The following is a 57671-nucleotide window of genomic DNA, read 5'->3' on the forward strand; positions in this document are numbered from 1 at the left end:
GGTCCTCGGCCAGCGGACGGCGCGGCGCCGGCTCATCCGGGTCGTCGGCGTGCGCACGCGGCACGGCGCCGATCGCGCCGAGCACCCCGGCGGCCTTGCCGTGGGTCTCGTTGACCTCGCCGTACGGGTCGGAGTGGCGCACGAGCGTCGCGCCCGCGGGCACGCGCAGGCGCCCGTCGACCAGGTAGGCCGTGCGGATCAGGATGGGCGCGTCGAGGTCGTGCCCGCCGTCCGCGCGCGGCGTGAACAGCGCCGCGACGCCCGAGTAGTACCCGCGCGGCGTGCGCTCGTGCCGGCGGATGACCGCGCACGCGTTCTGCATGGGTGAGCCCGTGACCGTCGGGGCGAACATGGTCTCGCGCAGGATGTCCCGCGGGTCGAGCCGGCTGATGCCGCGCAGCATGTACTCGGTGTGCGTGAGCCGCGACATCTCCTTGAGGTGCGGTCCCGTGATCCGGCCGCCGTCGCTGCACACGGCGCTCATCATCTTGAGCTCCTCGTCGACCACCATGAAGAGCTCCTCGGTCTCCTTGGTGTCCGTGAGGAACGCCGCGAGCGTCTCGACGGTCGCGCCGCCCGCCGGATGCCGGAACGTCCCGGAGATCGGGTTCATCGTGACCGTGCTCGGCTCGCCCACGGCTCCCGCCACGGCCGTGATGTGCGCCTCGGGGCTCGCGCCGACCGCGACGTGGCCGGGCGTGACGATCGCGAACGTCCAGTACGCGCCGCGCTCGTGCTCGAGCAGCGCACGGAACCAGGTCAGGGCGGCGACGCGCGGGTCGGCGTCCACGCCCGCGACGTAGTCGCGCCGGATGACGAAGTTGGCGCCCTCGCCGCGGCCGATCTCGTCGGAGATCACGCGGCGCACGATGTCGGCGTACTCCGCGTCGGCGATGTCGAAGCCGGCGTCCGTGAGCGGCACGGCCTCGGCCGGCAGCACGCCCATCGCGTCGGCCAGCGGGATCCGCTCGTGCGTCTCGACGAGCAGGCAGCGCAGGGGGGCGCCGTCGTCGTGCGCCTCGAAGCCGCGCTCGCGCACCTGGCGGTACGGCACCATCGCGAGCACCTCGCGCGGCGTGCCGTCGTCGGCGTTCAGCGGGATGTCGGCGAGCAGATCCACGTCGGCGACGGGGCCGGTGAGCACCTCGACGGCGTCGACCGCGCCGGTGTCGCCGGCGCGCGCGATGAGCGCGAAGGACGCGTCGGGATCGTCGGCGAGGCGGCGGATCAGGTCGGCGGTGGCGGGCCCGGTCATGCGGGTTCTCCTCAGCGGTACGGCGGCCTGACATGCAGAAAGACCGCCTGGAGCGGCGGTCTGTTCTCGTGGTTCGCGAAAGCACCGCCTAGGAGGCGGGCCACCAGGTGGTGAGGTTCGCGGACATGCCGGAAACGTACCACAGCCCGCGCGGGGCGGTGCGCCGTCAGCGGTCCCGGGCGGGCGGGCGCTGCCGGATCCGGACCGCCGCCGCGGCGCACAGGATCACCACGATGCCGCCGAGCACGGTGGGCCACGTGAGCGCCTCGCCGAGGATGAGGGCGGCCCACGCGAGAGTGAGGACCGGCTGGGCGAGCTGCAGCTGGCTGACGCGGGTCATGGGCCCGATCGCCAGCCCCCGGTACCACGCGAAGAACCCGAGGAACATGCTGACCACCGCCAGGTACCCGAACGACGCCCACTGCGCCGGGCCCGCAACCGGCGGCGCGGCCGCGGCCGAGGCCAGCGTGAGGGCGAGCATCACCGGGGCCGCGAGCACGAGCGCCCACGAGATCGTCTGCCACGAGCCGAGCTCGCGCGACAGCAGCCCGCCCTCGGCGTAGCCGATCGCGCACAGCGCGACGGCCGCGATGAGCAGCAGGTCGGCGGCGTGGAGCCGGCCCAGGCCGCCGTTGCCGAGCATCGCGAAGACGACCGCCGCGCAGGCGCTCGCGGCCGCGACCACCCAGAACGCGGGGGTTGTGCGCTCGCGCGTGCGCAGCACGGCCGCGATCGCCGTCGCGGCGGGCAGCACCGCGATGACCGCCGCGCTGTGGCCCGCCGGGGCGGTGGCGAGCGCGAAGGACGTCAGCAGCGGGAAGCCCGCCACGACGCCGGCCGCCACGACCGCCAGACGGAGCCACTGGCGCCCGCGCGGGCGGCGCTGTCGCGTCATGGTGAGCGCGATCGCCGCGAGCGCCGCCGCGACGACCGCCCGGCCGGCGCCGACGAACAGCGGCTCGAGGTCCTGCACCGCCACGCGGGTGAAGATCACCGTGAACGAGAACGCCACCACTCCGGCCGGCCCCCACGCCAGGCCCGCGCGCGGCGCGGACCGGACCGCCCGCGCGTCGGCGGCGGTGCGGGGAGGCGTCGCGGTCCGTCATCCCGACAGCCTCACGCCTCGGCGGCCTCCTCCGCGCGGTCCAATCACGTCCCGCTGGCACGGACCTGGCATCGCCAGAGCAGTCGCCGAGCGGAAGCCGACATCCAGCCGGGGTTCACCCGCGCCGCGTACCCTGGTGGGGTGCCTGCCGTGAACCTCGGGATGCCCCGCGTCCCCGAAACCCTCGCCCCGCGCCGCAAGTCCCGCCAGATCCGGGTGGGCAAGGTGCTCGTGGGCGGCGACGCGCCCGTCAGCGTCCAGTCGATGACGACGACGCCCACCACCGACATCAATGCCACGCTCCAGCAGATCGCCGAGCTCACGGCGAGCGGCTGCGAGATCGTGCGCGTGGCGGTGCCCAGCCAGGACGACGCGGATGTGCTGCACATCATCGCGAAGAAGAGTCAGATCCCGGTCATCGCCGACATCCACTTCCAGCCGAAGTACGTGTTCCAGGCGATCGACGCCGGCTGCGCCGCGGTCCGCGTGAACCCCGGCAACATCCGCAAGTTCGACGACCAGGTCGGCGCCATCGCCAAGGCCGCACAGGCCGCCGGCGTCTCGCTCCGCATCGGCGTGAACGCCGGATCGCTCGACCGCCGCCTGCTCGAGAAGTACGGCAAGGCCACGGCCGAGGCCCTCGTCGAGTCGGCCGTGTGGGAGGCGAGCCTGTTCGAGGAGCACGACTTCCACGACTTCAAGATCTCGGTCAAGCACAACGACCCGATCGTGATGGTGAAGGCCTACCGCCAGCTCGCCGAGCGCGGCGACTGGCCGCTCCACCTCGGCGTGACCGAGGCGGGTCCGGCGTTCCAGGGCACGATCAAGAGCGCCACGGCGTTCGGCATCCTGCTGGGCGAGGGCATCGGCGACACGATCCGCGTCTCGCTCTCGGCCCCGCCGGCCGAGGAGGTCAAGGTCGGGCACCAGATCCTGCAGTCGCTCAACCTGCGAGAGCGCAAGCTCGAGATCGTGTCGTGCCCCTCGTGCGGGCGCGCCCAGGTCGACGTGTACTCGCTCGCCGAGAACGTGACCGAGGGTCTCAAGGACGTCACCGTGCCGCTGCGCGTGGCCGTCATGGGCTGCGTCGTGAACGGCCCGGGCGAGGCGCGCGAGGCCGACCTCGGCGTCGCGAGCGGCAACGGCAAGGGCCAGATCTTCGTCAAGGGCGAGGTCATCAAGACCGTGCCCGAGTCGGAGATCGTGGAGACCCTGATCCAGGAGGCCCGCCGTATCGCGGACGAGATGGGCCCCGACGCGCAGATCGGCACCGCGCAGGTCGTCACCGCCTGACCCGCGCGGCCGGGCCCCGGGGGAGTAGCCTCCGGGCATGATCACCATCACGGTCGAGGGCGCCCACCGGGTCGCGCGCGCCGCCGAGCGGGGCGTGCTCACGCTCGAGGCGGGAGCGCACGGCGATGACAGGGACGCGGTGGTCGCGCGCCACGCGCGGCTGCACGAGCGGCTCGCGGGCATCGCGCACGAGCGACGCGCCGCCGGAACCGCCGCGGTGATCGACGTCGGGAGCCCCTGGGCGTGGACGGACGCGCCCGCGCCCGTCGCCGGATCCGACCGGCCGGCGCCGGTCCACCACGTGACCTCCACGATCGCGATCACGTACGTCGACCTGGACGCGCTCGCCGCGGACGTCACGGCGTTCGCCGCCGACGCCGACGTCTCGGTGCACCCCGTGCGCTGGGAGCTGTCGGCCGAGAGCCGCGAGCACCTGCTCGACACCGCCCGCGGTCACGCGGTCCGCGACGCCGTGCGGCGCGCGCGGTCCTACGCGGCGGCCATCCGACCGGGCGAGGCGACCGAGCCGAAGCTCGTGTCGGTCGTCGAGCGCCAGGTGAACGGCGGCGGACCCGGGATGCCGATGTTCGCGCGCGCCGAGGCGGACGCCCTGTCGTTCACGACGCCCGAGATCGAGGTCGAGGCCGCGATCGTCGCGACGTTCGAGATCTGATCCGCCGCGCGCCGGAACTCAGCCCGCGTGCGCGGCGACCTCCGCGAGGAAGCGGTCGGCCACGTCGTTCAGCTTTGCGACGTCCCGGATGGTCGTGAGCGGCAGGATGAACTCGTCCACGCCGGCCTCGGCATACGCGGCCATGGCGTCGACCAGCTGCTGCGCCGACCCGCCGATCGCCGGCCGGCCCTTCGCGTTCACGGCGGCGGCCTTCTCGGGGTCGTCGAAGAACACCAGCGCCTGCGTCGTGCGCCACAGCGTGCCCTGGTCGCGACCGCGCGCGTCGAGCGCGGCGCTGAAGATCCGGTTCTTCTCGGCGAACAGCTCGGGCGTCGACCACATGTTCCACTCGTCCGCGTACCGGGCGACGAGCTTCGGCATGACCTTCTCGCCCTTGCCGCCGATCAGGATCGGCAGGGTCGCGTGCGGCCGCGGGTGCAGCGAGGCGCGCTCGAGCCGGTAGCGGTCGCCCGCGAAGTCGACGAACTCGCCCTCGCCGGCGTCCCGGAGCCCGGTCCATACCTGCAGCGCCTCCCGGAACCACCGGATGCGCGCGGGCACGTCGCCGAACTCGAGGCCGAACGCGCGGTGCTCGTTCTCCTGCCAGCCTGCGCCGACGCCGAGCACGAAGCGCCCGTCGGCGATGTCGCTGAGCGCGGCGGCCTGCTTCGCCACGACGGCCGGATGCCGGTAGGTGTTGCCGAGCACGAGCGAGCCGATGCGCACATCCGGCACCGTCGCCGCGAGAGCGGTCAGCTGCGTGAGGCACTCGCCCCGCGCGCCGTCGTTGGGCTCGGGGGTGTTGTCCATGAAGTGGTCCTCGAGCCACAGCCCGCGCCACCGTGCGGACCCGCCGGCCGTCGAGGTCGCGGCGTGGGAGGCGGCGGCGTGCAGGTCGCGCCACGGCAGGTTCGCGGGGAGCCAGAGACTGAACTTCATGCCTCGAGCGTAACGACGGCCCCGGGCGCCCGGTCGTCTCAGGCGACGACGAGCTGCACGGCGCCGGTGGCGATGTCCGCGCCCGTCACGCGCACGCGGATGCGGGATCCCGGGTCACGCGTCTCGCGGATCGTCGCCGTCACGAAGGGGTCGGCGATCTGCACGCGCGAACCGCCGCGCGTCTCGGACACCACGACGGCGTCGAGCTCGGAGCCGAGATGCGCCTGCAGCTCGGCGGCCTCGATGCGGTCGAGCGCGCCGCCCTCGAGGCGGTTGGCCAGGCTCCCGGTCTGTCGCATGATCTCAGCGAGCTCGGGCAGGGCGTCGCGCGCCCACGCGGGCGCATCCGTGCACATCGCGAGCACGAACCGGTCCACGAGGCGCCGCAGGGGAGCGGTGGTGTGCGCGTAGGGCGCGCCGATCGCCGCCTGCACGGGATCGGCGGGCGGCGCGCCGTCGAACGGGACGTAGTCCGCGCCGCGGAAGAGCTTGCTCGCGGCCTGCATGATCGCGGGCGCGGCGGGATCGGCCCGGTCCACGCGGCGGAGGTACTCGCCGTAGGGCATGTCCTCGGGCCACGGATGCCCGATGGCCTCCACGCGGCGCCGGAACTCCGCGATCGCCTCGGGCTCGGCCGCCGGCAGGGTGCGCAGGATGCCTGCGCCCCGCTCGAGCATGATCGCCGCGGCGGCCATGCCGGTCATGAGCGAGATCTGGGCGTTCCAGTCCTCGATCGGCAGCGTGACCCGGGCGCGGAGGTCGTAGCCCTCCGGCGTCGCCACGATCTCCTCCTCCGGCGACTTCAGGCTGGCGCCGCCGCGCGCGGCCTCCTGCGCGATCAGCAGAGGTCCGACCGCCGCCAGGAGCGCCAGCGCGTCGGGGGCGTCGCCGGTGTCGATCGCCTCCTGCGCGTCGACGTAGCTCCACTGCCGCCGCGAGCGGACCCACGCGCGCACGGGCGACGCGGGCGGCTCGTGCTGCGCGCCGTGCTCGTCGAGGACGAACCGCCACACGTAGGCGCGTCGGTCCTGCTCGGGCAGAAGCGACGCCGCTCCGTGCGACAGGACCTCGGGGTGCAGGGGCACGGATCCGTCCGGCGCGTAGATCGTCTGACCGCGGCGTCGCGTCTCGGCGTCGATCGCGCCGCCCGGCCGCACGAACGCCGCCAGGTCGGCGATCGCGTAGTGCACGACGAAGCCGGATCCCTCGCGGGAGATGCTGAGCGCCTGGTCCAGGTCGCGCGAGCCCTCGGGATCGATCGTGTGGAACTCGATCTCGCGCAGGTCGGCGCGGCCGGCGTCCGATCCGTCCACGGCCGCGCCCGAGGCGACCACCGCCTCCGCCTCGGCGACCACCTCCGCCGGGAACTGCTCGGGCAGCTCGAGCGACCTCCGCAGCTCGGCCAGCGCATCGGCCAGCTGCGTGCGGACGGCGGACGGGGACAGGCGGGTGAAGCGTGCCGGCATGGGGTCAGCCTATGTGCGCACCCCCGCCGCCCGCCTCAGTCGGTCGCGAGCTCGCGGCGGCGCATCGCGACGAGGCCGGCGCCCGCCGCCACGACCCCGGCGATCGCGAGCCAGAGGCCGCCCGACCACCCCGCCTCGTCGCCGACCGGCACCGGCGTGTGGGCGAAGGGCGACAGATCGACCACGGCCTCGGGAAGGCCGAGCACCGGGCCGAAGAACCCGAGCACGCCCGACAGCCCCACGAGGGTCCAGGCGACCGTGGCGGCGATCCGCGGCGCCGCGGCGACCAGGAGCATCGTGACTCCCAGGAACGTCAGGCAGGCGGGCGGCTGGGCGGCCGCGGCCTCGAGCACGACCGGCACCAGCGTCTCCGCGTGGTCGCCCCGGGCGGCCCCGATCGCGCCGGCCGCGGCCGCGGCCGCGAGCATGACCGCGATCACCGCGACGCCGACCAGCCCGTACTCGGCCAGCCAGCGCACCCGGGGCACGGGCGTCGCCAGGATCGCCTCGGCGGTGCCCCGCGACTCCTCCTGACGCGCGCGCAGCCCTGCCTGCACGGCGCAGCAGGCCGCGAGGATCCCCACCATGCCGAAGAACAGGGCCACGAACGCCTCCTCGATCGAGCCGATGGCGCCCATCCGCGCCTGCAGCAGCTCGACCACCTGGGGGAGGTCGCCCGACAGCTCGTCGATCGCGGCGGTGAGCGTCGTCGCGAGCAGGCCCGCGACGACGGCGCCGGCGCTCCAGGCGGCGAGGACGGGCAGGCTGAGACGCCACGCCAGCCCGAGCGAGGACGACAGCAGGCGGCTGCCGCGCGCCCGGCCGCCGCGGTCGGGAAGCAGGCTCGCCCCCTGGTCGCGCGCGGACTGCAGCGCGAACACGAGCGCGATCAGCACGACCCCGCACGCGAGCGGCGCCGTCAGCGGCGCGAGGTCGTTCTCGACGTACGCGCCCGTGAGCTGCCCGTACCCGATCGGCGAGAGCCAGGAGGGCCACGCGGGCGTCACGCGCACCAGGTCGTCCGATGGCGTTCCGGCGGCGTCGCCGATGCCGCGCACGAGGTAGGCGGCCAGCACGACGGCGATCGACGCCCCGGACGCGGCGCGCGCGGTTCCGAACACCTGCGCAGCCAGGAGCCCGATCCCGAGGAACGCGACGCCGGACGCGCCGAGCGCCGCACCGAACACGAGCGAGCCGTGCGGCTCCAGACCCGCCGCCACCAGCCCGGCCGCGGTCAGCACCGCGAGCCCGAGCTGGGCGAGCGCGCCGTGGAGGACGGTCGCCGCCAGCGGCAGGACGCGCCCCGCCGGCGTAGCACCGATCAGCTCCGCCCGGCCGGTCTCCTCGTCGCCGCGCGTGTGGCGCACCGCGAGCAGCACCGCCATGAGGCCGCCCAGCATCGCGATCCACGCGTACAGCAGGAAGAATGCGAACGCGCCGTCGCTCACGCCGTTCGGCGTGCCGCGGAAGATCAGGATGGTCCGCGTCGCGATCGCGACGGCGAGGATCTCGCGCCGGTCGTCCTCGTCGGCGAATGCATCGAACACCGCGGCCGCGGTGGCGGCGGCCGTCAGCCCCGCGAGGCCCGCCAGCCACAGCGCGAGCTGCAGCGCGTCCCGCCGGGCGCGCTGTCGCAGCAGAGCCGCCAGGAGCCTCACGGCCGGCCGCCCGGCCCCGCGTCCGGCCCCGCGTCCGGCTCCGGCTCCGACTCCGACTCCGACTCCGACTCCGACTCCGACGATGCGTAGTGCCGCAGGAACAGCTCCTCGAGCGAGGCGGGCTGGACGATCACGCCGGTGACGCGGATCCGCGCCAGCTCGGCGAGTACGCCGGACATCGCGGTGTCGTCGGCCGAGAGCGTGACGCGGCCTCCCTCGCGGCGGACGTCGTGGACGCCGGGAAGCGCGCCCACGACGCGCACGTCCGCATCCGCGACGCCGGCGTCCGAGAACGCGACCGACGTGCGGGTGAGGTGGCGCAGGTCGGCCAGCGTGCCGGACTCGACCACGGCGCCCTGGCGGATGATCGAGACGTGCGAGCAGAGCTGCTCCACCTCGCTCAGGATGTGGCTCGACAGCAGCACCGTTGCGCCCTCGGCTGCCACGCGCCGCACCTCGCGGTTGAACACCTGCTCCATGAGCGGATCGAGGCCGCTGGTCGGCTCGTCCATGATGTACAGCTTCGCGGGGGTCGCGAACGCCGCGATCAGCGCGGCCTTCTGCCGGTTCCCCTTCGAGTACGCGCGGCCCTTCTTGCGGGGGTCGAACTCGAAGGCGTCGACGAGCCGCTCGCGTTCGGCCGCCGCGGCCGCGCGATCCCGCGACCCCGAGCGCAGCCGGCCGATCAGGTCGATCGCCTCGCCGCCGGTCAGGTTCGGCCACAGGCTGACGTCGCCCGGCACGTACGCGATGCGGCGGTGCAGCCGCGGCGCCTCCCGCCACGGATCCGCGCCGAACACCGAGACCTCGCCCGCGGTCGCGCGCGCGAGGCCCAGCAGGATGCGGATGGTCGTGGACTTGCCCGCGCCGTTCGGACCGAGGAAGCCGTGCACCTCGCCCGGACGCACCGAGAGGTCCAGGCCCGCGAGCGCAGCGGTGCGTCCGTAGCGCTTGACGAGGCCGCGCGTGCGGATCACCTCTGCCATGGCGCCGAGCGTAGACCCGGCGGGCGACGTCCGGGAGAGCGGCCCGGCGCCGCGTCAATAGACTGGATGCCTATGGTCACGCGGCTCTCATCCTTCTTCTTCCGCTCCCTCCGGGAGGACCCCGCCGACGCGGAGGTCGTCAGCCACCGTCTGCTGGTGCGCGCGTCGTACATCCGGCGCCAGGCCCCGGGCATCTTCGCGTGGCTCCCGCTCGGCCTGCGGGTGAAGGCGAAGCTCGAGCAGATCATCCGCGAGGAGATGGCTGCGGCGGGCGCGCAGGAGGTCCACTTCCCGGCGCTGATGCCCCGCGAGCCCTACGAGGCCACCAACCGCTGGACCGAGTACGGCGACGGCATCTTCCGCCTGCACGACCGTCACGGCGCCGACTACCTGCTCGCGCCGACGCACGAGGAGGCCTTCACGCTGCTGGTGAAGGACCTGTACTCGTCGTACAAGGACCTGCCCCTGACGATCTACCAGATCCAGGACAAGTACCGCGACGAGGCGCGTCCGCGCGCGGGCCTGCTGCGCGGTCGCGAGTTCACGATGAAGGACGCGTACTCGTTCGACTACACGGATGAGGGGCTGGATGCGTCCTACCAGGCGCAGCGCGACGCGTACGAGCGCATCTTCCAGCGGCTCGGCATGGAGTACGTCATCGTCAAGGCCGACGCCGGCGCGATGGGCGGCTCGAAGTCCGAGGAGTTCCTGCACCCCACGCCGATCGGCGAGGACACGTTCGTGCGCTCCGAGGGCGGGTACACCGCGAACGTCGAGGCCTTCGAGACGCTCGCACCCGAGCCCCTCCCGCTCGACGGGCAGCCCGCGCCGGTCGTGTTCGACTCGCCGCAGACCCCGACCATCCAGACCCTGGTCGACCACCTCAACGCGCACATCGAGGCGCCCGCGTCGGGGGAGTGGACGGCCGCGCACACGCTCAAGAACGTCGTGCTCGCGCTCAAGCAGCCCGACGGCACGCGCGAGCTGGTCGTCGTGGCCGTGCCCGGCGACCGGGATGTGGACGACAAGCGCGTCGAGGCCGCGTTCGCGCCCGCCGAGGTGGAGGCCGCGACCGAGGCCGACTTCGCCGCGAACCCCGCGCTCGTGAAGGGCTACATCGGCCCCTGGTCGGCGCAGGGCGCCGTGCTGGGGGAGGAGTCGGCGAGCGGCATCCGGTTCCTGGTCGACCCGCGCGTGGTCGACGGCACCGCGTGGGTGACCGGCGCGAACGAGCACGAGAAGCACGTGCACTCGCTGGTCGCGGGCCGCGACTTCACGGCGGACGGCGTCGTCGACGTCGCGACCGTGCGCGAGGGCGACATCGCCCCGGACGGCACGCCGATCACGCTCGAGCGGGGCATGGAGATCGGCCACGTGTTCCAGCTCGGGCGCAAGTACGCCGAGGCGCTGGGCCTGAAGGTGCTCGACCAGAACGGCAAGCTCGTCACGGTCACGATGGGGTCGTACGGCATCGGCGTGACGCGCATCCTGGCCGCGATCGCCGAGCTCAACAACGACGACAAGGGGCTCATCTGGCCCGCCTCGGTGTCGCCGTTCGACATCCACGTGGTCGCCACGGGCAAGGGCGACGACGCGCTCAACCTCGGCGAGAAGGTCGTCGCCGAGCTCGAGGCCGCCGGTCTGGACGTGCTGTTCGACGACCGGCCCAAGGTCTCGCCCGGCGTCAAGTTCGGCGACGCCGAGCTGATCGGCGTGCCGCAGCTGCTGGTGGTCGGCCGAGGCGCGGCCGACGGCGAGGTCGAGCTGTGGGACCGCCGCACGGGCGAGCGCGAGGTCGTGCCCGCCCCGGAGGCCGTCGCGCGCCTCACCGCCCGCTGAGGCCTGCACCCGCCGCATCGCATCCGACCGCCCAGGTCACCCGCATCTGCGTGTGACCTGGGCGGTTCCGCGTCATGCCCTGGGCATGTTTCCCGACACGTAACCTGCCCGCAACGGCCGGTCCAGGGGTGTCGTGGACAGTGGTGTCCGTGCCCGGCGATAGTGTGCCCGGGTCAGTGCCCCGCACCTCCCCGCCAGACTCGGAGTCCCCGCATGTCCTCATCCCGTCCCGCCAGCGCGCGCCGCCTCGCGGGCCTCGCGAGCGTCGCCCTCGCGGCCGCCGGCCTCGCCGCCCTCCCCACCGCCGCGCACGCCGCCCCCGACGGCGGCGAGCTCGTGATCAACGAGGTGTACGGCGGCGGCGGCAACAGCGGCGCCGCGTTCACTCACGACTTCGTCGAGCTCTACAACCCGACGGCCGAGCCCATCGACCTCGCGGGCATGGGCCTGAACTACTGGTCCGCGACGGGCGGATCCGGCGGTGTCGCGGCGCTCAGCGGGACGGTCGCTCCCGGCGACACCTTCCTCGTCCAGCTCGCGGCGGGCAACGGCAACGGGCAGCCGCTGCCCCAGGCCGACCTCGCCCTCAGCGCGCCGAACCTGTCCGGCACGACCGGCCGCCTGTTCCTGCTGCCGAGCACGTCGGTCTACGCGGGCGCGACGGGCGACGCCGCGGGCCGCGAGGACCTCATCGACATGATCGGATGGGGCACCTCCGCCGCGACGTACGAGACGGCCCCCGCGCCCGGCACGACGAACGGCACGAGCGTCGCGCGTGCGGCCATCGGCGCCGACAGCGACTCGAACGCCGCGGACTTCGCGACCGGCGCGCCCACGCCGCAGGCAGCGCGCGACGGCGGCCCGGTCGACCCGGAGCCCACGCCGACGCCGACGCCGACGCCCACCGAGCCGCCCGCGGTCATCCGCATCGCGGACGTGCAGGGCGCGGGCGAGGCCTCGCCGCTCGCCGGCCAGACCGTCACGGTCGAGGGCGTGGTCACGGCCGACTACCGGACCGGCGGCTTCAACGGGTTCTACGTCCAGGACCCCGCGGGCGACCCCGCCGACGGCCGCAGCGACGCGATCTTCGCGTACGGCTCGAACGCGCGCGCCGAGATCGGCCAGAGCGTGCGGGTCACCGGGGTCGTGAGCGAGTACCAGGGCCTCACAGAGATCACGCCCGCGGCGGGCGGCGTCACCGTCCTCGCCGAGGCGCTCGGTGCCGTCGCGCCCGTGACCGACTGGGCCGCGATCGACGCGCCCGCCGAGAAGGAGGCGCACGAGGGCGAGCTCATCCGGCCCGCCGACGCCTTCACTGTCACCGACAACTACGACGCCAACTTCTACGGCTCGTTCGTGCTCGCGCACGGCGAGGGCGCGCTCAAGACCCCGACCGAGCACGCCGACGCGGACGACACGGCCGGCCTCGACGCGATCCGCGCCGAGAACGACGCGCGCCGCATCGGTCTCGACGACGGCGCGAGCACCAACTTCAACAGCACCGCCAACAAGGGCGTCCCGCTGCCGTACCTCACGCCGGCCAACCCCGTGCGCGTCGGCTCGGCCGCGACGTTCCTGCAGCCCGTGGTGCTCGAGTACCGCTACGGCGCGTGGGCCTTCCAGCCCACCACCCCCGTCACGGACGACGGCTCGGCTGTCGTGTCGTTCAGCGACACCCGCACGCCGAACCTCGAGCCGCAGGACGTCGGCGGCGACGCCCGCCTGGCCACGTTCAACGTCCTGAACTACTTCCCGACCACGGTCGAGGAGTACGTCGCGGCGGGCGGCACCTGCACCACCTACGACGACCGCGCCGGCGACCCGGTCACGGCCCGCGACTGCGGTCCGACCGGCCCGCGCGGCGCGGCCGAGGCCGAGGACTTCGAGCGCCAGGAGATCAAGATCGTGAAGGCGATCACGGGCCTCGGCGCCTCGATCGTCTCGCTCGAGGAGATCGAGAACTCCGCCCACTTCCTCGATGCGGAAGGAAGGCAGAAGGACCGCGACTTCGCGGTCGCGACGCTCGTCTCCGCGCTCAACGAGCACGCCGGCGCCGACGTGTGGGAGTACGTCCCGTCGCCCGCGACCGTCCCGCCGCTCGCGTCGGAGGACGTCATCCGCACCGCGTTCATCTACAAGCCCGTCGAGGTCGTTCCGGTGGGGGAGTCGCGCATCCTGATCGACGAGGAGAACTTCGACAACGCGCGCGAGCCGCTGTTCCAGGCCTTCAAGGCCGCGGGCGGGTCGGACGAGGACGCGTTCCTCGTCTCGGTCAACCACTTCAAGTCCAAGGGCTCCGGGGTCGACGACGGCACGGGCCAGGGCCTGGCCAACCCGGATCGCGTCGGGCAGGCGCACGCGCTGGTGGACTTCGCGGCCCAGCTCATCGCCGAGACCGGCATCGAGGACGTCTTCCTCGCGGGCGACTTCAACGCGTACGGCGCGGAGGACCCGGTGCAGGTCATCGAGGAGGCCGGCTACACCGACGTCAACGTCGCGCTCAACGGCGGCGAGGCCACCTACAGCTTCGACGGCATGGACGGCTCGCTCGACCATGTCTTCGCCAACACGGGTGCGCTCGAGCTGGTGACCGGCGTCGACGTCTGGCAGATCAACGCGCAGGAGCAGGTGGGCTTCGAATACAGCCGCCACAACTACAACGCGACGATCCTGTACGACGAGTCGGTGTTCCGCGCGAGCGACCACAACCCCGAGATCGTGGGTCTCGACCTCCCGCCCCTCGTCGTGCAGGCGGGGGAGCCGGTGATCACCTCGAGCAAGAGCGCGCCCAAGGTGGGTGCGGTCCTCACGGTCGACCCGGGCGTGTGGACCGAGGGCGCCGAGCTGACGTACCGGTGGCTCGTCGACGGTGAGCCCCTCGCCTGGGCGAGCGGCCCGGAGCTGCGCGTCCCCGGCCATCTGAAGGGCCACGACGTGTCGGTGCAGGTCACCGGCACGCTGGACGGATACCGCCCGGCGACGGCCGAGTCGGAGCCCGTGCGGATCGGCTGACGCGCGGACGACGAGAGCGGCCGGGCGGATGATCCGCCCGGCCGCTCTCGCGTGTCACGACCCGCTCTCGGCGGGTCAGCCGTGGTGCAGGTGGTCGGCGTGCTTGGCCGACTGCTTCTTTCGCGTGTAGGTGTCGAGCGGCCCGGTGACCGTGAACTCGTCCTCCCAGCACTCGATGCCCGTCACGTCGGGCAGCAGCGCGCGGGTGAAGACGGGGTCGCGCCCCTCCCGCCGCTGGCGCGTGTAGTCGCGCAGCAGGCGGAACCCGATGCCCGACAGCAGGCCCAGGGCGACCAGGTTGATGAGCGCCATGAGGCCCATCAGCGCGTCCGCCAGGTTCCAGACCACGGCGGCCGATGCGACGGCGCCCGCGAGCATCGCGACCACGACCAGCGCGCGGAACACCTGCAGCCAGACGCGGCTGGTGGTGATGAACTCCAGGTTCGACTCGCCGTAGTAGTAGTTGCCGATGATCGAGCTGAAGGCCAGCAGGAAGACGATCACCGCCAGCGCGGTCAGCGACCAGTCGCCGAGGGTCGACGCCAGCGCCGTCTGCGTGAGCGCGATGCCGGTCTCGGCGCCGGACAGGTCGGGGACGGCCACGAGCACCGTGAACGCCGTGATCGAGCACACCAGGAACGTGTCGAAGTACACGCCGAGCGACTGGACGAGGCCCTGCTTGACCGGGTGCGTGACGGCCGCCGCGGCGCCCGCGTTCGGTGCCGAGCCGAGACCGGCCTCGTTCGAGAACATGCCGCGCTTGACGCCCTGCATCACGATCACGCCGAACGCGGCGCCGACGACCTCGTTGAAGCCGAACGCCTGCGTGTAGATCGACGCGAACGCGGCAGGGAGGCGGTCGATCTCGACCGTGACGACGGCCAGGCCCAGCAGCAGGTACAGCAGCGCCATGACGGGCACGAGCGCCGACGACACGTTGGCGATGCGGCGCACGCCGCCGAAGATCACCAGCCCGGTCAGCACGGCGATCACGACGCCCGCGACGAGCGGCATCCAGCCCGACACGTCGGCGCCGACGATCGAGCCGACCGCCGCCGTGCTCGACGCCGCGATGGTGTTGGCCTGCAGCGCGGAGAAGGCGAACGGGAAGCAGAAGATCAGGATGATCGCGAACGCGATGCCCATCCAGCGCGCCTTGAGGCCGCGCTCCATGTAGTACGCCGGGCCGCCGCGGAAGGCGCCGCGGTCGCGCACCTTGAACACCTGCGCGAGCGTCGACTCGAAGAAGGCCGACGCGGCGCCGATGAACGCCATGGTCCACATCCAGAACACGGCGCCCGGGCCGCCGATCGCGATCGCGGTTCCGACGCCCGCGATGTTGCCGACGCCGACGCGCGACGCGGCCGAGATCGAGAACGCCTGGAACGACGACACCGACTGCGGTGCGCCGTCGGCGTCGCGCGGCGTGCGGTCGGTGAGGGTCCGGAACATCTCGGGGATCAGGCGGAACTGCACCACGCCGGAGCGGAGGGTGAGGTACAGACCGAGCGCCACCACGACGGGGAGCACGATCCAAGTCCACAGGCCGTCGCCCGTCGAGGCGAGCCAGTCAGCGAATTCGTCCATCCGGGACAGTCTGCCCGCTGGCGGCGCGCGCCGCGACTCGCCCCCGGGCACCCTCCGGGTGGCGTCCTCACAGCGAGCGGCCGCGGCGGTCCGGTAATGTCAGGGGGATATCGGCGGGACGTATGCCGGTGAGAGCTGAATAGGGAGGTCGCTGTGGACATCGATCTGGGGCTGCTGCGCACGGTCGAGCGCGAGAAGGAGATTCCGTTCGACGAGCTCGTGCGGATCATCGAGCAGGCGATCCTGACCGCCTACGGCAAGCACGTGTCGCAGAGCGGCGAGGTGCCGCAGGGCGCCCGCGCTCAGCTGGACCGCAAGACGGGCCACGTGGGCATCTACATCCCCGTGACCGACGACGAGGGCGCGGTCATCGGCGAGGAGGAGACGACCCCCGAGGACTTCGGACGCATCGCCGCCTACGCCGCCAAGCAGGTCATCAGCCAGCGGCTGCGCGACATCGCGGACGACGCGGTGCTCGGCGAGTTCCGCGGCAAGGAGGGCGACATCGTCGCCGGCGTCGTGCAGCAGGGGCCGAACCCGCGCATGATCCACGTCGACCTCGGCTCGGTCGAGGCCATCCTGCCCCCCGAGGAGCAGGTGCCCGGCGAGGAGTACACGCACGGATCGCGTCTGCGCGTCTACGTCACGAGCGTCTCGAAGGGCACGAAGGGCCCGGCGATCACGGTCTCCCGCACGCACCCCGGCCTCGTCCGCAAACTGTTCGCGCTGGAGGTCCCCGAGATCGCCAACGGCCTGGTCGAGATCACGTCGCTGGCCCGCGAGGCAGGGCACCGCACCAAGATCGCGGTCGTCGCGAAGGACCCCTCTATCAACGCCAAGGGGGCCTGCATCGGCGAGCTCGGCCGCCGCGTGCGCGCCGTGACCGAGGAGCTCAGCGGGGAGAAGATCGACATCGTCGATTACGACCCGGAGCTCGCGAAGTTCGTCGCGAACGCGCTGTCGCCCGCCAAGGTGACCTCGAGCTTCGTGCTCGACGCCAACACCAAGGCCGTGCGCGCGCTGGTTCCCGACTATCAGCTGTCGCTCGCGATCGGCAAGGAGGGCCAGAACGCCCGCCTCGCCGCCAAGCTCACGGGCGCCAAGATCGACATCCAGCCCGACAGCATCCTCGAAGCGGAGTGACGGCTTCGACTCGCTCCGCTCGCTCAGCCCGTTTCGTCTCCGTTCGCTGACGCTCACTCCGCTCAACGACCGACAGGTCGTCCCGATGATCTACCGTCGTGCGAGCGCAGCGAGCGTGCCGCGGATGCGGCCCCGCAGCGCGAAGCGCTGCCTCCCGCGGAGCGAAGCGACGCGGTGTCCCTCGCCGAGCGGCATCCGCGAAGCGGGTGCCCGAGCGCGTGGGACGCGCGAGCGAAGCGAGCAAAGAGGAGAGGTGTAGGATGGAAGCCGTACGAACGTGCGTCGGCTGTCGCACGCGTGCCCCCCGATCCGCTCTCATGCGAGTCGTCGCGTGCGATCTCGAGCTCGTCATCGACGAGCGGAAGAGCTCGCCCGGCCGGGGCGCGTGGCTGCATCCCACTCGCGAGTGCGCGGAGAACGCCCTGCGGCGCCGCGCCTTCGGACGAGCATTGCGTGTGTCAGGCCCTCTTGACACGCAGACCCTCGAGAAATGGCTGAACGGCTATGGAAACAAAGTGAACGGCTCGAAATGAGACCCGTCCGCCTTTAGAGGTCTGCCCTGTCCGGGGCAGGCCGCCCAGACAGGAGAATTGTGGCAAAACCACGCGTACATGAGATCGCTGCGGAGATCGGCGTCGACAGCAAGGTCGCCCTGGCGAAGCTCAAGGAGCTCGGCGAGTTCGTGAAGAGCCCGTCGTCGACGATCGAGCCGCCGGTCGCGCGCAAGCTGCGCGCAGCGTTCGAGGCCGAGGGCGCCGCCAAGCCGGCGGACAAGCCCGCCGCGCCCGCGAAGCCGGCCGGCCGTCCCGGCCCGGCCCGCGCGACGACCGCCAAGCCCGGCGCCCCGGCGAAGCCCGCGGCGCCGAAGGCCGAGGCCGCCCCGGCTCCGGCAGCGCCCGCGACCCCGACGGCACCGGCTCCGGCCGCGCCGGCTCCCGCCGCGCCCGCCGCGGAGAAGCCCGCCGCCAAGAAGCCGGCGGCGCCCGCCGCGGACAAGCCCGCCGTGCCCGCGGCCGACGCACCCACGCCCGGCGGCCCCCGCCCGGCGCCGCGTCCCGGCGGCCCGCGCCCGGGCAACAACCCGTTCGCCTCGGCGCAGGGCATGGGGCAGCGCCCCGCGGGCCCGCGCCCGGGCAACAACCCCTTCGCCTCGGCGCAGGGCATGGGCCAGCGCCCGACCCCGAACAACATCCCCAAGCCGCAGCCGCCGCGTCCCGGTGCGCCCCGTCCGGGCGCCCCGCGTCCCGGTGGTCCCGGCGGCGCCGGTCGCCCCGGTCGTCCCGGCGGCGCCGGTCGTCCGGGTGCCCCGTTCCAGCAGCGTCCCGGCGGCCCCGGCCGTCCGGGTGGCGGCGGTGGCGGCGGCTTCCGTCCCGGTGGCGGCGCGCCCGCCGGCGGTGGCGGCGGCTTCCCGGGCCGTCCCGGTCCCGGCGGCCGCGGTCGCGGCGGCACGGCCGGCGCGTTCGGCAAGGGCGGCGGCAAGTCGAAGCAGCGCAAGTCGCGTCGCGCCAAGCGCCAGGAATTCGAGATGCGCGAGGCGCCGATCATCGGCGGCGTCAAGGTCCCGCGCGGTGACGGCAGCACGGTCATCCGGATGCGCCGCGGTGCGTCGATCTCGGACTTCGCCGACAAGATCGAGTCGATCACCGGCATGTCGGTCCAGCCCGGCAACCTCGTGACCGTCCTGTTCCACCTGGGCGAGATGGCCACGGCCACGGAGTCGCTCGACGAGGCGACGTTCGAGGTGCTCGGCGCCGAGCTCGGCTACAAGGTGCAGATGGTCTCGCCCGAGGACGAGGACAAGGAGCTCCTGGAGGGCTTCGGTCTCAACCTCGAGGCCGAGGAGGAGGCGGAGAGCGAGGAGGACCTCGAGATCCGTCCCCCGGTGGTGACCGTCATGGGTCACGTCGACCACGGTAAGACGCGACTGCTCGACGCGATCCGTCAGACCAACGTGGTCGAGGGCGAGGCCGGCGGCATCACGCAGCACATCGGCGCCTACCAGATCTGGACGGAGCACGAGGGCATCGAGCGCGCGATCACCTTCATCGACACCCCGGGTCACGAGGCCTTCACGGCCATGCGCGCCCGCGGTGCCCAGGTGACCGACATCGCGATCCTCGTGGTCGCGGCCGACGACGGCATCATGCCGCAGACGGTCGAGGCCCTGAACCACGCCCAGGCGGCCGGTGTGCCGATCGTGGTCGCGGTCAACAAGGTCGACAAGCCCGAGGCCAACCCGGCCAAGGTGCGCCAGCAGCTGACCGAGTACGGCCTGGTCGCCGAGGAGTACGGCGGCGACGTCATGTTCGTCGACGTGTCGGCCCGTCAGGGCACCGGCATCCAGGACCTGCTGGACGCCGTGCTGCTCACGGCCGACGCCGGCCTGGACCTCACGGCCAACCCGAACAAGGCGGCCCGCGGTGTCGCGATCGAGGCGAAGCTCGACAAGGGCCGCGGCTCGGTGGCCACGGTGCTCATCCAGTCCGGAACGCTGCGCGTCGGCGACGCGATCGTCGCGGGCACGGCCTACGGCCGCGTGCGCGCCATGATCGACGAGAACGGCGAGCACGTGGAGGAGGCGGCCCCGTCGCGTCCCGTGCAGGTGCAGGGTCTCAACTCGGTGCCGCGCGCCGGCGACATGTTCATCGTCACGGACGAGGACCGCACCGCCCGCCAGATCGCCGAGAAGCGCGAGGCCGTCGAGCGCAACGCCCAGCTGGCCAAGGCCCGCAAGCGCATGTCGCTCGAGGACTTCACCCGCGCTCTCGAGGAGGGCAAGGTCGAGTCGCTCAACCTCATCATCAAGGGCGACGTGTCGGGTGCCGTCGAGGCGCTCGAGGAGTCGCTGCTCAAGATCGAGGTCGACGACAGCGTCCAGCTGCGCATCATCCACCGCGGTGTGGGTGCCATCACGGAGTCGGATGTGAACCTGGCGACGATCGACAACGCGATCGTCATCGGCTTCAACGTGCGTCCCGACGCGAAGGCCCGCGAGGCCGCCGCGCGCGAGGGCGTCGACATCCGCTTCTACTCGGTCATCTACAACGCGATCGACGACGTGGAGCAGTCGCTCAAGGGCATGCTCAAGCCGGAGTACGAGGAGAAGCAGTCGGGTGTCGCGGAGATCCGCGAGATCTTCCGCTCCTCCAAGTTCGGCAACATCGCCGGTGTCATCGTCCGCTCGGGCACGATCACGCGCAACGCCAAGGCGCGCGTCATCCGCGACGGCGTGGTCATCGCCGACGGCCTTGCGATCGAGTCGCTGCGCCGCTTCAAGGACGACGTCACCGAGGTGCGCACGGACTTCGAGGCCGGTATCGGTCTGGGCAAGTACAACGACATCCAGATCGGCGACGAGATCGAGACCATCGAGATGGTCGAGAAGCCGCGCGCGTGACGCGCGGGTCGCTCTGACACACTGATCCTGCCGGGCGGCTTCGGCCGCCCGGCAGGACCTTTTTCTCCAGGGAGGGAGAAGACCATGGCCGCGAACGAACGACAGGCGCGCCTGGCCGACCGGATCCGCGTGATCCTCGCCGAGCGGCTGGAGAAGGGGCTGCGGGATCCGCGCCTCGGCTTCGTGACGATCACGGACGTCCGCGTCTCGGGCGATCTGCAGCACGCGTCGGTGTTCTACACCGTGTACGGCTCGGACGAGGAGCGCGTCGCGAGCGGCGCCGCGCTGAAGTCGGCGACGGGCATGCTGCGCAGCGAGGTCGGGCGCAAGCTCAACACCCGGCTCACCCCCACGCTGGAGTTCATCGCCGACGCGCTGCCGGAGTCGGCCGACCACCTGTCGGCGCTGCTGCAGGAGGCGCGCGAGCGCGACGCGGCCGTCGCGGGACTGGCCGCCTCGGCGCAGTACGCCGGCGACGCCGACCCCTACGTGAAGCCCCGCGAGCTCGACGAGCTCGACGACGAGGACTGATCCGCGCGGGCGGTCAGCGGGGCAGGTGCAGGACGCCGTCCTCGGAGTCCACGAGGCCGTCGTCCAGCAGGCTGAGGATGGCCCTGTCGCGCTGGAGCGCGTCCGGCCAGTCCGGGATCACTGCCTCGTGCGGCAGCGACCCGGCCTCGCGCAGCGCGCGCAGGACCGCGCCGCGGGCCTGGCGGTCGCTGCCCTCGTACCGCGCCTGACGGCGGCGCACGTCGGGCGTCTCCGGAGAGCCCGCGCGCACCCACGCGCACAGGTCCCGCACCGGGCACTCGCCGCAGCGCGGGGAGCGGGCCGTGCAGATCACGGCGCCGAGCTCCATGGCGGCCGCGTTCATGACGGCCGCGCCGGCGTCGTCAGGCGGCAGCAGCGCCTCCATGTCGTCGAGGTCCCGGCGGCTCGGGGCCCCGGGTTGCGCCAGCCCGTGCACCGCTCGGGCGATCACCCGCCGGGTGTTGGTGTCGACGACCGGGTGCCGGTCGCCGTACGCGAACGCGGCCACGGCCCGCGCCGTGTAGTCGCCGATCCCGGTCAGCGCGAGCAGCGCGTCCACGTCGCGCGGCACCTCGCCGGCGTGCCGGTCCCGGATCTCGACCGCCGCCCGGTGGAGCCACAGCGCCCGGCGCGGGTACCCCAGGTTCGCCCACTGCCGCACGGCCTCGGCCGGCGGATCGGCCGCCAGGGCCTTCGGCGTGGGCCAGCGCTCGAGCCAGGCCTCCAGGCGAGGGATGACCCGCGCCACGGGGGTCTGCTGCAGCATGAACTCGCTCACGAGCACACCCCACGCCCCGAACCCGGGCGCGCGCCAGGGCAGGTCGCGCCGCGCGCCCTCGTACCACGGGGTGAGGCGCTCGGCGACCGGCGGGGCGGAGGGCATCCATCCAGGCTAAGCGGGGCGCGCGCACGCGCGGGGACGGCAGCCCGGAGCGGCATGCCGCACCCCGCCGAAAGGCGGACAGACAGCGGGGACGCGGCGCCCTAGCGTCGAGTCGAACCCCCGGGAGGGACCATGGACATCGACCGCCGGATCGCTCGCACCGCCGTGGCCGCGGCGCTGCTGCTCGCCACGCTCTCCGGATGCGCCACCACGGCGGCCGGGTCGCCCCGGGGTCCGCGGACGGAGCCGACCCGGCGACCTGGGTCGTGGACGCCGCGCGGATGGGCCCCATCGAGCTCGGGATGTCCGAGGAGGCGCTCCGCGACGCGGTCGCGGGGCTCCCGTTCCAGGCCGAGACCGGCGGGGGAGGGCAGCCGGCGCTGCACCGGCTGGTGGTCGAGGCTGACGGCGAGATGGGGCTCTTCCAGGTCTCCGTCGACGCGGCGGACGGCGTGGAGGAGATGACCCTGATCACGGGTGAGACCTCGGTCAGGACCGTCTACGGGTCGCTGTCCTCCGCCCCGGCGCCCCAGGTGAGCCTCTCGGCCTTCCCCCGCACGAGCGAGGGCATCGGCATCGGCTCCAGCCTCGCGGACGCCTACGAGGCGTACCCCGGGGCCGTCGAGGACGATCTGTTCGGAGACGACGGCGCGACGCGGCTCGTCACGGAGGGCACGCCCGGGGCGTCGCCCACCGGCCTGGTCCTGTCCATCACCGGCATGACGCAGACTCCGGGGTCGGGCGTCGTCGACGCGATGACGGTCACGGCCCCGTCGCTCGCGGTGCCGTATCAGACCCCCGCGGACCCGGCGACGTGGCACGCGACCGGCATGGACTTCGGGACGCTCTGGCCGGATCGGCCCTGGTCGGAGATCGCCGCCGAGACGCGACTGGTCTTCGCGGGGCTCGCACCCGGGGCGGATCCGGGCCCGGGCCCAGCGGCCGCCGAGCTGCGGATCCTGCCGGTGGCCGTGGACGGCCGGCGCGGCGACATCGTGGCGTACCTGGACGAGACGGAGGGGCTCCAGGGCTCGGCGCTCCTCTTCCTGGAGGCGCCGCTCGAGACCGACGAGGTGCTCGAGCCTCTCGAGCTGTCGGCGATGCCGTACGGACTCGAGGGGCTCACGGTCGGATCCACGCGCGCCGAGCTCGAGGAGTTCTCGCCCGGGGGGGCGTCGGGCGGCTCCCGGGAGGCGCCAGCACCTTCCGTCCGTTCGGCTCCGTTCCGGGGGAGCCGGACCTGATCTTCCTGCTGGGTGACGACGATGTCGTCTTCGGGTTCGTCACGACCGAGCATGCGGGCTGACGAACCGCCGGCCGGCCGGGGCTGTTCCCGCGGCGGGGCACGGCGTAGCGTCGAAGCAGCGAAGCCGAAGGGGAGAAGCCATGATCCTGCATCGACGCCGGACCGCAGCCGGAGCGGGCGCGCTGCTCGCGCTCGCCGTCACGCTCGCGGCCTGCGCGACCCCGACGGGCGGCGCGGGCGGGGTCACCCCGAGCGCGTCGGCCGCACCCAGTGCCGAGCCGAGCGTCGCGCCGAGCCCCTCGGGCTCCCCGGCGGACGATGACGCCGAGGAGGATCTCTCGGATCCGGGCAGCTGGGAGATCGAGGACGGCGAGGTGGGCCCGATCGAGATCGGCGAGGACTTCGCGGAGGCGCTCGGCGAGCTGCCGCCGGACGCCTGGTTGAACGAGGACCGGTGCGCGTGGACCGCGTTCTGGAACGAGCCGGGCGGCGCCTACATGGTGTGGTTCTCGCGCGATGCGCAGACCGACGCCGGGCCGGTGCAGACCGTCGCGGTCGAGTGGGGACCGGACCGGATCGCGGACGTCGGCCCGCGGGTCGACGACACCGGGATCGGGCTGGGATCGACGCGCGACGAGGTCCTCGCGGCGTTCCCGGGCGCGGAGGAGACGCCGTCCGCGATCGAGGGCCGCAGCTTCCTGCGGATCGCGGACGACGAGCCGGACGACGGCACGCTGTTCTTCGAGTTCCTGGAGGGCCAGGAGGGCGCGCAGGCGGTCGTCCTGACGACCGCCGCCGAGCCGTCGTACGAGGTGTGCGCCTAGACGGCGCTCTCGCGACGTCAGGCCGGGCGGACCATCGGCAGGTGGGGGATGCCGTCCTCGAGGAACTCTGGGCCGTCGGGGGCGAAGCCGAACCCGGCGTACCACTGCGCGAGCTGAGACTGCGCGTCCAGCCGGATGGTGCGCCCCGCGCAGTCGGCCAGCGCACGGCGGATCAGCTCGCCCGCGAGGCCGCGCCCGCGCGCATGCGGCGCCGTGGCGACCCGGCCGATCCGGCGGTCCTCGCCCGAGCCTGCCGGGCGGTCGTGGAGCACGCGGATGGTGGCGAGCACGTCGTCGCCCTCGGCCACCCAGTGCAGGAGCGCGGTCGGCTCGAGGTCCCGCGCGTCGAGCTCGGGATACGCGCAGTCCTGCTCGACCACGAACACGTCCACGCGCAGCTTCAGGATCCGGTACAGGACGTCGGAGGGGATGTCGCGGAGTGCGGCGGCGTGGAACTCGGGCACCGGGTCAGCCTAGCCGCGCCCGCACATGCGGCAGGCGTTATGCGACCGTGACCGGTCGGCATGAAGCGCGCGCGCCGCGCGCGGCAATAACCAGAGAGAAGGGCGGAACGGTCCGCCCGGAGGGGGACCCATCATGATCCGCATCTCGCGTTCCGCCCGCGCCTCGGCCGCCGGCGTCGCCATCGTGCTCGCGCTCGCAGGCTGCGCCACCCCGGCCGGCCCCGGGGCCGCGCCGTCGACGACCGCGCCGGCCCCGGCGACCTCGGCGCCGGCAGAGACGCCGACGCCGAACCCGAGTGCGACCCCGGCGCCGGACCCCGGCGACATCTCGGCGTGGGTGATCACCGAGGAGGCGATCGGACCGTTCGAGCTCGGCATGCCGTGGGATGAGGCGGTCGCTCTGGCCGACGAGCTCGGCTGGGACCTGCAGTACGCGCACCAGGAGGAGGGCTGCGCCGCGCACGGGGGGCTGCCCGACACCGACGGGCCGGGCGGTCTCGGCCTGCGCGTGTGGAAGGGCGACGGCGTCGTCTACGACCTGACGCTCTCGGACGACGGCGGACTCGCGGAGGGCACCCCGGTGCCGGAGACGGATGCGGGCATCGCGCTCTTCAGCACGGTCGACGAGGTGCGCGCGGCGTACCCGGATGCGACGGAGGGCGACGTGCCGATCTCGCCCGATCGGCCGTACTTCGCGGTCGACTCCGACGGCTCCGGCGGCGCGATGTTCTTCGAGCACGCGCGCGGGGCGCAGCACGTGACCGCGATCAGCGTCAACGAGAACGACAGCCCGGCGTACGAGCACTGCTGACCGGGGGCCGGGATGCGGGACGCGTACGCTGGAGGGCATGCGTCCCGCGTCCGGCATCCTGCTCGTCGACAAGCCGGGCGGGGTCACCAGCCACGACGTGGTCGCCCGCAGCCGGCGCGCGTTCGGCACCCGCAAGATCGGCCACGCCGGCACGCTCGACCCCATGGCCACGGGGCTGCTCGTGCTCGGGATCGAGGGCGCCACGCGCCTGCTGACGTTCCTGGTCGGGCTGGACAAGACCTACGAGACCACCATCCGGCTCGGCCAGGCGACCACGACCGACGACGCCGAGGGCGAGGTCGTCGCGACCGCGGGAGCCGACGCGCTCGCCGCGGCCACGGACGAGCGGATCGCCCAAGGCGTCGCCGCGCTGACGGGCCGCATCTCGCAGGTGCCGAGCACCTTCTCGGCCATCAAGGTCGGCGGGAAGCGCGCGTATGACCTGGCCCGTGCGGGCCAGGACGTGGAGCTGAAGGCCCGCGAGGTCACGATCTCGCGCTTCGCGGTCGACGCGATCCGCCGCTCCGGCGACGCGATCGAGCTCGACGCGACGATCGACTGCTCGTCGGGCACCTACATCCGCGCTCTCGCGCGCGACCTGGGCGCCGCGCTCGGCGTCGGCGGGCACCTGACCATGCTGCGTCGCACGCGCATCGGCCCGTTCGACCTGGCCGGCGCCGCCTCGATCGACACGCTCGCGCCGGACTCGGCTCCGGTCGGGCTCCTGCTCGAGCCCGCCGAGGTCGCCGCGCGCGTGCTCGGACGACTGGACGTGACCGCCGACGAGGCGCGCGACCTCCGCCACGGCAAGCGGCTCGAGGGCGCGGGCGGCCGGATGACCGGCGCGACCGCGGCGGCGATCGATCCCGATGGACGGCTCGTGGGCATCCTCGAGCGTCGCGGCGACGCGGTCAAGAGCGCCATGAACATGCCGGAGGAGCAGCGGTGATCCTGTGGTTCACGATCGTCCAGGTCGTCGTCGCGGCGGCCGCGGGCCTGCTGTGCGTCGTGCTGGGACTGGCCGGGCGCCGCCCGAGCGACGTGTCCGTCGGCGCGCTCGTGCTCGTGGAGCTGCTGCTGATCGCTCAGGTCGTGATCGCGGTCGTGGCGCCCTTCGCGGGCAACCCGCCGACCGGCAGCGTCCTGGAGTTCTGGACCTACCTCGTCTCCGCGGTGCTGCTGCCCGCGGCGGGCGTCGTGTGGGCGCTGCTGGAGCGCAGCCGCTGGAGCACCGTGATCCTGGGCGTGGTCGCCCTTTCGATCGCGGTCATGGTGTGGCGCATGCAGACGATCTGGACGCTTGGGGTCGGCTGACCTCCGCGTCCGGCGGCGTCCCGCGCGGCGGAACTAGACTGGTCGGGCTATGACCGCTCCCGCGAATGCCCCCGCCCGCTCCGCGCGTCGCATGACCGGCATCGGCCGCGTGCTCGTGTTCGTCTACGGAGTCATGGCGCTCGCCGCGACCGGGCGTTCGTTCGTCCAGATCGCGGAGCGCTTCGCGGAGGCGCCGCTCGCGTACTCGCTGTCGGCCGCGTCGGCCGTGGTCTACATCCTGGCCACGCTCGCGCTGGTGTTCGCGCGGCGCCCCGGCTGGTACACGGTCGCGTGGATCGCGATCGGCTTCGAGCTCGTCGGCGTGCTGGTCGTCGGCACGCTCTCCGTCGTGCTGCCCGAGCTGTTCCAGCACCCCACGGTGTGGTCGCTGTACGGCATCGGGTACGTGTTCGTCCCGCTCGTGCTGCCGTTCTTCGGGCTCTGGTGGCTCATCACCCACCGCACGCCCGCATCCGGGGCCGACCGCGCGGGGGAGGAGGCGCGATGATCCTGTTCGAGGACGTCGCCGACATCCCGGCGGACTTCGGCCCGACCGTGATCGCGATCGGCAAGTTCGACGGCGTGCATGCCGGGCACCGCGCGCTGATCGAGAAGATGCTGGTGGACGCCGCGTCCACGGATGCGCGGACGGTCGCCGTCACGTTCGACCGCAACCCGCTGGCCCTGCTCGCCCCGGAGCGCTGCCCGCGCTCGCTGGTCGGCGTGACCCAGAAGGTCGAGCTGCTCGGCCGCACCGGCATCGACGCCACGCTCATGCTGCGCTTCGACGAGGCGCTCGCGTCCGAGGAGCCCGAGGCGTTCGTGCGCCGGGTCATCGTGGCCGGCCTGCACGCGCAGCGCGTGCTCGTCGGCAGCGACTTCCGCTTCGGCCGGGGCGGCGCGGGCGACGCCGCCCTGCTGCGCCGGATGGGCGCCGAGCTGGGCTTCGCGGTCGAGGAGGTCGCCGACGTGGCCAGCGCCGAGGACGGCCGCCGCGTCTCGTCGACGTGGATCCGCGAGCTGCTGGACGCCGGCGACGTGGAGCGCGCGGCCAAGCTGCTCGGCCGGTATCCGGCGGTCACGGGCGAGGTGGTGCACGGCCTCAAGCGCGGACGCGAGCTCGGCTTTCCCACCGCGAACCTCTCGCCCGACACCGAGGGCTACGTGCCGGCCGACGGCGTCTACGCAGGCTGGCTGATCGAGCGCTCGCCGCAGGGCGTGCTGCGCTCGGGCGCGCGGTATCCGGCGGCGATCTCGGTCGGCACCAACCCGACGTTCGACGACGTGGACGTGCCGCAGGTCGAGGCCTACGTGATCGACGAGACGGGGCTCGACCTGTACGGCCGCCGCGTCGAGATCCAGTTCGTCACCCGCATCCGCGGCATGGTGGCGTTCGAGGGGGTCGACAAGCTCGTCGAGCAGATGACCGACGACGTCGTGCAGGCGCGCCTCGCCCTCACGGACGCGGCCGCCGGCCGCTGAGCGGCGGATCACCGCGCCTCACGACCCGCTCAGTCATCGGATCGAGGGCGCGGTCGCAGGACCTGAGGGGCAGAAGTGCCGTCGGGAGCCTCACCAGGCACTTCCGGCCCACCGACCCGACGACCGAGCATCGGATCCGTCGACTGGGTGGTTCCGCTTACGCCGCGAAATCAGTACGACGATGTGTCCTCGCTGCCCGTGGCCGCGCGGCCCTCGGCGCGGGCGCGGAGCTCGCCCAGGATGGTCGCGCTTGCGCTGGTGCCGAGGCGCGTCGCGCCGGCCTCGAGCATCGCGATCGCGGAGTCGAGACCGCGCACGCCGCCCGACGCCTTGACCTGCACGGCGGGGGAGACGCTGTCGCGCATGAGGCGCACGTGCTCGACCGTCGCGCCGCCGCCTGCGAATCCCGTCGAGGTCTTCACGAACGTCGCGCCGCCCGCCTCCGTCAGCCGGCTGCCGCGCGCGATCTGCTCGAGGTCGAGGTAGCTGGTCTCGAGGATGACCTTGGTCACGTGCCCGCCGGATGTCGACGGCCCGCCCGCCGCCTCCACGACGGCCGCGATGTCGGCCTGTACGAGGTCGTCCTCGCCCGAGCGCAGCGCGCCGATGTGGACGACCATGTCGAACTCGGTGGCGCCGTCGTCCAGCGCGCGGGCCAGCTCGGCCGTCTTCGCCGCGGTCGACGTGGTGCCGTGGGGGAAGCCGATGACCGTGCCGACGGCCACGCCCGTGCCGTCGAGGCGGCGCACCGCGTACGCGATGTCGCTGGGGCGGACGCAGACGCTGAACACGCCCCACTCGGCGGCGATCTCGAGCTCGCGATCCACGTCGGCGCGCGTGAAGTCGGGCTTCAGGATCGCGTGGTCGATGGTGGCGGCGACGGCCTGCTCGGTCAGCTCGATGCTCATGCCCCCAGCCTACGGCTCCGATGGTGCGGGAATACCCCAGGGGGGTATCATGGTTGTGGCCGGCGACCCAGAAGGAGGGAAGCATCATGACCGAGATCGCCCCCGGTGCGTCCGCCGATCAGCACCGCGCCCACGGCACGCCCGCGGCTCAGAGCCGCGCCGTCGTGCTGGAGATCGAGGGGATGACGTGCGCCAGCTGCGTCGCCCGCGTCGAGAAGCGCCTCGCGCGCGTCCCCGGAGTGACCGCCGCCGTCAACCTCGCGACCGAGTCCGCCAAGGTCGACGTCCCGCAGGGCGTCGCCGACGATGAGCTCGTCGCCGCGGTGCAGGCCGCGGGCTACGACGCCCGCGTCCGCGCGGTCGCACCCCCGGCCGCGGACCACGAGGCTCACGAGCATGCCGCCGACGAGACTGCCGCTCACGAGTCGGAGCACGCGGAGCACGGCGCACACGATCACGACGTCGAGGACGAGCCCGGCCGGACGACCCTGCGGACGCGGCTGATCGTCGCGGCGGCGCTGAGCGCGCCCCTCCTGCTCGTGTCGATGGCGATGCCTCTGCAGTTCCCGGGCTGGCAGTGGCTCGCCCTCGCGCTCACGGCCCCGGTCGTGCTGTGGGCCGGATGGCCGTTCCATCGTGCGACGCTGCGCAACGCGCGGCACGGCGCGGCGACCATGGATACCCTGATCACCCTCGGCACGATGGCCGCGCTCCTCTGGAGCGCGTGGGTGACCGTCACGGGCGGCATGCACGTGTACTTCGAGGTGGCGGCCGTCGTGACCACGTTCCTGCTGCTCGGGCGCTTCATCGAGCAGCGCTCCAAGCGGCGCGCCGGCGCCGCGCTCCGCTCTCTCATGGAGCTCGGCGCCCGCGACGTGACCCTGGCGGACGCCGAAGGCCGCGACGGCGCCACCGTGCCGATCGAGCGGCTCCGCACCGGCGAGCGCTTCGTCGTCCGCCCCGGCGGGACCATCGCGACCGACGGAGTCGTCGAGCACGGCGAGGCGGCGGTCGACGCCAGCATGCTGACCGGCGAGTCCGTGCCGGTCGCCGTCGGACCCGGCGCATCGGTGACCGGCGGCACGATCGCGACCGACGGGCGCCTGGTCGTGCGCGCCACGGCGGTCGGCGGCGACACGAGGCTGGCCCGGATCGCGGCGCTGGTCGAGGACGCGCAGGCCGGGAAGTCGCAGATCCAGCGCCTCGCGGATCGCATCTCGGGCGTCTTCGTGCCCGTCGTGATCGGCCTCGCGGTCCTCACCTTCGCGGGCTGGCTGCTGGCCGGGCAGCCGGTCGAGGCGGCCTTCGTGGCCGCGGTCGCCGTGCTGATCATCGCGTGCCCCTGCGCGCTCGGCCTCGCGACCCCGGTCGCGATCCTGGTCGGCACGGGGCGCGGGGCGCAGCGAGGCATCCTGATCACCGGCCCGGAGGCCATCGAGACGGCAGGGCGGATCGACACGATCGTGCTCGACAAGACCGGCACCGTGACGAGCGGGCGCATGTCGGTGCACGACGCGGTGCTCACGGGCGGCAACGACCGCGCCGAGGCGCTCCGCGTGGCGGGCGCGCTCGAGTCGGGCTCGGAGCACCCGATCGCGCGGGCCGTCGTGGCCTTCGCGACCGAGGCCCAGGGCGACGTCCTGCCGCACGCGACGGGCTTCCGCAGCCACGCGGGGCGCGGCGTCACGGGCGTCGTCGAGGGCCGGGAGGCCTTCGCGGGGAGCCCGGCCTTCGCCCTCGAGCGCGGCGCGCGGGTGCCGGCCGAGATCGAGGCGGCCGCGCGCGACGCCGAGTCGACCGTCGTGGTGGTGGGATGGGCCTCGGCCCCCGGCATGAGCCCGACGGCGCGGGCCGCGCTGCTGGTCGGCGACACCGTGCGCGACGACAGCCCCGCCGCGATCGCGGCGCTGCGCGAGCTGGGGCTCGACGTGGTGCTGCTCACGGGCGACGCGGAGGGCGTGGCGCGCGCGGTCGGGCGGGAGGTCGGCATCGATCGCGTGATCGCCGGGGTCTCTCCGGAGGGCAAGGTGGACGAGATCCGCCGTCTGCAGGCGCAGGGCCGTCGCGTCGCGATGGTCGGCGACGGGGTCAACGACTCCGCCGCGCTGGCCGCGGCCGATCTCGGCATCGCGATGGGCGGCGGCACCGACGCGGCCATGAACGCGAGCGACATCACGCTCGTGCGCGACTCGCTGGGTGCCGCCGCGGACTCCGTGCGGCTGTCGCGGCGCGTGCTCGGGATCATCCGGGGCAACCTGTTCTGGGCGTTCGGCTACAACGTCGCGGCGATCCCGCTGGCGGCGCTCGGCCTGCTGACGCCGATGATCGCGGGCGCCGCGATGGCCTTCTCGAGCGTGTTCGTCGTGCTCAACAGCCTGCGGCTGCGCGCGTTCCGCTGAGCGCCGAGGGTCGGCCCGTCGCTGCGGGCCGGCCCTCGACGGTGGGGCAGGATGGGGCCATGCGCCCCGTCCGCCTCGCCGTGTCCGCCGCCGTCGTCGCCGCGGCCGGGATCGCGCTCGCCGCGTGCGCGCCCGAGCCGGATCCGGGCGCCACGAGCCCCGCGCCCTCGGCCGCACCGACCACCGAGGCGCCCCGGAGCCCGGAGCCGACCGCGAGCGAGACCCCGGCGCCCGAGCCGACCGGCTCCGCCGGCGCGCTCCCGGCCGACTGCGCGTCGGCCTACTCACCGCAGATGGCCGATCGCCTCCGGGAGGCGTTCGGGCAGCTGAATCCCGAGGGCGGCTCGTACAACACGCACTTCATGGGCGACCTCTACGACATCGTCCAGCCGCTGCCGACGCTGACCTGCCTGTGGTCGCCGCCGGGCGAGGTCGCGCTCATGACCGACGCGATCCTCGTCGCTCCGGACCGGGCGGATGACATCCGCGCGGTCCTCAGCGCGAACATCCCCGGCTGTCAGGACACGGGCGGCGACTTCGTCTGCGTCAGCGAGTCCGAGCAGACGCAGGGCGCGAAGCGGACGGAGTACCACGTGCTCCATGGCGACCTCCTCCTGCTCAGCGCCGGATTGAACGCCGACTTCACGCTCGTCCAGGAGGCCGTGGCCGACATGATCGCGACGATCGAGGGCTGACGCGGGAACCCCATCCGGGCACGCGCCGCGTCTCATCCAGAAATCCGGGGCCGGCATGGCATAAACTGGGGGAGCAGGTTCCTCGCCCCCGACGCGTTCTCGACGCCAGGGTGATCCTCACGGGCGTCACCGCGCCGGCCGGAACCGCGTTCTCGTCGCCGGATCGCCACCGCGCATCCGGCGGTCGCAGCCCGCGACGTCGCCGCATCCGCGGCTCCGGGAACGCCGCGCACGACTTTCGACCGTCGGGCCGCACCGCCTGCGTCCGGCACCCGGACGGTCTCAACGCTCAGGAGGAGCATGCCGACCACGGCACCCGCGCGACAGCGCAAGAAGTCCGGGGCCTCGCGCCGCGACGACGAGGCCCCGCTCATTCCGATCCTCGCCCGCAAGGTGCGCGAGGTCGAGGCGAAGGCCCAGCGCGGCAAGCTCGGCCCCACCAACCGGACGAAGTTCCAGGTGATCGCGTTCCTCGTGCGCGAGGAGCGAGCCCGGGTGAAGGCCGACGCCGAGCTGACCGACGCCGCACGCGCCGAGCTGCTCAAGCGCCTCGACGGCGTCGCGACCATCCTGGCCAAGACGGCCGCGCGCGACACGTCGCTCATCCAGCTGCTCGAGGTCGACCAGGCCACGTCGCCGGTCGCGCGCCGGATGCGCCGCGACTGGCTGCTCGAGTCGGGCGCCGACCTGCCGCCGGAGGAGCTCGTGATCGCCGACGTGAAGCCGGTCGTGCAGAGCACGCTCGTGCCGCCGGCCGCCGCGGAGCGCCAGGTGACGCCGCCGCAGATCGAGGCCCGCATCGAGTCGAACCCCTTCCTCGCGCCGGACTTCACGCGGCGCGCGGGCGGACCCACCCCGCGCCGCCGCCTCGACGGCTGGGAGCTCATGGGGCCGCTGTACAAGGCGTTCGAGCAGGGCGCCGGCGGCGGCTCTGCCACCATGGAGCTGCCTGAGGTGCCGGAGTTCGACCGGCTCTCGCCCAAGGGCCTCGAGATCATGGCCCACCAGGCCCGGTTCCTCGAGGCCGTGCGCGCGGGCCACCGCACGTTCCTGCTCGCGGACGAGCCGGGCCTCGGCAAGACCGCCGAGTCGGTGCTGGCGGCATCGGTCGCCGACGCCTACCCGCTGGTCGCCGTGGTCCCGAACGTCGTGAAGATGAACTGGGCGCGCGAGGTCGAGCGGTGGACGCCGCACCGCCGCGCGACCGTGATCAACGGCGACGGCGCCGACATCGACGCGTTCGCCGACGTCTTCATCGTGAACTACGAGATCCTGGACCGTCACCTCGGCTGGCTGGCCAAGATCGGCCTGCGCGGCATGGTCGTCGACGAGGCGCACTTCATCAAGAACCTGTCGTCGCAGCGTTCGCAGAACGTGCTGGCGCTCGCCGCGAGCATCCGCGAGAGCACGCCGGGCGGCGATCCGCTGCTCATGGCGCTCACGGGGACGCCGCTGATCAACGACGTCGAGGACTTCGACGCCATCTGGCGCTTCCTCGGCTGGACCAACGGCGACAAGCCCGGCCCGGAGCTCATGGAGAAGCTCGACGCGACCGGGCTGACGCCCGCCGACAAGGCGTTCTACCCCGCGGCCCGCGACGCGGTCATCTCGATGGGGATCGTGCGCCGCCGCAAGAAGGACGTGGCCAAGGACCTGCCCGACAAGCTCATCGCCGACCTGCCCGTGCAGCTCGACGACGAGTTCGGGCGCGGCATCCGCGAGGCGGAGCGCCAGCTCGCCGCGCGCCTCGCGGCGCGGTACCACCGCATCATCGAGGCCCGCGGCGATCGCGGGCTCGCGCACGGCGAGATCGACGAGGACATCGTGCGCCTCGTCGCGCAGGGCGAGCTCGAGGAGTCGAAGGCCGCCGGCACCGAGGGCGACAACGTCTTCACGATGGTGCGGCGGATCGGCCAGGCCAAGGCGCAGCTCGCCGCCGACTACGCGGCGCAGCTGCAGCGCTCGGTGGGCAAGGTCGTGTTCTTCGCCAAGCACATCGACGTCATGGACCAGGCAGAGGCGCACTTCGCCGCCGCCGGGGTCAAGAGCGTCTCGGTGCGCGGCGAGCAGACCGGCGCGGTGCGCCAGGCCGCGATCGACGCGTTCAACAACGACCCCGAGGTCGGCGTGGCGGTCTGCTCGCTCACCGCGGCGGGCGTGGGCGTCAACATGCAGGTCGCGTCGAACGTCGTGCTCGCGGAGCTGAGCTGGACCGCCGCCGAGCAGACGCAGGCGATCGACCGCGTGCACCGCATCGGCCAGGACGAGCCCGTCACCGCGTGGCGCATCATCGCCGCGCACACGATCGACACCAAGATCGCCGAGCTCATCGACCAGAAGCAGGGCCTCGCGGCCCGCGCCCTGGACGGCGAGGCCGTCGACCCGACGTCGAGCGACTCGGTGCAGCTCGCCGCGCTCATGCACGTGCTGCGCAGCGCTCTCTGATCCTCGCCCGCGCTCCTCGCCCGCCGCGGGCGGGGAGCGCGGGAAATGAGCGCCTCGCTCCTGCCCTAATGTCGAAGACATGAAGATCGGAATCCTCACGTCCGGAGGTGACTGCCCCGGACTGAATGCGGTCATCCGCGGCGTCGTCCTCAAGGGCACCACCACCTACGACCTCGAGTTCGTGGGCATCCGCGACGGCTGGCGCGGTGTCGTCGACGCGGACTTCTTCCCGCTCACCCGTCACGAGGTCAAGGGCCTCGCGAAGGTCGGCGGCACCATCCTGGGCACCAGCCGCACCAACCCGTACGAGGGCGAGCGCGGCGGCGCCGAGAACATCAAGGCCACCCTCGACGAGCACGGCATCGACGGCATCATCGCGATCGGCGGCGAGGGCACCCTCGCGGCCGCCGACCGCCTCTCGAAGGACGGCATCAACGTCTTCGGCGTGCCGAAGACGATCGACAACGACCTCGGAGCCACCGACTACTCGTTCGGCTTCGACACGGCCGTCAACATCGCCACGGAGGCCATGGACCGCCTCCGCACCACGGGCGACTCGCACCAGCGCTGCATGGTCGCCGAGGTCATGGGCCGCCACGTCGGCTGGATCGCCCTGCACGCGGGCATGGCGGCCGGCGCCCACGTGATCTGCATCCCCGAGGTCCCGCTGTCGATGGAGGAGATCTGCGCGCAGGTCACCTCGGCGTTCGAGCGCGGCCGTGCGCCCCTCGTCGTCGTGTCGGAGGGCTTCAAGCTGAAGGGCCAGGAGGAGGCCTACAGCGACAAGGGCCTCGACGCCTTCCACCGCCCGCGCCTCGGCGGCATCAGCGAGGTGCTCGCGCCCGAGATCGAGCGGATCACGGGCGTCGAGACGCGCGCCACGGTGCTGGGTCACATCCAGCGCGGCGGCTCGCCGTCGGGCTTCGACCGCGTGCTCGCCACGCGCCTCGGCCTCCACACCGCGGACGCCGTGGTGGAGGGCGCCTGGGGCCACATGGTGGCGCTGCGCGGCACCGACATCGTCCGCGTGCCGTTCGCCGACGCGCTCGGCGAGCTCCACACCGTCCCGCTCTCGCGCTACGAGGAGGCCGCGGCCCTCTTCGGCTGACCCTCCCGCACGAAGGCCCCTCGACGTGTGCGGCGTCGAGGGGCCTTCGCCGTTCCCACCCATGTCTCACTTCGTGCCGGAATCCCACCCGAATTCCGACACGAAGTGAGACACGGGATCAGCTCGAGTCTCCCGGGCGCCATCCCCGCTCCAACAGGGCCTCCCTGACCAGGGAGACGGCGCGCGGCGCCGCGCCGCGCACGTGGTGCGCGAGGATGCGGACGTGGCGCCAGCCCGCCGCACGGATGGCCTCCCACCGATCCGCATCCCGGCGGAACTGCCCGACGTCCTCTGCGTGGACCCGGCCGTCGTACTCGGGGGCCACGCGATACCGGACATAGGCCTGATCGAGGCGCGCGATGTGCGTGCCGTGATCGTCGTAGATGTCGTGGTTCAGATCGGGCTCCGGAAGTCCGCCGCGCACGAGCACGAGGCGGAGGCGGGTCTCGCCGGGAGACTCCGCGCCCACCCGGGCGTGCCGGATCGCGCTTGCGAGGACGCCTCCGCGCAGGTCGCCCATGAGCCGCACCTCGTCTCGCAGCTCATCCAGCGTGGCGAGCCCGTTCGCCGGCAGGATCATGTGGTCGGCGGCGATGACGAGATCGTCGTGCGTCCAGGTCTGCGCCGCCTGTCGCCACGCCCGCACGGGCGACTCCACGCGCAGACCGGGCGCGCTCTCGCTCCATGCGGCCTCGCGCCTCTGCAGCCGGTGGCGTTCGATGCCCGCGATCCGGGGCGGGTAGTGGGGACGATGCGTCGCGACGTGGATGGGGATCCGGCCGTCGAATCGCGGTGTGGGAACGCCGTGAAGCGCGAGTGCGGTCTCTCCGCTGTAGAACTGGTCCGGGCTCATCCGCGGTGCGTACTCGAGGCATCGCTCGAGAAGGGCCGTGGGCGCGTCGGCCGAGGCGCTCGTGCGCAGCCCGCGGTACGGCTGCGCCAGATCGCTCGCGCCCAGCCGCCGCGGGCTGACGCCGAGGCGCCGCGCCTCGGCGACCGAGAACGAGCCGGCCCTCAGTTCCGGCGGGAGCTGCGACGGGGTGCGTGCCATGACACCACGTTGCGACCCGCACCGGTGCGGCCGGTGGCTCATCCGGCGCCCGCGGGACAACGCCACTCCGCCCGCCTGCTGGGGACGATGCCCCCGCGGTCCCGTGTCTCACTTTCGCGCGGAATACGGGCGGGATTCCGCGCCGAAGTGAGACATGGATGGGGGCGCCGGACGCCCCCGCCGGGTCAGGCCTCGGCGACGCCGAGCACGTCGAGGAGCCATGCGAGCTGGAACGCCCGCTCGCGCCACGAGTTGTAGCGGCCGCTCACGCCGCCGTGGCCCGCGACCATCTCGCACTTGAACAGGGCGTCGGCGCCGACCTCGCGCAGGCGCGCGACCCACTTGGCGGGCTCGACGTAGAGCACGCGGGTGTCGTTGAGCGAGGTCATCGCGAGGATGCGCGGGTACGCCACCCCCTCCCGCACGTTCTCGTACGGCGAGTACGACTTCATGTACTCGTACACCTCGCGGTCGTGCAGCGGGTCGCCCCACTCGTCCCACTCGATCACCGTGAGCGGGAGCGAGGGATCCAGGATGGTCGTGAGCGCGTCGACGAACGGCACGTCCGCGAGCACACCCGCGAACAGCTCGGGGGCGAGGTTCGCGACGGCGCCCATCAGCAGGCCGCCGGCCGAGCCGCCCTCGGCGACCATGCGCTGGGGGGTCGTGTATCCGCTCTCGACCAGGTGCCGCGCGACGTCGACGAAGTCGGTGAACGAGTTGCGCTTGGCGCCGAGCTTGCCGTCCTCGTACCACTGGCGGCCCATCTCGCCGCCGCCGCGCACGTGCGCGACCGCGAACACCACGCCGCGGTCGAGCTCCGACAGCCGGGCGACCGAGAACGACGGGTCGATCGAGTGCTCGTACGACCCGTACCCGTACAGGTGCACCGGGCGGATGCCCGCGCCGGGCTCGCCGAACGAGCGCTTCCACACGAGCGACACCGGGATGCGGGTGCCGTCCTGGGCGGGCGCCCACAGGCGCGCCTGCCCGTAGTCGGCCGGGTCGTAGCCGCCCAGCACCTCGACCTGGCGCCGCAGGATGAGCTCGCCCGGCTCGCCGTCGCGCAGGAGGCCCGGATCGGCATCGGGCAGGACGTACTCGAACACCGATCCCGGCGTCGTGAACGAGCCGTATCCGATCCGCAGCACGGGCGGCGCCCACTCCGGGTTGGAGCCGAAGCCGGCGGCGTACAGCGGCTCGTCGAACGAGATCTCGGTGAGCGCGTGCGTGCGGTAGTCCAGCAGCGCCACGCGGGGGAGCCCCTCGCGCCGGTACTCGACGACCGCGAAGTCGCGGAAGCAGTCGACGTCGAGCAGGCGGCGGCCCGGCTCGTGCGGGAGCACGGTCTCCACGACGTCCGGCGCGCCGACGCGGGCGCGCACCAGCTCGAAGTCCAGCGCGCCGTCGTTGTGCAGGATGTAGAGCCAGTCCTCGCCGTCGATCACCGCATGGTCGACGCCGTACTCGACGCCCTCCCGGCGCGGCCACACCAGCCGCGGCCGGGCCTCGGGGTCGGTCGCCACGGTCGCGGCGTCGAGCATGGCGACCTCGCTCGTCACGCTCGAGCCGGACTCGACGATCAGGAACCGGTCGCTGCGGGTCACCCCGGCGCCGACCCAGAAGCGCTCGTCGTCGTCGCGGTAGATCTCGCGGTCCTCGTCGCGGCCGGCCCGGCCCACCGGATGCAGCCACACGCGGTCGGGGCGCCACGCGTCGTCGACCGTCGTGTAGACGATGTGCGTGCCGTCCGGCAGGAAGTGCGAGCCCGAGAACGTCCCCTCCAGCACGTCCGGGAGGACCTCGCCCGTGACGAGGTCCTTCACGCGCACGGTGTACCGCTCGTCGCCCGCGAGGTCGACGCCCCACAGCATGCGGGTGCCGTCGTTGGAGACGTCGAACGACCCGAGCGAGAAGAACTCGTGGCCCTCGGCCTCCACGTTGGCGTCGAGCAGCACCTGCTCGCCCGGCACCTCCACCTCGGGGCTGAGCACCGGGGGAGTCCAGTCGTCCGGCCCGGCGATCGGCGCCCGGCACTGGATGCCGTACTGCTTCCCCTCGATCGTGCGGCCGTAGTACCACCAGTCGCCGCGCCGGCTCGGCAGGCTCAGGTCGGTCTCGCGCACGCGCCCCTTGATCTCCTGGAAGATCCGCTCCCGCAGCGGCTCGAGGTGCGCGAGCGCCGCGTCCGTGTGGGCGTTCTCGGCCTCGAGGTGCGCGATCACCTCGGGGTCGTCCTTGGCGCGCAGCCAGTCGTAGGGGTCCTCGAACGTGTCGCCGTGGTGCGTGCGCGCCTGGGGGCGGCGGGCCGGCTGCGGCGGGGTGGAGGCGGCGGGATCGGTCGGGCTCACCCGACAACGCTATCCGCCGGGGCCGCCCTGTTCGATCGCACGTGCGCGGATGCTCCGCGCGGTTTGACCGCCCCGGCCGCGGATGCGAGGATCGGTGACGGTCTGGTTGCCAGACGCTGAACACCCGGTGAACTCTTCGTTCGCCCCCCGCCGCTCTCGGCGGAGGCATCCCCTGCGTATCCGGAAGGCGGACGGTGGAAACCGCAGCCCTCATCGTGGTGCTGGTCATCGCGCTCGCACTCTTCTTCGACTTCACCAACGGCTTCCACGACACCGCCAACGCGATGGCCACGCCCATCGCGACCGGCGCGCTGAAGCCCAAGGCCGCCGTCACGCTCGCCGCGATCCTGAACCTCGTCGGCGCCTTCCTGTCGACCGAGGTGGCCAAGACCATCTCCGGCGGCATGATCCGCGAGGAGGAGATCGCCGGCGACGTGTTCCCCTCGCTGATCTTCGCGGGCCTGATCGGCGCCATCACATGGAACATGCTGACCTGGCTGCTCGGCCTTCCCTCGAGCTCGTCGCACGCGCTGTTCGGCGGCCTGATCGGCGCCACGCTCGTCGGCTTCGGCCTGGCCGGGATCGACTTCGGCGTCGTGATGTCCAAGGTCGTGCTGCCCGCGCTGCTGGCCCCGCTCACGGCCGGGATCATCGCGTTCGCGCTGACGAAGGTCGCGTACGCCGTGACGCGGCGCTACGACGGCAAGCCGGACGGCCGGGCCGGGTTCCGGTGGGGCCAGATCTTCACGTCCTCGCTGGTCGCGCTCGCGCACGGCACGAACGACGCGCAGAAGACCATGGGCGTCATCACGCTCGCGATGATCGCGGCCGGATGGCAGTCCGCCGAGCACCACGAGCCCCAGCTCTGGGTCATCGTCTCGGCGGCCGCCGCGATCGCGCTCGGCACCTACGTGGGCGGATGGCGCATCATCCGGACGCTCGGCAAGGGCCTCACCGACGTCAAGCCCGCGCAGGGCTTCGCGGCCGAGACGTCCACCGCGGCGACGATCCTCGCCTCGAGCCACCTCGGCTTCGCGCTGTCGACCACGCAGGTCGCCTCCGGCTCCGTCATCGGCTCCGGCCTCGGGCGGCGCGGCTCGGAGGTCCGGTGGCGCACGGTCGGCCGGATCATGGTGGGCTGGCTGCTCACGCTCCCCGCCGCCGGGGCCGTCGGCGCGCTCGCCGCCCTCGTCGTGGTGTGGACCCAGGCGGCCGGCCTGGGCGTGGTCGGCGTCGCGATCGATGCGCTGCTCGCGATCGCGATCATCGCCTACCTGTATCTGCGCTCGCGCCGCGACGAGGTCCACGCCGGCAACGCCATGAGCGAGGTCGCCGAGTCCGGGCTCGCGGTCAAGGTCGACGAGAACCCGCCGCCCACGCCCCGGCAGCGCCGCAGGCTCGCGCAGCGCCAGGCCGAGAAGGAGCCGAAGAAGTGACCATCGACTGGCTCGCGTTCCTCCAGGTGTTCCTCGCCGCGCTGACGGCCGGCGTGCTCGTCGTGGGGTTCTACGCGCTCGGACTGCGGCTGCTGGCGCGCAGCGGCCGGATCCCCGTGGCGCTTCCCGCGACCTTCACGGACGCGATCACGGTGCTCTCTCCCAAGCAGATCAAGCGGGCCGAGAAGTCGGCCGCGAAGGCGGCGGCGAAGAGCCCGCTGACCGAGGGCGCCAAGCGCCTGTCGCTCATCGGCGCGTTCGCGTGCTTCGCGGTGTGCGCCCTGGCGGTGGGGTCGGGCATCCTGCTCATCGTGCTCGGCTGAGGGCGGCCCGCAGCCGCGCGCTCTCGTCGCCGGCCGTCGCTAGGCTCGCCTCATGCAGTTCGGTCAGTATGCGCCCGCTCGCCGGACGATCGTCCACCTGAGCGACACGCACCTGCTCGCGGGGAACGCGCCGCTCGGCGGGCGCTACGACACCGAGGCGAATCTGATGCGCACCCTCGCCCGCGTCGAGCAGCTCACGGCCGACGGCGCCGTGCGACCCGACGCGCTCGTCTTCACGGGCGATCTCACCGACCTCGGCGAGCCGGGCGCGTACGCGCGGCTGCGCGAGCTCGTCGAACCGGTCGCCGCGCGGATCGGCGCGCCGGTCGTCTGGGTCGCGGGCAACCACGACGAGCGTCCGGAGCTGCGGCGGGATCTGCTCGGCCTGCCTGCCGGCCAGGAGCCCGTGACGGGCGTGTGGGATCTCGGCGGGCTGCGGCTCATCGCGCTCGACACCTCGGTGCCCGGCTGGCACCACGGCGAGATCGACGCGGCGCAGCGCGAGTGGCTGCGGGCCCAGCTGGAGGCTCCCGCTCCGCTGGGCACGATCCTCGCCCTGCACCACCCGCCGCTGCCGAGCCACGTGCCGCTGTTCGACATCCTGGAGCTGCGCGACCAGCCGGCGCTGGCCGAGGTCCTCGCCGGCAGCGACGTCCGCGCCATCCTGGCGGGGCACCTGCACTACTCGATGAGCGGCACGTTCGCGGGCATCCCGGTGAGCGTGGCGTCGGCGTCCTGCTACACGATGGACGTCGCGCTGCCGCCCACGCGCGTGAACGGCATGGACGCGGGCCAGACGTTCCACCTCGTGCACGTGTACGACGAGACCGTCACCCACACGGTCGTGCCGGTCGACGCGGACGACGCCGCCGCGTTCTTCGGGCCCGAGTGGTACGACCGGATCGCGCGGATGACGCGCGAGCAGCGGCTCGAGCTCTTCTCGCGCAAGCCCCCGCGCGGCTGAGGCGGGCGCGCCTCGCCGCGCGTAGGCTCGGTGACGACCCCCGCACCACCGGCGGCTTCGCATCGCCGCGATACCTGAGGACCAGTCATGGCCGACACCACTTCCGCGCGCTCGACGGCGAGCGCGACCCGCACCGAGACCGACTCGCTGGGATCGATGGAGATCCCCGCCGACGTCTACTGGGGCATCCACACCGCACGGGCCGTCGAGAACTTCGACATCTCCAAGCGCCCGATCTCGGTCTACCCCGAGTTCGTCGTGGCGCTCGCGATGGTCAAGCAGGCCGCCGCGCGCGCCAACCGCGAGATCGGCGTGCTCTCGCCCGCCAAGGCCGACCTGATCGACCAGGCCGCGCAGCGCGTGATCGACGGCGAGTTCCACGACCAGTTCGTGGTGGGCGTCATCCAGGGCGGCGCCGGCACGTCGACCAACATGAACGCGAACGAGGTCATCACCAACATCGCGCTCGAGATCGCCGGACGCGAGAAGGGCGACTACGCGTACCTCTCGCCGATCGACCACACCAACCGCAGCCAGTCGACCAACGACGTGTACCCGACGGCGATCAAGCTGGGGCTGTCGCTCGTCCACGTGTCGCTGCTCGAGGAGCTCGATCTGCTGCGGCGCGCCTTCCTCGCGAAGGCGAACGAGTTCCACGACGTGCTCAAGGTCGGGCGCACGCAGCTGCAGGACGCCGTCCCGATGACGCTCGGGCAGGAGTTCCACGGCTTCGCCACGACGCTGGGGGAGGACCACCAGCGGCTCACCGAGAACGCGTCGCTGCTGACCGAGATCAACCTGGGCGCAACCGCGATCGGCACCGGCGTGACCGCGCCGCGCGGCTACGCGGAGTCGGCGCGCAAGCATCTGGCCGACATCTCGGGCCTGCCTCTGACCACGGCGACGGACCTGGTCGAGGCCACGAGCGACACCGGCGCGTTCATGTCGTTCTCCTCGTCGCTCAAGCGCAACGCCATGAAGCTGTCGAAGATCTGCAACGACCTGCGGCTGCTGTCGTCCGGCCCCCAGGCCGGGTTCGGCGAGATCAACCTGCCGCCGCGCCAGGCCGGATCGAGCATCATGCCCGGCAAGGTCAACCCGGTCATCCCGGAGGTCGTGAACCAGGTCGCGTTCTCGGTCGCGGGCGCGGACATGACCGTGACCATGGCGGTGGAGTCGGGTCAGCTGCAGCTGAACGCGTTCGAGCCCGTGATCGCGCACTCGATCCTGCAGTCCATCATCTGGATGCGGCAGGCGATGCGCACGCTGCGGGTGAACTGCGTCGACGGCATCACGGCGAACCGCGAGCGCCTCGGGGCGATGGTGGGGTCGTCGGTCGGCGTCGTGACCGCGCTGACGCCGTTCATCGGCTACGCCGCGGCGGCCGCGCTCGCGAAGGCCGCGCTGCTCACGAACCGGAACGTGGCGGACCTGGTCGTCGAGGCGGGCCTGATGGACCGCGAGGAGGTCGAGAAGCAGCTGTCGCCCATGCGCCTGTCGGGAATCGAGGCGATCACGGCCGCCGTACCGGTCGTCGCGCCCGAGGACCTGCCGACCACGAACTGAGCCTGCGCCCGCGAGGGCCCCGCAGCGGACGCTGCGGGGCCCTCGCGCGTTTCGGGGTCCCACGCGGCGGGAGAGTGGTCTAGCCCAATCTCTCGGTCGGGTAGGATATTGAAATACGTCGTCACACGATTGGGGCCGCCCGGAGGGGTCGGCCTACCGTGTGGGGCGGTGGCCTCCGCACCCCCGGGCGGACGTCACAGCAGTGCTCGTCCCTCCGCCCGCACGCTCTCCCCCGAGGTCACACAATGTCGCAGGCCCCGCACCTCCCGCCCCCCGTCTCATTCGAGATCACGCCCGCGCGACGCACCGAGGATGCGCCCGAGGTGGAGCGCGCGGCGAGCGCGCTCGCCGCCGCCGCGCCGTCGTTCATCTCGGTGCGCACCGGCGCCGCGGGGGTGTGCCAGGAGCGATCGCTCGCGCTCCTGCGGCACGTCCGCGACACGGCCGGGGCGCGGCCCGTCGGCCACATCACCGGGGGCGGCCTCGCGCGGGCCGAGCTCACGGAGCGCATCGAGGCCCACCTCGCCGCCGGTGTCCGCGACTTCCTCGCCGTGCGCGGCGACGCGCCCCGCGCGGTGCGCGCGCGGCCGGGGATCGAGACCCCGGCGGCCATCCGGCTGCTGCGCCGGATCGCCGCGGCGCAGGGCCTCGAGGTCACGGTCGGCGTCGCGGCGCACCCGCACGGCAAGGCCGGCGTCACCGACTCGCACGGGGACGTGGCGGCGCTGCTCGCCAAGCAGGCGGCCGGGGCCGCCTTCGCCCTCACGCAGGTCGTCTTCGACGCGGCCTCGTACGCGTGCTACGTGGCGCGGGCGCGACGGGCGGGCGTGACGATCCCCGTCATCCCGGGCATCATGCCGATCGCGTCTCCCGCGCGCCTGCGCCGGATCACGGCGCTCACGGGCGTGCAGGCGCCCGTCGCGCAGGTGCTCGAGCTCGAGAACGAGCAGGACCCGCGCCGCTGGGAGGAGATCGCGGTCGCGCGAGCCGTGCGGCTGGGGCGCGATCTGCTCGACGCGGGGGCACCCGCGCTGCACGTGTACTCGCTCAACCGGCCCGAGACCGCGCTCGCCGTGGCGGCGGGACTGCGCGGCGAGACGGACGCCGCGATCCGGGAGGCCGCAATCCGGGACCCGAGGGCCGCGCTGGTCGCCTGAGCGGCGCGGACCGCGCGCCGCGCGTCAGTCGATGACGCGGCAGTGGGTGGTCAGCTCGCCGATGCCGTCGATGCCCACGGTGACCGTCGAGCGGTCGCGCATCAGCACCTGCGGCGTGCGCGAGTAGCCCGATCCGCCCGGGCTCCCCGTGGAGATCAGCGTCCCCGGCAGCAGCGTGATGCCGTGCGACAGGTGCGCGATGAGCTTCGCGACCGAGCGCACCATGGTCCCGGTCGAGGCGTCCTGCATCGTGTGGCCGTCGAGCACGGTCCAGATGTGCAGGTCCTGCGGGTCGGGGACCTCGTCGGCCGTCACGACGTACGGGCCGACCGGCGTGAACCCGTCGAACGACTTGGCGCGGCACCACTGCGACTCCGAGTACTGCACGTTGCGGGCGGTGATGTCGTTGACCACGGTGTAGCCGAACACGTAGTCCAGCGCGTCCGCCTCGGCGACGTCGCGCGCCGGGCGTCCGATGATGACCCCCAGCTCGGCCTCGTAGTCGACCGCCTCGCTGAGCGAGCGCGACCAGGTGGTGGTGCCCTCGTGTGGCGCCAGCGAGTTGGGCCACAGCGTGAAGACCGTCGGGGTGTCGTCGGTCTTCAGGTTGAGCTCGCCGGCGTGCGCCGAGTAGTTGAGTCCGACCGCCATGATGGACGGCGGCGTCAGCACCGCCGGGGCGAACGCCGCGTCGTCCATGCTGATCCGATCGCCCGCGCCCGAGGCGGCCGCGTCGCGCACCGCGGCGAGCAGGTCGTCCCCGCCCGCGATGAGCTGCTCGAGCGTGCGGGGACCGTCGGGAAGGAGCGACGGCACGGGCACCGCACCGTCGCCGTCGACGAGCACGAGGGTGGGGGCGTCGCCCCCGGGGAGCACGACGTGGGCGAAACGCATGCCTCCAGGCTAGCCGTGATCGGCGGGCGCTCCCCTCGGAGCGGCCCGCGCGCGGCCCCTATGATGACCGTGACACGCGACGGGCCACGCAGCCGGCGCGCGGACGGCCGAACCACGGAGCACGAGGATCGCACATGACGTACGGCACGGGTCTGACCCCGCCCCATCCGCAGCCCTTCCCGACCGCGATGGCTCAGCCGGACCGGGCGCCCGGCGCGGCGATCGCACCCGCGCCCGTGACCGCGGCGCTTCCGGTCGCGAGCCCCCGCGGCCGCCGGGCCTGGATCTGGCTCTGGCCCGTGCTCGCGCTCCTCCTGCTCGCGCTTGTCGCGTACTTCGTGTCGTTCCTCGGCGCCGCCGCATCGACCGTCGGCCTGCTGGCGGCGCTCATCCCGTTCGCGGTCGTGATCATGACCGTGATGCTGATCGACCGATGGGAGCCCGAGCCGCGCGGCCTCGTGTTCTTCGCCCTCGCGTGGGGCGCGACCGCGTCGATCGCGTTCACGCTGATCTTCGACCTGGCCCTGACGATCGCGGTGCCGCAGCTGTCGGAGAGCGACTTCTTCGGCGCGGTCATCCAGGCACCCGTGGTCGAGGAGTTCTTCAAGGGCCTCGGCCTGCTGCTGGTGTTCTGGATGGGCCGGCGCGCGTTCGACGGACCGGTCGACGGCGTGGTCTACGGCGCGCTGATCGGCGCGGGGTTCGCCTTCACGGAGAACATCCAGTACTTCGCGATCTCCCTCATCGAGGGCGGCGCGCTGACGCTCGGCTTCACGTTCTTCATGCGCGCGATCCTGTCGCCGTTCGCGCACGCGATGTTCACCGCGTGCACGGGCTTCGCGCTGGGTCTCGCGGCCCGGCGCGGCATGAAGACCCCGTCGGCCCTCGTCTTCTGGATCGTGGGGATGATCGCGGGGATCCTGCTGCACGCGCTCTGGAACGGCGCGACGTTCGTGGTCGGAGGCGGCCTGGACACCTTCCTCGGCTACTATTTCGTGCTGCAGGTGCCGATCTTCGCGCTGTTCGTGTGGGGCGTCGTGATGCTGCGGCGCGAGGAGGCGCGGCTCACGCGCGCGCGCCTGGGCGACTACGCCGCGGCGGGATGGTTCACCCCGCAGGAGGTCGACATGCTCGCCACGCCGCAGGGGCGGCGCACGGGCAGGGCGTGGGCGGCGTCGCTCCCCGGCGGGCGCAGCCGCCTCATGACCGCCTTCATCCGCGATGCCGCCGCGCTCGCCGCGGCGCGGCAGCGCGCGATCTCGGGGCGCGACCCCCAGGCGGCCCACGACGAGCACGTGCTGCTCGCGCGGATCACCGCCACGCGTCAGGCGCTCCTCTCGCGCTGACCGCGGAAGAGCTCGCCCGGGGTCTTGACACGTCCCGCGGGCGGGAGCATCCTGTTCTCAGATCAACTCAGCGCCCGGAAGACTCGCAGGCATCGCCGCGGCCCGGGCGCTGAGGACTTTCCGGGCTCCGATCCGCCGCACCGGTGGATCAGAGCAGCCCGCGGCGGGACGCCTCCTCGATCGCGGCCCCGCGATCGGAGACCCCCAGTCGGCGGTAGGCCGCCTGGAGATGCGTCTTGACCGTGTTGGGGCTCAGCGCGAGCGCGGCGGCGACCTCGCCGATCTGGTCGTGCTCGGCCGAGGCGCGCAGGACCGCCAGCTGCTGCGGCGAGAGCCGTCCGACGACGTCCGAGGTCGCTGGGGGCAGCAGCACGCGCGACGTGATCAGATCCGCCAGAGACGGGATCCCGGCCGTCGCTGCCAGCGCGCTGAGGTCGGCGCGGGACACCACCGCGAGCGAGGCCCGCAGCCCGTGCGTCGCCGCGGTGTCGACCGCGAGCCGGAAGGACGCGGACGCCGACGCGTCCTGCCCCTGCCGCAGCATGGCGGCGGCGCGCACCACGAGCGACTCGACGCGGATGCGGGGGGACGGGCTGGACGTCTCGTGGGCGATCTCGCGCAGGGCGCCGGGGATGTCTCCGAGACCGAGGCGCGAGGCGGCCTTGCGCGCCCGCACCAGTCCGATCGCCGGCCTCGGCAGGTCGGGGCACTGGGCCAGCGCCAGCAGCGCCGCCTCGTGCATGCCCTGGTACGCCAGGAGCGTTCCGCGCGCGATCGCGAGCGCGCACGCGTTCAGCCCGCCCGCGGTGCGCGGGGCGGGCTGGCTCTCGACCGCGACCTCCAGGCGGCTCATCATGTCCACGGGGTCGGACTCGCCGCCGCGCGTGCCGAAGACGGCCCGGACCGCGGCCGCCATGACCGTGAGCTCCTCGAAGTCGTGGGCCGGATCGCTCACGAGCCCGACGGCGCTGTCGAAGTCGAGCCGGTCGCTCGCGCGATAGGCGGCTCCGAGCGCCGCCCCCGCCCGCACCCGCTGGACATCGGGGTGCCGGGCACGCAGCTCGGCCGACCGCGCGATCCAGCGGTCCGCCGCGGCGCCCGTGCCGTTCATCGCATGCAGCCAGGACAGCTCGCCCGCGGACTCGAGGGCCGCGCGCACGTTGCCCGTGCTCTCGGAGACCGCGTGCGCCTCGGTGAGCACCTGGACCGCGCGGGCGATCAGGCCGGCGGCCGCCAGGGTCATGCCCCACTGCGTGGCGAGCGTGCCGATGCGCGGCTGCGCGTCCGCGCGATCCTCCGGCGGCAGCCCCTGCCAGGCCTCGAACGCGTTCTCGGCGACTTCGGCCGCCTCCTCGTAGCGCCCGCGCGTGCGCAGCCCCGCCGTCCGGGCGGTCAGCAGATCCAGCCGGTCGGAGGGCGGCATGTGCTCGGGCGCGCGGATCTCGGTGTCGGGGAACATGGGAGGCTTCGACGGGTAGGTGAGCAGGTGGGTCACGTACTGGCGCATGCCCATCCACCGCGGCCGCCTGCGGAGCTCGGCGGGAGGCAGTGCGTCGGCGACGGCGCGCACCACCGCCGGCCGATGGCTGATCAGGAGGGGGAAGTGACATTCGACCAGGCGGATGGCCTCGGGCCAGCGGCTGTCCGCCAGCGCGGCGAACACGGCCGAGGTGACGTCGTCGACGGGAGCGTCGGACCTGCCGCGGGTCTGGGGGGCGCGGAGCGAGGGCGGCCGCGCGCCGTCGAGCATCATCAGAGCAGTCCGTGCTCGGCGGCCGCGAGGGCCAGCTGCTGCCGATCGGAGACGCCCAGCTTCGCGTACAGCCGCCGGGTGAGGGTCTTGACCGTGTTGGGGCTGACGCCGATGGCGGCGGCCGTCTCGCCGGTCGACCGGCCCGCGGCCAGCAGACGCAGGGCCGCGAGCTCGCTCGGCGTCGCGCGCGGCGGCGGCGTCCGCTGCGCCGGAGGGCGGCGCGTGCCGGCCGTTCCGACCGCGAGCATGCTCGGGCTCCGCGGCGGGGCGAAGGCCGCGAGGGCTTCGAAGTCCCGCAGGGGCAGGTGCGTCAGGCCCGAGGGCAGCCCGTGGGTGTCGGCCAGGGTCACGGCGCGGCGGAACGACGCCTCCGTCGCCGGATCGCGGCGGCGCAGGTGCACCGCCGCTATGACAGCCCAGGCCTCGACCACCGCGCGCGGGCGCCCCAGGTCGTGCAGGGCCGCCTGCGCGTCGTGCAGTGCGCGGTCCAGGTCGCCCTGGACGAGGTGCACCGCGGCGCGGATCGTGCGGATCGACGGCAGCACGGGCGAGGGGAGGTCCTCGAGCAGGGTCCGCGCGGTCTCGCCCCGCCCCAGATGCAGGAGGAGGGCGGCGCGCGCGGCCGTGAGCGGGCTGAGCTGCGACGGCGCGTCGCCGAACAGCGCGTCGTCCAGCTGCTCGAGGTCCGCGAGGGCCCGGGGCAGGTCGGACGCGGGGTCCTTGGATGCGAGCAGCGCCCTCGCCCAGGCGAGCTCGACCGTGTGCTCGCCCGGGGCGTCCGCCGCCCGCGCGAGGGCGCTGCGGGCCTCGTCGTACTCGAGGCGATCGAACGCGGCCGCGGTCTCCGCGAGCGCCAGGGACGCGGGCTCAGGAGTCCGTCTGACCGCCGTCGGGAGCAGGGCGTGCGCGTTCGCGATCCACTGGTCGCGCACGAGCACCCGGCCCTCGGTCGCGTGCAGCCACGCGAGCTCTCCCGCCGCCAGGAGGGCGAGGCGGGTGTCGCCGCGGGCCCTGGCCGCGGAGTAGGCGCGGGCGAGGTCCTCGAACCCCGTGGTCGCGTCTCCGGCGAGCACCTCCGTGAGCCCCCAGGCGAACAGCACGTGGGGCAGATCGCCCTCGAGCGCGGCGCGATGCTCGTGGGGGAGCCGCTCGAAGTCCTCCCTCGCGCGCCGGGCGAGCGCGAGCGCCCCGAGGAGATCTCCGGACACCCGCGCGACGCGCGCCTCGCTGGTGAGACGCAGCACCGCCGCGACCGCGTCGGCGCGCGACGTCGCGGTGAGGGAGGCGCCGGCCACCGGCGCCGCCTGGAGATACGCCCGGATGCGCCGCCAGCGCGGATCCGCGTCGAGCCGCTCGCTCGGCACGATGTCGACGAGGGCGCGGATGGCGGGCAGGCCGCTCGTCAGCAGCTGCTTCCAGTCGCGCTCGGCGATCCGCAGGGCGTCGTCCCATGCCTGGGCTCCCAGTGCACGATAGATCTGCGCGGCGGGGGTGGGCTTCGGGTAGTGCCCGGGGACCGAGATCTCGGTGATTCCCCTCACGAGCGTCATTATGCTCCCGCCCTGCGACATCGCCCTAGTGGTGTTTCACTCGCTGACCCACTGGCCGGGTGACAGGCCGGGTGAACCCCCGTTGTTCCGCGGAATCACGCGGATCCGGGCACCGGGTGACACCCGGGGTGAAATTGCCCCGGACCGCCTCCGGCCGGGTACGTGGCGCGCGGATCGTTTGCGTGTGACGTCCGCGGCTCCCGGGCGGATCGCCGCCGACCCGAGGCGGCATCCGGCAGGCAGCACCCTCGTGCGGACGCGCGATCGGGGCGTGTGCCCGGGTAGGAGCAGCAGATGTCCAGGTATGGCAATTCGGATCGGCACGGCGCCCACGCCGGCGCCCCGGGCGGGGTCCGCCGTCGCGGGGCGGTGCGCTGAATGCCGCCCGATCGGGCGGTTCTGGCCGGGTGGCTGCTGCTGGCCGGCCCCAGGCGGCGCATCGTCGCATGAGACCCGTCGCGGGCCGGGCGCAGCATCCCCTCGAGGCGCCCGGCCCGCGGCGTGCGCTGTCGGCGTAATCCGGCGACCGCGGGCCCCATCGCCCGCGGCGTTCATGGTTCGATGGATGCCATGAGCGCAGATCGCACCAAGCCCGAGTTCGACGCCCCGCAGGGCCCCGCCCCGTCGGAGCTCGTCGTCCGCGACCTCATCGTCGGCGACGGCGCCGAGGCCAAGCCCGGCGACACCGTCACCGTGCACTACGCCGGCGTCGAGTACGAGACCGGCGAGGAGTTCGACTCGTCGTGGAACCGCGGCGAGAGCATCCAGTTCCCGCTGCGCGGCCTGATCCAGGGCTGGCAGGACGGCATCCCCGGCATGAAGATCGGCGGCCGCCGCGAGCTGGTCATCCCGCCGCACCTCGCCTACGGCCCGGCCGGCGCGGGTCACTTCCTGAGCGGCAAGACGCTCATCTTCATCATCGACCTGATCGACGTCGCCTGATCTCGATCCGCTGAGGCGCCCCTCCGGCGCCCCTCCGGCCGTGCGGTGAGGGGCGTCTCGCCGTTTCCGGAGAATTCATCCGGCCGTCGTGGAATATATGCGCGCGCATAGGTATTGTCTCCTGTACACCGCCGATCACGGCACGACCTTCGAGGAGACCACATGACCATCGAGATCCCCGGCTACCGTCCCGGCACCTACGTCATCGACCCCGCGCACAGCGAGGTGGGCTTCAACGTCCGCCACATGATGATCTCCAAGGTGAAGGGCAGCTTCCACGTCATCGAGGGCACCATCGTCGCCCCCGAGAACCCGCTCGAGGCCAAGGTCTCGGCCAAGGCCGACGTCGCGTCGATCAACACCAAGGACGAGGGCCGCGACCAGCACCTCCGCTCGGCCGACTTCTTCGACGCCGAGAACCACCCCACCATCACGTTCGAGTCGACCGGCGTGCGCGAGCAGAACGGCGAGTTCCTCGTCGACGGCGACCTCACCATCAAGGGCGTCACCAAGCCCGTCACCTTCACGGTCGAGTTCGGCGGCTTCGGCGCCGACCCGTGGGGCAACTACAAGGCCGGCGCCACGGGCACCGCGACCGTCAACCGCGAGGATTTCGGCCTCACCTGGAACGCCGCGCTCGAGACCGGCGGCGTGCTGGTGGGCAAGGACGTCACCATCACGCTCGACCTGCAGGGTGCGCTCCAGCAGGACTGACATCACGGACGAGGGGCGGGTGCCACGGCACCCGCCTCTCGTCGCGTCCGCGGATCACCCGGGTCAGGGCGTGGGCGCCTCGGCGTCGTAGGCGCGGAAGCGGGTCGCGAAGCGCAGGATGACCGCCACGATGACGATGATCGCCACGCCGCCGACGAGCGGCGGGAACCACAGCGCGATGCCGGCCAGCGTTCCGGTGTAGAGCGCGCCGATCCGCGGCCCGCCGGCGACGACCACCATGAAGATGCCCTGCAGGCGGCCGCGCACGGCATCCGGGACCGCGGCCTGCAGCATCGTCTGGCGGAAGATCGCGCTGATGTTGTCGGCCGCGCCGGTCAGGGCCAGGCACGCGCACGCCAGCAGGATCAGCGCGACGTCGGGATGCGTCTCGTCCACCGTCCTCCCGCCGAGCTCGGCCACGAGAAGCACCAGCCCGAACAGCCCCGTCGCCAGGCCGAACGCCTGGATCGCGCGCGCGATCCCGACGCCCTGCCGGCGCACGGATCCGACCCGGCCCGAGAACAGGCTCGACACGAGCACGCCGACCGCGATCGACGCCATCAGCAGGCCCGACGTGACCTCGCCGCCGCCGAGCAGGACCACGCCCAGCGCGGGGAACAGGGCGATCGGCTGGCCGAACGTCATGGCGATCACATCCAGGACGAACTGCATCCGGATGTTCGGGGCTACCTTCAGGAACCCCAGGCCGTCGATGATCGACCGCAGCCCCGGCCGGTCGGTCTGCCCCTCGGGCGGCAGGGGAGGCAGGGTCGCGATGCCGAGGAACAGAGACAGCGTCAGCACCGCGTCGATCGTGTAGGTGATGGGGTAGCCGAACGCCGCGACCAGCAGGCCTCCGAGCGCCGGCCCGGCCATCACCATGATCCCGGCGGTGATGCCCGTGAGCGCGGCGGCCGCCGGGATGAGGTGCGTGCCGACCAGCGCGGGCGTCATCGCGGCCTTCGTGGCCGATGCGACGGTGGTCGCGGCCGAGCTCGCGATCGACAGCGCGTACAGCCACGCCTCGTTCACCAGGCCCGACCACGCGAGCACCGCGAGCAGCACCGTGGCGCTCCAGCCGATCGCCGCGGCGACCAGCGCCACGAGCCGGCGGTCGAAGTGATCGGCGAGCATGCCCCCGCAGAGCCCCGCCACGATCATCGGCACGAGACCCGCGACCGCGATCATCGACACCGCGAAGGTCGATCCCGTCAGGGCGAACATGTGCAGCATCACGGCCGTGATCGTGAGCTGGCCGCCCAGACCTCCCAGCAGCGTCCCCACCCACAGTCGCGCGAACGCGGGGCTCTGGGTCAGCGGACGCAGGTCGATGAGATGTCCGCCGCCGGTTCGAGCCACGAGAAGACATTAGTCCGTGCGCGAACGGCCGGGCGCCGTGCGGTCGCCGAGGTCGCCGGACGCTGGTAGACTCACGTGGTTGCCGTTCGATCGGCCGCGGATAAAGAGAGCTCGCGCATCAGGCGTCGGGCGCCGCGCAACGAAGAGGAAGGGGATCGGTTCTATGGCACTGGAAGCAGACGTCAAGAAGGCGATCATCGAAGAGTACGCGACGCACCCCGGTGACACCGGTTCCCCCGAGGTGCAGGTCGCGATGCTGACGCAGCGCATCAAGGACCTCACCGAGCACCTCAAGGAGCACAAGCACGACCACCACTCGCGTCGTGGCCTGTTCCTGCTCGTCGGTCAGCGCCGCCGTCTGCTCGGCTACCTCCAGGACATCGACATCGAGCGCTACCGCTCGCTGATCGAGCGTCTCGGTCTGCGCCGCTGAGCTGAGAGCAGCAGAGCGCACCAGCGTTCAATCGTCTTCGAGAGATCCCGTCCCAGGTGTGGGGCGGGATCTCTTGCTTTTTCAGGAGCGTCTCGCACGCTCGCGCCGACGCTCCGCGCCGGACACTCGCGAGCGAGGAACGTCGCTGCGCTCCTCGCTCGCTTCGCTCGCACGTTCTTTTCAGGAGCGGTCGCACGCTTCGGGGCCGCAAGCGGCACCCTTGCGAGCGAGGAACGTCGCTTCGCTCCGTTCGGCAGCGCTTCGCGCTGCGGGGTCGCTTCGCTCCACGCTCGCTTCGCTCGCACGACCGTAGATGACCGGGGGTTCTCCCCGGTCGTTGAGCGGAGCGCAGCGGAGNCAAGCGGCACCCTTGCGAGCGAGGAACGTCGCTTCGCTCCGTTCGGCAGCGCTTCGCGCTGCGGGGTCGCTTCGCTCCACGCTCGCTTCGCTCGCACGTTCTTTTCAGGAGCGGTCGCACGCTGCGGGGCCGCAAGCGGCACCCTTGCGAGCGAGGAACGTCGCTTCGCTCCGTTCGGCAGCGCTTCGCGCTGCGGGGTCGCTTCGCTCCACGCTCGCTTCGNCAAGCGGCACCCTTGCGAGCGAGGAACGTCGCTTCGCTCCGTTCGGCAGCGCTTCGCGCTGCGGGGTCGCTTCGCTCCACGCTCGCTTCGCTCGCACGACCGTAGATGACCGGGGGTTCTCCCCGGTCGTTGAGCGGAGCGCAGCGGAGTCGAAACGGGCGCTCACCCTGTGGTCGTTGAGCGACGAGCGCCAGCGAGGAGTCGAAACGGGCTGAGCGAGCGCAGCGAGTCGAAGCCGGACCCGCACCCGGTCGTTGAGCGGAGCGAAGCGGAGTCGAAACGGGCTGATCCCCACGGCTACCCCACACGCCGCTTCGCGGCGCGCGGGGCCCCTCGCCGCGTGGGCCCAGAGCGCAGCGAGTCGAAGCCGCCCCGCCCCACGGCTTCACCCCTCGTAGCCGAGGTGGCGGTGCAAGACCGGCTCGATGCCCGTGAGCGTCGCGTAGCCGTCCGCGAGCAGCGCGGCATCCGTCCCCGGCTGCGGGACGTGCGGCAGGTCCTCGACCGCGAGCCGGATGTGCTTGTGGCCGCGCTCGCTCAGCGTGGTCTGCACGATGCCGAACGGGGCCAGGGGCGCCTCGCGGATCCCGCGATGCTCGGGCGCGTTCGGCACGTTGAGGTTGACCACGGAGCCCTTCTCCAGCGACATCAGGAACGGCAGTGCGTCGATCGCGGTCTGGGCGGCCGCGTCCCACTCGAACACCTCAGGGCGCATGCCGACGTCGAGCGACACCGCGAGCCCCCACGCGCCGTTCAGCCCGCCGGTCAGCGCCGCGCCGACCGTGCCCGAGTGCAGGATGGCGCGCCCCACGTTCGCACCGTGGTTCACGCCCGACAGCACCAGATCGAACGTGTCGCCGAATGCCCCGTGGGCCGCGATCAGCGCGATCAGGCCCGGGCCGCCGCGGACCGCGAACGCGGGGAGCTCCTCCAGCCCGTCGATCTCCCGGCGGTCCACGGCGATCCGGCCCTCCTCCTCGCCGGCGACGATGGACGCGCTGGCGCCGCTGGACTGCCGCTCGGGCGCCGCGATCGTCACGTCCAGACCGTGCTCGCGCGCGGCGCGCGCCAGCGCGTGCAGGCCGGGGGCGTCGATGCCGTCGTCGTTCGTGACCAGGGTGCGCGTCATGCGGGGTCCTCCGGCGCGGGCTCCTCGTGATGCGGGCGATGATCGGTCGGCTCGGCCAGCGCGGCGAGGCCGTCGGGGCTGACGCGGCCGTGGCTGTCGTCCGAGTCGTCGGCCGAGGGGCCCCGGAGCGCTCGCACCCGCACGCTGTCCCTCAGGCGCGCGATCGTCTCCTGCTCGCCCGTGCCGAGCCCGTGGCGGGTCACGTTGAGCGCGCCCGCCGCGGCTCCGGTCAGGATCGCCTCGCGCAGCGGCTCGCCGGCGGCCAGCCCCGCGCACACGCCGGCGGTGAGCGAGTCGCCGCCGCCCCGGGTGTCGGTCGTCTGCAGCGCGGGCGGCGTCACCTCGTGAACGGTGCGGCCGTCCAGCACCAGGAAAGGCCGGTCCGCGCGGGTCACGATCACGTCGCGCGCGCCGCGGTCCCGCAGGGCCTCCATGGCCGCGACGACCGAGCCGACGTCCTCGCCCTCCAGAAGCCCGTCCGCGCGCAGCTCCTCGTCGCTGACCTTCAGGAGGTCGACGCCGCCCTCGAGCGCCGCGGTCATCCGGTCGCCCGCGAGGTCGACGACGACGCGCACGTCGTTGGTCCGCAGATCGGCGGCCAGGCGCCGGTAGGTGTCCGCGGGCAGCGCGCCCTCGCCGTGGGGGCCGCTCAGGATCGTCAGCCCCGAGGCGATGCCCTCGCGCAGGGTCGCGCCGTACAGCTCGTCCAGCTCGTGGCGGCCGAGCGGATCCCCGTCCATCTCGGCGACCTCCGTGCGCTGCCCGTCGCGGCGGTCGTGCACGTACGCGGCGCCGCGGCCCGACCGCTCGACCGCGACCACGCGGAAGCCCTCGTCCTCGAGCAGGCGCTGCACCACGCGCCCGGTCTCCCCGGTGAGCGCGCAGCAGATCGTGACGCGCACACCCAGGCGGCGGAGCATCCGGCCCTGCCAGACCCCCTGGCCTCCGGCGTGGATGTGGATGTCGGGCCGCGCGTCCTGCTCCTCTATCGTGATCGTGAGCGCGGGTGACGGCGCGAAGATCGTGACGTCCATACGGCCGAGGCTAGAACGGCGGCGCCCGCGCGGTCAGCCCCTTGCGGGGCCGCCGCGCGGGCGCTACCGATGACCGGGAGGACTACGCCTTGGCGCGCGCCGCCAGGAGATCGGCGTGCCAGCGCTCCGCCACGTCGGGGTGGGCGCGGAGGCGGTACTTCAGGGCGTTCTCGCCGTACAGCGTGTGGATGGGGTTGCTCGGGTCGTCCTCGACGCCGCGCGCCAGGGCCGCCAGCTCGGCGGGCAGCTGCAGCGTCGGCATGTAGTCGTCCAGGCCCGGGTTGAAGAAGAACGGCACCGAGATGCGGTCCTCGGGGTACCGGGGCGACACGACGCGGTGGTTCGTCGCACGCAGGTAGCCCTGCGTGGCCGCCTCGAGCATCTCGCCGATGTTGACCACGAACGCGCCCGGCACCGGGGGAGCGTCGACCCAGTAGCGGTTGCCGTCCGCGTCCTCGCGCTCGACCTGCAGCCCGCCCCGGCCCGGCTCGATCCACAGGAGCGTGAGCACGCCGCCGTCCTTGTGCGCGCCGACGCCCTGCTGCGGCTCCGGCTCGGTCGATCCCGGGTACCGGACGATCTTGATGAGCGACGACGGGTCCTGGAACGCGCCGTCGAAGAAGTCCTCCTCGGCGCCGAGCGAGAGCGCCCAGGCGCGCAGCAGCCGGCGCGACACGTCCGACAGCCGGTCGTGCCACTCCTCGACGACCTCGCGCAGCTCGGGCAGGGCCTCGGGCCACAGGTTCGGGCCCGTCAGGCGCTGGTAGTCCGGTGCCTCGGGGTCGGTCACGACCTCGCGCTCGGGACCGATGTCGATCTGCTCGCGGAAGTCGACCTTGCCCTGCGTCAGCTCGCCGCCGAGCCGCGTGTAGCCGCGGAACTGGGGGCTCTTGATGTTCTCGATCGCGAGCTTCTGCTCCTCGGGGAGGGCGAAGAACTCCCGCGCGACGCGGTGCAGGCGCGCCTCGAGCTCGGGAGAGACTCCCGTGCCGGTGAGGTAGAAGAACCCGACGTCCCGCGTCGCGGCGGCGAGCTCGTCGCGGAAGCGCGCGGCCGCTTCGTCGCCCGCGTCGAGCTGGGACATGTCGAGGATCGGCAGGTTGAGGTCGGTCATGTCACCACGCTACGACGGTCGGGGGTCCGACGGATCCCCGCGGGCGGCACTGTTACGGCGGGGGCTCGCCGCGGGTGCTCGCGAGGGCCCTGTCGTCACATGGAGCGGGTCAGGACCGTGGCTCGGCGCGCGGGCGGCGCGATCCCGTCGGGTCGATCCCGCGGCCGGCCTGCGGCGTGATGCCGGGGTCGGCGAACAGCCACCGCGAGCGGGGTTCGATCAGCGGCCGGAACAGCCACCGCACGGGGCGCGACGCGAGCAGCAGCGTGATCGCGACCGACAGGATGCACACGAGCGGCAGCCACAGCCACGTCGGCTCGAGATCGCGCAGCGCGCCGGACTCGCGGAACGGGTAGAGCACGAACGAGTGCAGCAGATAGATGTACATCGTGTACGTGCCGAAGCGCGTGAACCAGAAGCCGCCGCGCGGCACGAGCACGAAGAACGCCGCGCACAGGATGAGCGCCACCAGCATGAGCGCGAGCCGCACGCCGCCGGCCCACCACGGGGC

The 57671-nt window shown here is 73.1% G+C and carries 48 protein-coding genes (2 of these 48 cut by a window edge); 28 read left to right on the plus strand and 20 right to left on the minus strand.

All coding sequences use genetic code 11. From position 1 onward, the window contains the following. Both ASD19_RS12285 and ASD19_RS12290 read right to left on the minus strand, forming a co-directional pair. A protein-coding gene (locus ASD19_RS12285) for an anthranilate synthase family protein (protein WP_055993161.1) crosses the window boundary here: on the minus strand, window positions 1-1255 show its 5' portion. It extends 689 nt beyond the left edge of the window; the window shows 1255 of its 1944 coding nt (coding positions 1-1255); the start codon lies at window positions 1253-1255; the stop codon falls past the left edge of the window. Between the two features lie 166 nt (window positions 1256-1421). Beyond that, window positions 1422-2291 carry a DMT family transporter gene (locus ASD19_RS12290; protein ID WP_055993163.1) on the minus strand — a complete coding sequence of 290 codons (870 nt, stop codon included), beginning with the start codon at window positions 2289-2291 and terminating at the stop codon, window positions 1422-1424. A gap of 231 nt (window positions 2292-2522) precedes the next feature. On the opposite strand from ASD19_RS12290, the gene ispG reads away from it, so the two are divergent. Further along, on the plus strand, window positions 2523-3653 hold the full coding sequence (gene ispG / locus ASD19_RS12295; RefSeq protein WP_055993165.1) for a flavodoxin-dependent (E)-4-hydroxy-3-methylbut-2-enyl-diphosphate synthase: 1131 nt from the start codon (window positions 2523-2525) through the stop codon (window positions 3651-3653). A 37-nt stretch (window positions 3654-3690) separates the two neighbouring features. After that, entirely contained in the window at window positions 3691-4326 is a 636-nt protein-coding gene (locus ASD19_RS12300; RefSeq protein WP_055993167.1) for an SIMPL domain-containing protein, read from the plus strand. An 18-nt stretch (window positions 4327-4344) separates the two neighbouring features. Here ASD19_RS12300 and ASD19_RS12305 read toward each other — a convergent pair whose 3' ends face one another. The 4 genes from ASD19_RS12305 to ASD19_RS12320 are packed head-to-tail and all read right to left on the minus strand — an operon-like array spanning window position 4345 to window position 9375. After that, entirely contained in the window at window positions 4345-5265 is a 921-nt protein-coding gene (locus ASD19_RS12305) for an LLM class flavin-dependent oxidoreductase (RefSeq protein ID WP_055993169.1), read from the minus strand. Window positions 5266-5303: 38 nt separating this feature from the next. After that, window positions 5304-6731, minus strand: coding sequence for an RNB domain-containing ribonuclease (locus tag ASD19_RS12310; protein ID WP_055993171.1), 1428 nt, complete (start codon window positions 6729-6731; stop codon window positions 5304-5306). Between the two features lie 35 nt (window positions 6732-6766). Continuing rightward, the gene (locus ASD19_RS12315) at window positions 6767-8389 is read right to left on the minus strand and encodes an ABC transporter permease (protein WP_055993173.1); all 1623 of its coding nucleotides are present in this window, start codon (window positions 8387-8389) and stop codon (window positions 6767-6769) included. Further along, on the minus strand, window positions 8386-9375 hold the full coding sequence (locus ASD19_RS12320; RefSeq protein ID WP_055993175.1) for an ABC transporter ATP-binding protein: 990 nt from the start codon (window positions 9373-9375) through the stop codon (window positions 8386-8388). Before ASD19_RS12320 ends, ASD19_RS12315 begins: the two co-directional genes overlap by 4 nt. Before the next feature lie 72 nt (window positions 9376-9447). On the opposite strand from ASD19_RS12320, the gene ASD19_RS12325 reads away from it, so the two are divergent. Next, a complete protein-coding gene (locus ASD19_RS12325) occupies window positions 9448-11214 on the plus strand; it encodes a proline--tRNA ligase (protein WP_055993177.1) in 1767 nt (588 codons plus the stop codon). A 213-nt stretch (window positions 11215-11427) separates the two neighbouring features. Then, a complete protein-coding gene (locus tag ASD19_RS12330) occupies window positions 11428-14226 on the plus strand; it encodes an ExeM/NucH family extracellular endonuclease (protein WP_055993179.1) in 2799 nt (932 codons plus the stop codon). Window positions 14227-14301: 75 nt separating this feature from the next. On the opposite strand, the gene ASD19_RS12335 is transcribed toward ASD19_RS12330, so the two are convergent. Next, window positions 14302-15813: an alanine/glycine:cation symporter family protein gene (locus tag ASD19_RS12335; protein WP_055993181.1), complete on the minus strand. Its 1512-nt coding sequence runs from the start codon at window positions 15811-15813 to the stop codon at window positions 14302-14304. Window positions 15814-15966: 153 nt separating this feature from the next. Between ASD19_RS12335 and nusA the strand changes: the two genes are divergently transcribed. The 4 genes from nusA to rbfA all read left to right on the plus strand — a co-directional run bounded on the left by nusA (window position 15967) and on the right by rbfA (window position 20884). Next, on the plus strand, window positions 15967-16956 hold the full coding sequence (gene nusA / locus ASD19_RS12340) for a transcription termination factor NusA (RefSeq protein ID WP_055993184.1): 990 nt from the start codon (window positions 15967-15969) through the stop codon (window positions 16954-16956). A gap of 260 nt (window positions 16957-17216) precedes the next feature. Beyond that, window positions 17217-17489 carry a YlxR family protein gene (locus ASD19_RS14135; protein ID WP_082543178.1) on the plus strand — a complete coding sequence of 91 codons (273 nt, stop codon included), beginning with the start codon at window positions 17217-17219 and terminating at the stop codon, window positions 17487-17489. A gap of 59 nt (window positions 17490-17548) precedes the next feature. Beyond that, window positions 17549-20353: a translation initiation factor IF-2 gene (gene infB, locus ASD19_RS12345; RefSeq protein ID WP_055993186.1), complete on the plus strand. Its 2805-nt coding sequence runs from the start codon at window positions 17549-17551 to the stop codon at window positions 20351-20353. A gap of 84 nt (window positions 20354-20437) precedes the next feature. Beyond that, window positions 20438-20884 (plus strand): 30S ribosome-binding factor RbfA, encoded by a 447-nt coding sequence (gene rbfA / locus ASD19_RS12350; protein ID WP_055993188.1) that lies wholly within the window; start codon window positions 20438-20440, stop codon window positions 20882-20884. A 13-nt stretch (window positions 20885-20897) separates the two neighbouring features. Here the strand turns inward: rbfA and ASD19_RS12355 are convergent, their stop codons facing one another. Beyond that, the gene (locus ASD19_RS12355) at window positions 20898-21767 is read right to left on the minus strand and encodes an A/G-specific adenine glycosylase (protein WP_055993190.1); all 870 of its coding nucleotides are present in this window, start codon (window positions 21765-21767) and stop codon (window positions 20898-20900) included. A 200-nt stretch (window positions 21768-21967) separates the two neighbouring features. Between ASD19_RS12355 and ASD19_RS12360 the strand changes: the two genes are divergently transcribed. Together ASD19_RS12360 and ASD19_RS12365 are read left to right on the plus strand one after the other, a co-directional pair. After that, the gene (locus ASD19_RS12360; RefSeq protein WP_055993192.1) at window positions 21968-23011 is read left to right on the plus strand and encodes a hypothetical protein; all 1044 of its coding nucleotides are present in this window, start codon (window positions 21968-21970) and stop codon (window positions 23009-23011) included. A 142-nt stretch (window positions 23012-23153) separates the two neighbouring features. Then, a complete protein-coding gene (locus ASD19_RS12365; RefSeq protein WP_055993194.1) occupies window positions 23154-23837 on the plus strand; it encodes a hypothetical protein in 684 nt (227 codons plus the stop codon). A 17-nt stretch (window positions 23838-23854) separates the two neighbouring features. Here the strand turns inward: ASD19_RS12365 and ASD19_RS12370 are convergent, their stop codons facing one another. Next, window positions 23855-24301 carry a GNAT family N-acetyltransferase gene (locus ASD19_RS12370; protein WP_055993196.1) on the minus strand — a complete coding sequence of 149 codons (447 nt, stop codon included), beginning with the start codon at window positions 24299-24301 and terminating at the stop codon, window positions 23855-23857. Between the two features lie 133 nt (window positions 24302-24434). Here ASD19_RS12370 and ASD19_RS12375 point away from each other — a divergent pair, with 133 nt between their 5' ends. From ASD19_RS12375 to ASD19_RS12395, 5 genes are read left to right on the plus strand one after another with little or no spacing between them, the layout of a single operon-like run. After that, on the plus strand, window positions 24435-25112 hold the full coding sequence (locus tag ASD19_RS12375; RefSeq protein WP_055993198.1) for a hypothetical protein: 678 nt from the start codon (window positions 24435-24437) through the stop codon (window positions 25110-25112). Between the two features lie 37 nt (window positions 25113-25149). Then, window positions 25150-26061, plus strand: a complete 912-nt coding sequence (truB, locus tag ASD19_RS12380; protein WP_055993200.1) for a tRNA pseudouridine(55) synthase TruB — start codon at window positions 25150-25152, stop codon at window positions 26059-26061. Further along, on the plus strand, window positions 26058-26426 hold the full coding sequence (locus ASD19_RS12385) for a hypothetical protein (protein ID WP_055993202.1): 369 nt from the start codon (window positions 26058-26060) through the stop codon (window positions 26424-26426). The genes truB and ASD19_RS12385 overlap by 4 nt, the downstream gene beginning before the upstream one ends. Window positions 26427-26475: 49 nt before the next feature. Then, entirely contained in the window at window positions 26476-26934 is a 459-nt protein-coding gene (locus tag ASD19_RS12390; protein WP_055993204.1) for a hypothetical protein, read from the plus strand. After that, window positions 26931-27908, plus strand: coding sequence for a bifunctional riboflavin kinase/FAD synthetase (locus tag ASD19_RS12395; protein ID WP_055993206.1), 978 nt, complete (start codon window positions 26931-26933; stop codon window positions 27906-27908). The genes ASD19_RS12390 and ASD19_RS12395 overlap by 4 nt, the downstream gene beginning before the upstream one ends. A 170-nt stretch (window positions 27909-28078) precedes the next feature. Here ASD19_RS12395 and deoC read toward each other — a convergent pair whose 3' ends face one another. Then, window positions 28079-28816 (minus strand): deoxyribose-phosphate aldolase, encoded by a 738-nt coding sequence (gene deoC / locus ASD19_RS12400; protein ID WP_055993208.1) that lies wholly within the window; start codon window positions 28814-28816, stop codon window positions 28079-28081. A gap of 86 nt (window positions 28817-28902) precedes the next feature. Between deoC and ASD19_RS12405 the strand changes: the two genes are divergently transcribed. The 4 genes from ASD19_RS12405 (at window position 28903) to ASD19_RS12420 (ending at window position 35463) form a co-directional block, all read left to right on the plus strand. Next, window positions 28903-31215: a heavy metal translocating P-type ATPase gene (locus tag ASD19_RS12405; protein ID WP_055993210.1), complete on the plus strand. Its 2313-nt coding sequence runs from the start codon at window positions 28903-28905 to the stop codon at window positions 31213-31215. Between the two features lie 59 nt (window positions 31216-31274). Beyond that, window positions 31275-31910 carry a hypothetical protein gene (locus ASD19_RS12410; RefSeq protein ID WP_055993212.1) on the plus strand — a complete coding sequence of 212 codons (636 nt, stop codon included), beginning with the start codon at window positions 31275-31277 and terminating at the stop codon, window positions 31908-31910. Between the two features lie 300 nt (window positions 31911-32210). After that, window positions 32211-34355, plus strand: coding sequence for a DEAD/DEAH box helicase (locus ASD19_RS12415; RefSeq protein WP_055993214.1), 2145 nt, complete (start codon window positions 32211-32213; stop codon window positions 34353-34355). Window positions 34356-34434: 79 nt separating this feature from the next. Beyond that, window positions 34435-35463 carry an ATP-dependent 6-phosphofructokinase gene (locus ASD19_RS12420; RefSeq protein WP_055993216.1) on the plus strand — a complete coding sequence of 343 codons (1029 nt, stop codon included), beginning with the start codon at window positions 34435-34437 and terminating at the stop codon, window positions 35461-35463. A 118-nt stretch (window positions 35464-35581) separates the two neighbouring features. Here the strand turns inward: ASD19_RS12420 and ASD19_RS12425 are convergent, their stop codons facing one another. Together ASD19_RS12425 and ASD19_RS12430 are read right to left on the minus strand one after the other, a co-directional pair. Next, window positions 35582-36514, minus strand: a complete 933-nt coding sequence (locus ASD19_RS12425; RefSeq protein ID WP_055993218.1) for a hypothetical protein — start codon at window positions 36512-36514, stop codon at window positions 35582-35584. A gap of 185 nt (window positions 36515-36699) precedes the next feature. Continuing rightward, entirely contained in the window at window positions 36700-38865 is a 2166-nt protein-coding gene (locus ASD19_RS12430; protein ID WP_055993220.1) for a S9 family peptidase, read from the minus strand. 194 nt (window positions 38866-39059) lie between these two features. Here ASD19_RS12430 and ASD19_RS12435 point away from each other — a divergent pair, with 194 nt between their 5' ends. The 5 genes from ASD19_RS12435 (at window position 39060) to ASD19_RS12455 (ending at window position 44311) form a co-directional block, all read left to right on the plus strand. Then, window positions 39060-40301 (plus strand): inorganic phosphate transporter, encoded by a 1242-nt coding sequence (locus tag ASD19_RS12435; RefSeq protein WP_055993223.1) that lies wholly within the window; start codon window positions 39060-39062, stop codon window positions 40299-40301. After that, window positions 40298-40624 (plus strand): hypothetical protein, encoded by a 327-nt coding sequence (locus tag ASD19_RS12440; protein ID WP_055993225.1) that lies wholly within the window; start codon window positions 40298-40300, stop codon window positions 40622-40624. Before ASD19_RS12435 ends, ASD19_RS12440 begins: the two co-directional genes overlap by 4 nt. Window positions 40625-40676: 52 nt before the next feature. Beyond that, window positions 40677-41588, plus strand: coding sequence for a phosphodiesterase (locus tag ASD19_RS12445; RefSeq protein ID WP_055993227.1), 912 nt, complete (start codon window positions 40677-40679; stop codon window positions 41586-41588). Window positions 41589-41675: 87 nt separating this feature from the next. Further along, window positions 41676-43154, plus strand: a complete 1479-nt coding sequence (locus ASD19_RS12450; RefSeq protein ID WP_055993229.1) for an aspartate ammonia-lyase — start codon at window positions 41676-41678, stop codon at window positions 43152-43154. Between the two features lie 245 nt (window positions 43155-43399). Next, a complete protein-coding gene (locus ASD19_RS12455; RefSeq protein ID WP_055993231.1) occupies window positions 43400-44311 on the plus strand; it encodes a methylenetetrahydrofolate reductase in 912 nt (303 codons plus the stop codon). Between the two features lie 24 nt (window positions 44312-44335). Here ASD19_RS12455 and ASD19_RS12460 read toward each other — a convergent pair whose 3' ends face one another. Further along, window positions 44336-45205 (minus strand): fumarylacetoacetate hydrolase family protein, encoded by an 870-nt coding sequence (locus ASD19_RS12460; RefSeq protein ID WP_055993233.1) that lies wholly within the window; start codon window positions 45203-45205, stop codon window positions 44336-44338. A 134-nt stretch (window positions 45206-45339) separates the two neighbouring features. Between ASD19_RS12460 and ASD19_RS12465 the strand changes: the two genes are divergently transcribed. Further along, complete coding sequence (locus ASD19_RS12465) at window positions 45340-46551, plus strand: PrsW family intramembrane metalloprotease (RefSeq protein ID WP_055993235.1); 1212 nt, start codon at window positions 45340-45342, stop codon at window positions 46549-46551. A 148-nt stretch (window positions 46552-46699) separates the two neighbouring features. Here the strand turns inward: ASD19_RS12465 and ASD19_RS12470 are convergent, their stop codons facing one another. Further along, window positions 46700-48304 (minus strand): helix-turn-helix transcriptional regulator, encoded by a 1605-nt coding sequence (locus tag ASD19_RS12470; RefSeq protein WP_055993237.1) that lies wholly within the window; start codon window positions 48302-48304, stop codon window positions 46700-46702. Next, window positions 48304-49845 (minus strand): LuxR C-terminal-related transcriptional regulator, encoded by a 1542-nt coding sequence (locus ASD19_RS12475; RefSeq protein ID WP_162246672.1) that lies wholly within the window; start codon window positions 49843-49845, stop codon window positions 48304-48306. Before ASD19_RS12475 ends, ASD19_RS12470 begins: the two co-directional genes overlap by 1 nt. A gap of 579 nt (window positions 49846-50424) precedes the next feature. Here ASD19_RS12475 and ASD19_RS12480 point away from each other — a divergent pair. Both ASD19_RS12480 and ASD19_RS12485 read left to right on the plus strand, forming a co-directional pair. After that, complete coding sequence (locus tag ASD19_RS12480) at window positions 50425-50796, plus strand: FKBP-type peptidyl-prolyl cis-trans isomerase (RefSeq protein WP_055993241.1); 372 nt, start codon at window positions 50425-50427, stop codon at window positions 50794-50796. Window positions 50797-50958: 162 nt separating this feature from the next. Next, entirely contained in the window at window positions 50959-51510 is a 552-nt protein-coding gene (locus tag ASD19_RS12485) for a YceI family protein (RefSeq protein WP_055993243.1), read from the plus strand. Window positions 51511-51573: 63 nt separating this feature from the next. On the opposite strand, the gene ASD19_RS12490 is transcribed toward ASD19_RS12485, so the two are convergent. After that, complete coding sequence (locus ASD19_RS12490) at window positions 51574-52869, minus strand: MFS transporter (protein ID WP_055993245.1); 1296 nt, start codon at window positions 52867-52869, stop codon at window positions 51574-51576. Window positions 52870-53032: 163 nt separating this feature from the next. Here ASD19_RS12490 and rpsO point away from each other — a divergent pair, with 163 nt between their 5' ends. Further along, window positions 53033-53302 (plus strand): 30S ribosomal protein S15, encoded by a 270-nt coding sequence (rpsO, locus tag ASD19_RS12495; RefSeq protein ID WP_055993247.1) that lies wholly within the window; start codon window positions 53033-53035, stop codon window positions 53300-53302. A gap of 966 nt (window positions 53303-54268) precedes the next feature. Here the strand turns inward: rpsO and surE are convergent. The 4 genes from surE to ASD19_RS12515 all read right to left on the minus strand — a co-directional run. Next, entirely contained in the window at window positions 54269-55012 is a 744-nt protein-coding gene (gene surE, locus ASD19_RS12500; protein ID WP_055993249.1) for a 5'/3'-nucleotidase SurE, read from the minus strand. Next, on the minus strand, window positions 55009-56046 hold the full coding sequence (locus ASD19_RS12505; RefSeq protein WP_055993251.1) for a 1-phosphofructokinase family hexose kinase: 1038 nt from the start codon (window positions 56044-56046) through the stop codon (window positions 55009-55011). The genes surE and ASD19_RS12505 overlap by 4 nt, the downstream gene beginning before the upstream one ends. 82 nt (window positions 56047-56128) lie before the next feature. Further along, window positions 56129-57160, minus strand: coding sequence for an isopenicillin N synthase family dioxygenase (locus ASD19_RS12510; RefSeq protein WP_055993253.1), 1032 nt, complete (start codon window positions 57158-57160; stop codon window positions 56129-56131). Between the two features lie 109 nt (window positions 57161-57269). Further along, window positions 57270-57671, minus strand: the 3' portion of a protein-coding gene (locus ASD19_RS12515) for an acyltransferase family protein (RefSeq protein WP_055993417.1). 738 nt of this gene lie beyond the right edge of the window; the window shows 402 of its 1140 coding nt (coding positions 739-1140); its start codon lies beyond the right edge, outside the window — the gene reads right to left on this strand; it ends in the stop codon at window positions 57270-57272.

The organism is Microbacterium sp. Root53, from assembly GCF_001426925.1.
In the GTDB taxonomy this organism is placed as follows: domain Bacteria; phylum Actinomycetota; class Actinomycetes; order Actinomycetales; family Microbacteriaceae; genus Microbacterium.

Coding starts and splice junctions, on each gene's coding strand:
- ispG (WP_055993165.1), top strand. CDS start 2,523: ATGCCCCGCGTCCCCGAAACCCTCGCCCCGCGCCGCAAGTCCCGCCAG.
- ASD19_RS12300 (WP_055993167.1), top strand. CDS start 3,691: ATGATCACCATCACGGTCGAGGGCGCCCACCGGGTCGCGCGCGCCGCC.
- ASD19_RS12305 (WP_055993169.1), bottom strand. CDS start 5,265: ATGAAGTTCAGTCTCTGGCTCCCCGCGAACCTGCCGTGGCGCGACCTG.
- ASD19_RS12310 (WP_055993171.1), bottom strand. CDS start 6,731: ATGCCGGCACGCTTCACCCGCCTGTCCCCGTCCGCCGTCCGCACGCAG.
- ASD19_RS12320 (WP_055993175.1), bottom strand. CDS start 9,375: ATGGCAGAGGTGATCCGCACGCGCGGCCTCGTCAAGCGCTACGGACGC.
- ASD19_RS12325 (WP_055993177.1), top strand. CDS start 9,448: ATGGTCACGCGGCTCTCATCCTTCTTCTTCCGCTCCCTCCGGGAGGAC.
- ASD19_RS12330 (WP_055993179.1), top strand. CDS start 11,428: ATGTCCTCATCCCGTCCCGCCAGCGCGCGCCGCCTCGCGGGCCTCGCG.
- ASD19_RS12335 (WP_055993181.1), bottom strand. CDS start 15,813: ATGGACGAATTCGCTGACTGGCTCGCCTCGACGGGCGACGGCCTGTGG.
- ASD19_RS14135 (WP_082543178.1), top strand. CDS start 17,217: ATGGAAGCCGTACGAACGTGCGTCGGCTGTCGCACGCGTGCCCCCCGA.
- rbfA (WP_055993188.1), top strand. CDS start 20,438: ATGGCCGCGAACGAACGACAGGCGCGCCTGGCCGACCGGATCCGCGTG.
- ASD19_RS12355 (WP_055993190.1), bottom strand. CDS start 21,767: ATGCCCTCCGCCCCGCCGGTCGCCGAGCGCCTCACCCCGTGGTACGAG.
- ASD19_RS12360 (WP_055993192.1), top strand. CDS start 21,968: ATGCGCCACCACGGCGGCCGGGTCGCCCCGGGGTCCGCGGACGGAGCC.
- ASD19_RS12365 (WP_055993194.1), top strand. CDS start 23,154: ATGATCCTGCATCGACGCCGGACCGCAGCCGGAGCGGGCGCGCTGCTC.
- ASD19_RS12375 (WP_055993198.1), top strand. CDS start 24,435: ATGATCCGCATCTCGCGTTCCGCCCGCGCCTCGGCCGCCGGCGTCGCC.
- truB (WP_055993200.1), top strand. CDS start 25,150: ATGCGTCCCGCGTCCGGCATCCTGCTCGTCGACAAGCCGGGCGGGGTC.
- ASD19_RS12390 (WP_055993204.1), top strand. CDS start 26,476: ATGACCGCTCCCGCGAATGCCCCCGCCCGCTCCGCGCGTCGCATGACC.
- ASD19_RS12395 (WP_055993206.1), top strand. CDS start 26,931: ATGATCCTGTTCGAGGACGTCGCCGACATCCCGGCGGACTTCGGCCCG.
- deoC (WP_055993208.1), bottom strand. CDS start 28,816: ATGAGCATCGAGCTGACCGAGCAGGCCGTCGCCGCCACCATCGACCAC.
- ASD19_RS12405 (WP_055993210.1), top strand. CDS start 28,903: ATGACCGAGATCGCCCCCGGTGCGTCCGCCGATCAGCACCGCGCCCAC.
- ASD19_RS12410 (WP_055993212.1), top strand. CDS start 31,275: ATGCGCCCCGTCCGCCTCGCCGTGTCCGCCGCCGTCGTCGCCGCGGCC.
- ASD19_RS12415 (WP_055993214.1), top strand. CDS start 32,211: ATGCCGACCACGGCACCCGCGCGACAGCGCAAGAAGTCCGGGGCCTCG.
- ASD19_RS12420 (WP_055993216.1), top strand. CDS start 34,435: ATGAAGATCGGAATCCTCACGTCCGGAGGTGACTGCCCCGGACTGAAT.
- ASD19_RS12425 (WP_055993218.1), bottom strand. CDS start 36,514: ATGGCACGCACCCCGTCGCAGCTCCCGCCGGAACTGAGGGCCGGCTCG.
- ASD19_RS12445 (WP_055993227.1), top strand. CDS start 40,677: ATGCAGTTCGGTCAGTATGCGCCCGCTCGCCGGACGATCGTCCACCTG.
- ASD19_RS12450 (WP_055993229.1), top strand. CDS start 41,676: ATGGCCGACACCACTTCCGCGCGCTCGACGGCGAGCGCGACCCGCACC.
- ASD19_RS12455 (WP_055993231.1), top strand. CDS start 43,400: ATGTCGCAGGCCCCGCACCTCCCGCCCCCCGTCTCATTCGAGATCACG.
- ASD19_RS12460 (WP_055993233.1), bottom strand. CDS start 45,205: ATGCGTTTCGCCCACGTCGTGCTCCCCGGGGGCGACGCCCCCACCCTC.
- ASD19_RS12465 (WP_055993235.1), top strand. CDS start 45,340: ATGACGTACGGCACGGGTCTGACCCCGCCCCATCCGCAGCCCTTCCCG.
- ASD19_RS12470 (WP_055993237.1), bottom strand. CDS start 48,304: ATGATGCTCGACGGCGCGCGGCCGCCCTCGCTCCGCGCCCCCCAGACC.
- ASD19_RS12480 (WP_055993241.1), top strand. CDS start 50,425: ATGAGCGCAGATCGCACCAAGCCCGAGTTCGACGCCCCGCAGGGCCCC.
- ASD19_RS12485 (WP_055993243.1), top strand. CDS start 50,959: ATGACCATCGAGATCCCCGGCTACCGTCCCGGCACCTACGTCATCGAC.
- rpsO (WP_055993247.1), top strand. CDS start 53,033: ATGGCACTGGAAGCAGACGTCAAGAAGGCGATCATCGAAGAGTACGCG.
- surE (WP_055993249.1), bottom strand. CDS start 55,012: ATGACGCGCACCCTGGTCACGAACGACGACGGCATCGACGCCCCCGGC.
- ASD19_RS12505 (WP_055993251.1), bottom strand. CDS start 56,046: ATGGACGTCACGATCTTCGCGCCGTCACCCGCGCTCACGATCACGATA.
- ASD19_RS12510 (WP_055993253.1), bottom strand. CDS start 57,160: ATGACCGACCTCAACCTGCCGATCCTCGACATGTCCCAGCTCGACGCG.